The sequence below is a fragment of the Pseudoalteromonas sp. 19-MNA-CIBAN-0066 genome (assembly GCF_040308705.1).
Taxonomy (GTDB): Bacteria; Pseudomonadota; Gammaproteobacteria; order Enterobacterales; family Alteromonadaceae; genus Pseudoalteromonas; species Pseudoalteromonas nigrifaciens.
The window spans coordinates 1-56563 of the sequence record NZ_JBEONZ010000016.1; the positions used below are offsets into that span (position 1 = coordinate 1).

Here is a 56563-nt window from a genome sequence, read left to right on the forward strand (position 1 = left end):
TGCCGAACTCAGTAGTGAAACGAAACAGCGCCGATGATAGTGTAGCATTTGCTATGTGAAAGTAGGACATTGCCAGGCTCCAAATTGTAGAAAGCCCGACTAGAAATAGTCGGGCTTTTTTACGTCTGTAGAAAAGTGAAATGTGGGTAAATAATGTACACAAGTCTCCCGCGTAGGTCGGGCGAGCGTAGCGACACCCGACACTCAAATCATAAAAATATCACCACTAGCCAATGAATGTGTCGCATTTGCACTGTGACTCTCCACTGCTGTGGGCACCACGACATTGCCAGGCTCCAAATTGTAGAAAGCCCGAATTTAACGATTCGGGCTTTTTTACGTCTGCAGAAAAGTGAAATGTGGGTGAATAATGTACACAAGTCTCCCGCGTAGGTTGGGCGAGCGTAGCGACACCCGACGATAAAGAGCATCAAAAATAGCTCAAGGAGCCTGTAGCCTTTAACAATCGTTGTATTCTCAAGTTAGAAATTCATTTTTAAAATCATTTTGTTGCAACTTCACTGTTGGTTTAATAAGTGACCTGTGTAAAACTACTGAGGTTAATTCAGTAAATCAGGTGACATGAATGTCAAATATTAAAGCTTGGAAACTTCTCAGCCTGTTTTGTTTGTTTGCGGTGCTTATGGGTTGCCAATCTAAAGAAGAGCAACTGCAAAAAACAATTCAAGAATCGATTAAAAAAGCGGAGGTTGAGCTATCACAGCTAGGTACTGCGCTTGATAATGGTAGTTTGCGTAATGCATTATTACTTAAAGAATACGGTGTTCAGCTTAAAAATCAGCAACCAGAACTTTCAAAAGTTGTTGATGTCATTACCCTTGACGCCACTCGTCAAGGTGCACTTTATAGTGGTTTAACACAGCGACTTAAAGATATTAAGGGCACCTACCTTATTCCTCCTTACGAAGATACTTTGCACAGTATTGACTTATTGCGCGAAGCTGCAAAGCCTACGTTATTTTCAGATGCGTTAACCGATCCTATTAATATGCTTGCGGATATGTCTAAAGGTAATTTAGCGCGTATTGGTGCTATTAGTCAGCAAGCTGAAGGCGCTGGAGTTGGTAACCAAATGGTGGGTAATCCTAATTATGGTAACTGGCAATCTAACAGCAATGGTACTAGCTTTTGGCAATGGTACGGTATGTATCGTATTTTAGGGGATGTATTCAATCGTGTTGAATATGGTAGCTGGAGCCGAGGTCGTAAATATAGTTATTACAACGATTACGGCCGCACGCGCTACTCAAGCCCAAAACAAATTAAAGCGCAGAGCACGCTAGAAACACGTACGCGTCAATCATATCAACGCCAAGGTAAGCAGTTTACTAGCCCTTATGCGAGCAAAAAAACGGGGGCGTCAGGCTTAAGCCGAAGTAGCTACACACCACCTAAAAGTCGCAGTAGTTATTCTCGTTCGAGTAGTTATAGCAATAACTCGGGCTCAGTTCGTAACAGCGGTAGTAGAACCTCTCGTGGCGTGAGCCGTGGTAAGTAAAAGAATAAAGTTGGAGTTAGAGTAATATGTATGAATTTAATGGAATAACAATGTGGTCACTACAAGCGCTGGCGATTGATTTTGCAATTATTGTTTTGCTGTTTGTGAGTCTTAAATATATTAAGGGTTGGGTATCTAACCTGCATGCTAATGATGAAATTACTGAGCGTGATAACTTTGCATTTGGTATTAGTTTTGCTGCGGGTTTAGTTGCATTGGCGATTGTGCTTACAGGTGTAAGCAGCGGTGCTTTTGCAGTGTCATTACAGCAAGAAGCTCTGCAAATGTTGGGCTATGGTGCACTGGCTATTTTACTTATTAAGCTTGGGCATTTCTTTCAAGATAAAGTTGCGCTGCGTAAAGTGAGCTTACATAGCGAAATAGTTAAAGGTAACGTGACTGCGGCTGTTATCGACTTTGGCCACGTTGTTAGTGTCGCCATTGTAATTCGCTCGGCATTGCTGTGGGTGGCTACCGACGGTTGGCATGGTTTACCAATTGTGGTTGCTGCTTTTGTTATTGGCAGCCTAGTGCTGTTGTTAGTGAGCCAATATCGCGTACAGCTGTTTAAGCGCACCAATAAAAGTGGTGATTGCTTACAACAAGCAATTATTGATGGCAACTTAGCCGTGGGTATTCGTTATGCCGGTTTTTTAATTGGCAGCGCATTAGCCATTACCGCAGCAACGGGGATTGCGCCTTATGTAGCCGATAATATTAATGCGAGTTTGTTGTACTGGGCTATAAGTGCAGTAGTTAGTTTACTGGTATTTATTATTTTGCACTTAGTGACAATTAAAATAATTTTATCTGGCTGTGATATTTCAGATGAAGTGAACCGTCAAAAAAATGTGGGTGTAGCCGCTATTTCTGCAGCGTTATCATTTGCGGTAGGTATAACTATGGCAACACTATTAGGCGCATAATCGAGTGTCATCAACTATAAAAAGCCCAAGTAAATTTAGTTTACTTGGGCACGATATTTTACTTATTACCGTTATGGCCGTACTCGCAGGGTGTGGCCTTATTTATGAATACTTACTGTCTCATTATGCGGGGCGGGTACTTGGCTCAGTAGAAAGCGCTATTTATGCGATGATCGGCACTATGATAGTAGCAATGGGCATTGGCGCATTTTTAGCACGTTGGTTTAAAGATGCATTTACCGCCTTTGCTTGGCTAGAAAGTATAATTGCTTTGATTGGTATGGGCTGTATTTTAGCCATTGCCGGCGTTATTGCTGTTAGCTATTCACTGCCGCATATGTTTTCGAGTATTTTTAATTTACCTCCCGACGTAGTACTCAATGGCTATGTATTTCAAAAGCTACAAGAGTGGTCGCGTTTTTTACCCTATGTATTTGGCCTTATACTTGGCTTGTTTATTGGTATGGAAATACCGCTTATTGCGCGTATTCGTCAGCATGTTTATGGCCGTTTTTTAGAAAATAACGCAGGAACAATTTATGGTGCCGACTATATAGGCGCCGGAATTGGCGCGGCTATTTGGGTTAGCATTATGTTGTCTATGCCCATAATGCAAGCAGCCGCGTGGACTGCGCTGTTTAATATAATTGCTGGGCTTGCTTTTTTATGGCGGTATCACACCTATGTACGCTTTGCCAAACTGTTATTAGCGTGTCACCTGTTATTACTAGTATTATTTGCGTTTATATTGGTATTGGGCAGTAGTTGGATGGATAACTTGAGCAATGTTTTATACAAAGACAAGGTTATTTATTCTCAAGCCACTAAATATCAACATGTGGTACTAACCGAGCGGTTAAGTAAAAATCAGCCGCAGCCAATAACCGATTTATACTTAAATGGGCGCTTACAGTTCTCTAGTGTTGATGAGCAAATATATCATTCAATGTTAGTTTACCCGGCTATGTTGGCGTCAAACCGTCATGAGCGGGTACTGATCATTGGCGGTGGCGATGGGCTGGCACTTAGAGATGTTTTAAAGTGGCCGGTGAGCAAAGTAACCCTGATTGACCTTGATGGGCAATTGCTTAATTTGTTTGGCCATAAAGATGCTGAATTTACTTCGCCTGAAGATATTAGCCAGCGGTTGTTAAGCCTTAATAGCAAATCTATGCATGATCCGCGTGCAGATATTATTGTTGGTGATGCCTTTTTAGAAGTTGAAAAGTTGCTCGATCAGGCAAAGCAATTTGATACTATTTTAATTGATTTACCTGACCCTAATCATCCCGATTTAAATAAAATGTATAGTGACTACTTTTATAATCATGTACGCCAATTACTAGCACCAGATGGCGCAATGGCGGTGCAGTCAACTTCGCCTTATCATGCTAAAAAAGCCTTTTTAAGTATTGCTAAAACGGTTAAAGCGGCTGGATTTGAATATGTAGAGCAGTATCAACAAAACATTCCTTCATTTGGACAGTGGGGCTGGACTATAGCTACCAAAATGGGGCAATCGGCTAGTGGGCGAATCAACGATGTAACCGCAATGCCGATACCATCAAGGTGGATCAGTAAAGAATATTTACTGGCTAGTTTTATTTTTCCGAATAATTATTTCGAACATATTAAAGATATTGAAGTCAATAGGTTAGGCTCTGGCCAACTGTACGATTATTACCGTACAGCATGGCAAATAGAAAGCGAGTTGTATAAAAACTAATAAAACATGGTTGACATAATATGTCAGCTATGAGAATCTTAACTCAGACATAATATGTCAAACGACAAAAGGCAGAGACATGGAATTAAATGAACTTTCAATAAAATTAGCTTCTTTTGAAACAGAAGGCGCTAACTTTGAGTCTTTCTTGATTGCTAATCCAGGTGAGCAAGATGTATTACAAGTCATTGTTGATGAAAATGATGAGCTTCCAATTTTTGTTACGCAAACACAAGAGCAGTTATTATGCATTAGCTACTTGTTTGACGAAGATGAAGTTAAGCCGGAATTACGTAACGAGTTAAACGAAACATTACTACGTTTAAACGTGCCAATTCCATTAAGTGCATTTGCTAAAATCGATAATAAATACGCGATTTTTGGCGCACTGTCGGTAAATTCATCATTAGATGACATTACCCACGAGCTAGTGACATTAGCCGATAATGCTATTGATGCACTAGAAGCCGTGACCATGTATTTAAACGATTAGTAGCGATTTAGTGGAGTTAAGATTATGAGTATTTTAAAAAAATTATTTACAGCAGTACGTGGCGGCGCGCGTGAAGCAGGCGAAGCAATTGTAGATAAAAACGGTATCCGTATTTTTGAGCAAGAAATTGCAGATGCACAAAATGCTTTGCACCGTGCTAAAAAAAGCCTAACAGAAGTTATGGCGAAAGAAATGCAAACTAAGCGTAAAATTAGCGCTGTAGATGCATCTATTGCTGAGCATGAAGCTTATGCTGGGCAAGCGCTGGAAAAAGGCAACGAAGCTTTAGCATTAGAAATTGCAGAAAAAATTGGCGAGTTTGAAGCTGAAAAAGCAGAGAACGAACAAGTATTATCTGGTTTTAGCAATCATATTGTAGCGCTTAAACAGCAAGTTAAGGAAGCTGAAAAGTCGATTAAAGAAAACCAACGCCAGCTAACTATGGTTAAAACCACAGAAAGCGTGCAACAAGCTACTATGGCTGTAAACAGCACATTAAACACTAACAGCTCGTCTATGACATCGGCTCGCCAATCACTTGAGCGTATTAAGCAACGCCAGCAAGACCGTCAAGATCAGTTAGGTGCAGCTAAAGAGCTTGAAGCCGATGTAAACGGCGACGATTTAAAAGCGAAAATGGCAGAAGCCGGAATTGGCGACAGCAGTCCAAAAAGTGCTGATATTTTAGCGCGTATTAAAGCCAAGCAAAATAGCTAATAATTACGTTCATATTTAAAAAGGTAACCAGGCTTTAGCTTAGTTACCTTTTTTGCTTAGAAGGCAGCCTTCCTATGTTTAATTTTTTCAAATCTAAAAAAGAGCCAGAGCGTCAGCTTAATCATGCCAGTGAGCTTAAAAAAGGTGACATGTTTACTGTCATCGATTCATTTGCTTATCCAGCGTGGTTAAAAGGGCAAACTCTTCGCGTTATTGATATACAAACTTACCAGTATCAACACAGTAGTGACACTGAGTTTGTGTTGGAAAGTGACAGCGGCCAAGTGGTATTTTTACAAATAGAGCAAGAAGATGGTGAGCAATGGGCTAACTTTTCTATAAAAGTACAACGTGATGAAGTAGAAGATATATTTGGCCTTGATCAGTTTGCGCGTATTTTTGATGAAGAGTCTTTAACGCATATCACAGTGCAAAATATACCAGAGCGTTTTACGCAGTTTTTAGCTAACAGCTATCAGCAAAGCGAATCGCCATTTGTGTGTTATTTTCATAATAAAGACTATCGCAATCAAGCTCTTCCACGTTATGAGCAAGAAGGTGGTGAGCTGTGTGAAATGATTTGTTTAGAGTCTGATGATAAAGGCTTTGGTTTAAATATTGAGATTTGGGATGGTGGCGAAACCGAAGTATCGCTTACCTTAACGCGGCCAATTACCGACATTGTTGACTTGTTTCCAGGAGACGCTAAGTGAGTGATGCTAAAGAAAAGTGGTTACGCCAAGAGCAGGCAGTGCGTGCCACGCAAATGGCATTTGATCTAAGTAGCGAAGTACAAAAGTCGATAAAAAAGCAAGCGATTGATCAAGAGCTAACACCTTCAGATATGATCCGCAAAATACTCGGTTTGGATGTAAAGTCTAAAAAAACCCGACAGCGTCTATCGTTTAATTTAAACGACGATGAAATAGCACAGCTTGCAAGCCGTTTTGATGTGCAAAGTGATGATAAGCGCGTAGTAAAGCAACGCGTTGCAGAACTTTTGATTGCTCATACAAAAAAAATTAAGTAGTTTTATGTTATAGACGCTATGCCCTTAAACTAAAAAGATAAAATAACGAGTTGCCGTGAATATAATTTTAATTGCTTACTTACTAATTTTTGCATTATTTGGTACTGCGGCAAGCTACTTTGTGCGTTTTATTTATGCGTATTGGGTGCTTAACAAAATGCCAATGCACTATATTATTAAGGCGGGGATTTGTTTAGTAATGGTGGTAATTATTTCAGCGTTAATCCCATATTTAGGATAACGCTGAAATTAAATTGTTTGCAGCATTATTTTATTTCAAAAGGTTGGCATTGCTGATTAATACATAGTGATTGTACTTCAAGCACTGATGGGCAGTCAGTTAAGCCTTGTGCCTTATTTAGCGTGTTTTCTTGTGCTGTTATTTGCTGTGCAATCTGCTCAGCTTGTTCTTGTTGGGTATTAAGTGTTGAGTACACCGCATACTTACTTGGCCCACCGCACGCACGCGCACCTACTTCAAGCACTTTACATTGAAAGCTAGCTGTACAGCTATTGTTACTAACAATATCGTTAAGTTGACTATTAAGACTCGCTAAACTCGTTCCGTGATCATTGCTTGACGATGTTGTGCTAGCACAGCCGCTCAGTAACAAAATACTAGTAGCAATACTTACAATTGATAGTTTAATTGCTGATGGCAAACAACTCATAACCTTATCCTTAAAATACACTTACTGCTGAGCCTTCAAGTTTAACACATTTATTTTCTACACACTGCGTGCTTGGCGCAGTTAAATGTTGGCAAATACTGACCATTTGATTTTGGGCATTATAGTTACTTTCAAAAGTAGTGATTTTTTTACTTAATGCAGTGACTTGCTCAGTTGTTGCTGTTGTCGTTGAATACACTATATAACTACTTGGGCCGCCACATGCTCGGCTACCTACAGCTTCTACTTGGCACTGCGTACTGCTATCACATTGTTTATTAGCAATGAGCGTATTTAATTCATTTTTAGCTGTTTTAATGTCATCAAGAGTAACTGTTTTCATGGCAGTATTTGATAGTTTTTCGGCTGGGGCATGTAATTCTGCTTTGTTACTTTTTTGCAGTTGTTGTAGTTTTTGCTGCGATGGCGTTGTTGCTTCGCTGGCAGTTGTTTTTTCTGTTTCTGCTACGGGGTTATCTAAACAAGCGGTTAAACACAGTGGTAAAAATATAGCTAGCAATGGTGTACGCATAACAAATCCTGATAGTGGTGAATTATTCACCACTATCATACACTGTGCATTTGTTACGGCAATAAAAACTCTATTATCAAGCAATTAAAGCCGTTATTAATTACTGTGAATATTTACAGCCCGCCTTGGGTTAACTTGCTGGGGTTAAGTAGCTTTTCGAGCTCGCTGCGCGATAAATCAGTTTCTTGCTCGGCAACATCAATAATTGGGCGAGCTTCTTTATATGCTTGTTTCGCTATTTTGGCTGCTTTTTCATAACCGATCACCGGATTTAGCGCGGTTACTAAAATAGGATTTTTAGCCAGTGCCTTATCAATATTTAGCTGATTTACTGTAAAGCTAGCAATGGCTTTATCTCCCAGTGCTTGGGCGCTATTAGCGAGTAACTCTATACTTTGTAAAATATTATAAGCAATTACCGGCAGCATTACATTTAGCTCAAAATTACCTGCTTGGCCGGCAACGGTAATTGTAGCGTCGTTACCAATTACTTGGGCGCTCACCATAGCTGCCGCTTCGGGGATCACTGGGTTTACTTTGCCGGGCATAATAGATGATCCGGGTTGCAGTGCTTCAAGCTCTATTTCACCTAAACCAGCTAATGGACCAGAGTTCATCCAGCGCAAGTCGTTGGCTATTTTCATTTGCGCTACAGCAAGTACTTTTAATTGCCCTGAAAGCGCGACAATGGCATCTTGCGAACCAATATTGTAAAAAAAGTTACTGCTAGGCGTAAATCTAATACCTACGTTGGCACTGAGATTATTAGCAAATAGCGGTGCAAATTGTGGATCGGCATTAATACCTGTTCCTACAGCGGTACCACCTTGCGCTAGTTCGCAAACACGCTCTAGGCTATGCCTTATACCAGCCGCGGCATGGTTAATTTGCGTTTGCCAGGCACTTAGAGTTTGCCCAAAAGTAACCGGCATAGCATCCATTAAATGAGTGCGGCCGGTTTTTACTATAGCGCCAACCTCGGCTTTTTTGTGTTCTAAATGCTGTGATAGTTTTTCTAGTGAAGGGAGTAATTCGTACACCACATTTATTGCGCTGCTCAGGGCAATGGCAGTAGGGATCACATCGTTAGAGCTTTGCCCCATGTTTACATCATCATTAGGATGAATGCTTTCATCGCCTAGCCGGCTTGCTAAAGTGGCAATCACTTCATTGGCATTCATATTTGAGCTAGTACCCGAGCCAGTTTGAAATATATCGACCGGGAAATGCTCATAATAGCTACCATCAATAATTTCTTGGCATGCTTGCTCTATTGCTTTAGCTTTAGTTTGGCTTAGGTGCCCAAGCTCAAAGTTGCTCTGCGCTGCCGCTTGTTTAATGTAAGCAAGGGCGGTTATAAACTGCTTAGGCATAGCTAAACCACTGATGGCAAAATTATTCACAGCGCGCTGAGTTTGCGCTTGATATAGTGCATTAGCAGGGACTTGTAACTCGCCCATGCTATCTGATTCTGTTCTAAACTGAGTCATAATATTCTTCCTTAAAAGGATTAAACCAGCGGCTGAGAATGCTCATTACGCACTCGCTTGGTAATTATTTATTGTAAGTAAACCTTGTACTCTATCTATAGGCTGGTGTGGTAAATTGCAAGGGTTATTTGATAATAGTTATCATTACATTTTGAGCTAGGTGTTTCAATGTAAAGTACAGCTATAAAAGTATAGATTAATTAACTGGCTTTAAAGCGTACATTAGCGCACGACAAAATACGCTAAATTTGTTTTACTGTTGCGCATCAGTCTTTAACCTTGAGAGTAAAAATGATCAAGCCATTCTCACAAGCGTGTGAAAATAATAAACAGCCTATTTTAGCGCAGTTAAAATCTGTGTTAGCGAATGCCAAAACGGTGCTCGAAATAGGCTCAGGTACAGGTCAGCACAGCGTGTACTTTGCTCAGCAGTTGCCGCATTTACAATGGTATAGCAGCGACAGAGCGATTAATCATGAAGGTATTAATTTATGGCACCGCGAGGTTAATTTAACCAATTTACATGCTCCCCTTGAACTTGACTTAAACAATGCGTGGCCAATAGATAAAGTGGATGCTATTTACACGGCTAATACTTTTCATATTGTAAGCTGGCAACTTGTAGAGCATTTTTTTGCGGGTGTAAAACAGCATTTAAATGACCAAGGCATAGTATGTATTTACGGGCCATTTAAATATAAAGGCGAGTTTACTAGCCAAAGTAATAACGACTTTAATCGCTTTTTAATAGAGCGCGACCCACTTAGCGGTATTAGAGATTTTGCAGCAGTTGAGCTATTAGCAAAGCAAGCAGGGCTAACGTTAATAAGTGATATAGCCATGCCTGCTAATAATCAGTTACTGATTTTTAAACGGCAGTAATGCGCTGCATTGATCTTTATAAATATTAATATGCTGGCGTTCACGTTTTAAGTAATCGCTAATTGCGTTGCTAAAGTTATTATCAACTATATGGTGAGCTGAGTAGGTTAATACAGGGGCAAAACCGCGTGCTATTTTATGCTCACCTTGTGCCCCTGAATGAAAACAGCTGAGGTTATGCTTTATTGCAAACTCAATCCCTTGGTAATAGCATAGTTCAAAGTGCAGAGAATCTACCTCTTCGCTTGCCCCCCAATACCGCCCATACAGTGTATCTGCTCCTATTAGGCTAAGGGTTGCGGCAATAATAGCGTCTTCTTTTTTGGCTAGCATAATGACTAGCTTGTCGGCCATTAGCGCATGTAAAAGCTTAAAAAAGGGCATATTTAAATAGCCTAAGTGGCCAGAGCGTTTTAAATAAGTACGTTGATAAAATTCGCAAAATAGCTGCATAATTTCAGGCGTAATTTGCATCCCTTGCAGCCATTCAATAGTAATGTTTTGTTGGGTTATTTTGCTGCGTTCTTTTTTTAGTGATTTACGCTTACGTGAATTAAGCGTATTTAAAAAATCGTCAAAGCATGTAAAGCCTTTATTAAACCACTGAAATTGCACACCCACTCTAAGCATAGCGTGTTGCTCAGTGAGGTGTGTGGCTTGGGCTAAGTTGCAAAAATTAACGTGCCAACCAGACCAGCCTTGCTCTTTGCTGTGCAGGTTTAGTAACTCTGTAATGTATTTATACACTAAACTAGGATTGCTGTGCTCTATAGCAATACGGCTACCTTCAATGGGGCAAAATGGCACACCGCATAACCATTTAGGGTAGTACTCTAAGCCATGTTTCTCGTATGCTTCTGCCCAGGCCCAATCAAACACATATTCACCGTAAGAGTGGCTTTTTAAATAGCCAGGTGCCAGCGCAATAATATTTTCGCCCTCAAAAATAGCTAAGTGATAAGGCTGCCAACCACTTTGTTGATTAACACACTGACTTTGCTCTAATGCGTATAAAAAAGCATGTTGGGTAAATGGCTCGTCGCCAAACAAACGTTGCCAATGCGCTCGCTCTATTTGATTAATACTACTAAACCATTGATGCGAAAATGTCGCCATTACTACTTACCTTGTGCGTGTTCTACGTTTTTTATAAAGGTGCTTATTTGTTTTTTAAGCTCAGGAAAAAAGGGGTTATAGGTTAATCGTTGTAAGGTGGGATATTGCTTTAAGTTAGCAGCTGTACGTTCTCCAAGTTGCGGGCTTTTTGTGGTTTTACAGGTTTTATATAACTTTTCGCCGCCAATAAAACTGCCGCAATTACGATAAGAGGCACTAATACCATAATGCGGATTTTGTGGTGAGTTAACAATGGCAATATGCGATATACCATGGATTTTTAGACATGCTTCGCTGGCACACTGCGGATTTAATACTCTGTAATCTGCTGCAAAATTTGGGGGTAAAATAGTGCTGCTACCATAAAGCACTAGGGTATCGAGTTTTTTATAGCGACTTAAATTAGTATTATGTAGTGCATTTAATAATTTAAGGGTGGCATGGCTATCAATTGTCGCGTCAATATCGCTTATTACGCTAAATACAGGCAATGCCAAAGCAGGGCGCTTACTTAAGTTTTTAATGCTAACCAATGACATTGCATCATATGAGGCTGCTGCAGCATTGAGTGGAAACGACTCATACTTAGCAAAATCAACATCGGCGTCTTTATCTATCCAATTTAAAAATGGGATTAAATCAAGCCACTTGGCTATCCAACCTTGTTTATTATGCGGCTCGGAGCCCGGTGAAAATAACATAAGCGCCGTTATTTTTGATGAAAGCGCTTGCGTGATTGCATAGTCTATAAGTAGTGCGGCCCCCGTAGAGTAGCCCCCTAAAATAACCTCATCAAAGTCTTGTGTTGTGCGCTCTATAGCGTAACGCACAGCTTGTTGCCATTGCTGTAGGTCTACATCTTGTAACGCACTAGCAGCACTGCCGTGGCCGGGTAACAAAATAGTGCGTACGGTATAACCTTGCTGATAATACACTTGGGCTAAATCGTGATAGGTAAAAGGAGAGTCGGTAAGGCCGTGCACGAGTAATACCGCTTTTTTACTTTGTGAATGTTTTAACTCAAAAGGAGCAATAATGTCGGCAATAGTGGGGTTAGGCTTACGACTGCCTTGAGTAACTAGTTGCTGATACGTTTGAGTAAATACAGGGCATGGCATAGCAGCGCGAGGATTAGCTACACTAATATACTGATACGCATGATTGAGGTAGCTATTAAATGGGGCACGCGCTTGGTAATCAAAATACGCTTGGTGGTGATCCTTTGTATAGCGTAATAGGCCTTGCTGTTTACTCTTTTTAATAAATTCAAAATCGCTTGCCTGCGCAATACAATTTTCAGCGACAGCTAAGTGAGGCAAAAAGCTAAGCATACAAGTTAAAAATATTTTTAAAAACACACTATTATTGTTCATAAACCACTGCATATTGAGCAAGACACTCGGTTAGCTTAATTAGTTCAAGCGGTTTTGCAAGGTGTTGATTAAAACCAACCGCCTGAGCGTGTGCTTTGTCTTCGGGCATAACGTCGGCAGTTAAGGCAACAATTGGCAGTTCCTCAGCCGTTTTAAATTGCCTGATTAGGGCCGTTGCTCTATAGCCATCCATTACTGGCATTTGGCAATCCATAAGCACGAGGTCAAAATGCTGTTTTTTTATAATATTAACTGCAAGCTCACCATTTTCAACAACCTGTGGCACAATTTTTAGTGAGCCAAGCATGGCTTTTATAACCATTTGATTAACCGGGTTATCTTCGGCCACTAAAATTTTTAAAGCGGCTATATTAGTATTATCTGTAGGTTTTATAAGAGGTTCTTGCGCTTTAACCGTCTCTATTTCTAATGTAAATGTAAAAGTAGAGCCTTTATCAAGCTCGCTATGTAGCGCTATATTTGCATTCATTAATACACTAAGCTCTTTGGCTATGGCTAACCCAAGGCCGGTGCCACCAAACTGCCGAGAAGTAGAGTTATCGGCTTGAGTAAATGCACTAAATAACTTTTCATGTTGAGTTGCTTTTATACCTATTCCGGTATCAATAACGGCAATTGTTAGCTGTGCTTTATTGGGCGCAATAAGTTGCGTATCTACATTTAAAGTAACACTGCCAGCGTTAGTAAATTTAATAGCGTTACTGCATAAATTAAGCATTATTTGCTCTAATCGCATTGGATCGCCAACAAACCAAGTGTCTTTAGGGATATTGCTATTTATTTTCCACACAATTGCTTTGCTTGCAGCACTTTGTTCAAACATAGTATTAATGCGCTGAATAAGTGAGGTTAAATCAAATGGAATACGTTCAAGCACTAGCCGTTTTGATTCAATTTTAGATATATCGAGAATATCGTTTATCAAATTTAATAAGCTTTTAGATGACGAATTTATTTTATCTAAATAATCAATTAGGGTATTGGCGTCGTCTTCTTTACGGGCAAGCGAAGAAAAGCCAATAACAGCATTTAGTGGCGTGCGTATTTCATGGCTCATATTAGCTAAAAATTGACTCTTAGCCCGGTTAGCCAAATCAGATTGCTTTTTTGCTTGTGCTAACGAATAAGTACGCTCTGCTACTTGGCGAGTAAGTGCAATTTGCTGCTGATTAAACAGTAGTAAAATCAATAAAATTAATGAGCATACAACTACTTGAAGTATCAGCAGCAGTAAGGTGAGTTGATTATTATGTTGAGCTAAAAAGGCATCTTTAAGTGCCAGTTTTACGATCCATTGTTGCCCGCCAAAATCGACATTAAACGATATTAGCTTACTGCCTTGTGCAACATTAAGATTGTTTGAGTTACTGTAAAATGCGGGTTTGTTTATATCTTCATAAATAGCAATCGAAAACATTTTAGACTGCTGCTCAGTAATGGCCTGCTTAATAATTTGAGGGACTAAAAATACGCCTGTGGCATAGCCTTTAATGGTTTCTTTTTCATTGGATTGAGAATATACAGGCGCAAATAATAAGTAAGCAGCATCAGAGTGCTCAGTTTGTACGAGTTGAATTATTTTAGTTCCCACTGGCTGATACTTTATTGCGGGGTTGAGTAAGGATGCTTTGCGATCTGGGTTTGAATATACATTAAACCCAATTGCTTTTTGGTTGCTATTAAGCGGTGCTATATATTTTACAATAACGAGTGGATCGTTTGGCTCTAAAGGTTCACCAATAACATCATAATTTAAGTTATAAATGCTTGAAATTTCTTTAGAGAATGCTTGGCGTTGATGAGATGGGATTTTTACATTCCATGATAAAGCTTTTATAAATGAGTGCTTAGCAAGTAGGGTGTTGGCATATAGATTAAAGTCTTGCTGGCTTAATGTTGGCGATGACTGAACTTGGCTAGCTAAACTTTGCACAGCAATAATGCTGCGATTAGTATAGCGGTACAGGCTGTTTTCTATCACTTGCACTTCGCGCTCAGCAATTTTTATCGCAATTAATACGGCTTTCACTATCGTATAATTGTGTGGTGGCCGCTACTGATACAAATAAAATGCAACATACCGAAAGTGTCGGTAGCACCGAAATATTATAGTTATCAGACTTCTCTGGTAATAACGAAAGTAAAAATGGAGTGGCAATTAACACCCCTAAAATATCACCTAACCACCAGTAAGTTGTGTTTTTCCAGTGATTATCTGCACTGTACATTGCATTAAATTGGCTTAGTGCAAACACGCCAAAATTAGCCGAAATTAAACTGACTAAAACACCTACAACTACAATAAAATAAATAATGTTTTGGCGCTTTTTAAGGCGCAGAGGGTGGCCTAACCAAAACTTTAATATTGCGGCCCCAACCATGGCCTGCAATACCACCCCAAAGGCAATATACATAGCCTCGTTTAATGAATTTCCTACCAATACCATTTCATGAGTTGTATTAGCAAAAAAATTTAAATTAAATGCGAGAGCCGCTAAAAATAGCGCAGGAATAAATCGCCACCACCACACAAAGCAGCCAACTAAGGCTATACCAGCAGGTAACCAAACCGGAATAATTTGCGAGTTAAAGGTTAGCTTGGTAAGTATTACTCCTACAAAAAAATAGGCTAAAGAAAAAATAATGTAAAAAACACTAGAGTAATACTTGGAGTTAAAATTTTTCACATAAATCCCTGTACAAGTAATATTCCCAATTTAAAATATCAGTATAGCTAACAGTAAGTTATTTGCGGTATTTTTTATAATGGTAATTGTTTTTTGCTAAAAGACTGCTTTAACACCACGGTTGATTCTATATTAGCGATACAGCTTAAGCTCCCTAGTTGATGCTTAACAAACTGCTCATAGCTTTCTAAATCATGCGCAATTATTTTTAGTAAATAGTCGTAACTTCCCGATATTACCGAACACTCTAGCACATGAGTGAGCTTTTCTACGTGTTGCTCAAATTGCCGGGCAGCACTGGCCGAATTTTGATTTAAACGTACAAATGCATACACCAAAACGTTTAGTTTAAGTGCCTTGGGGTTAATAGCAGCGTGGTAGCCGGTAATAATACTAGCTTGTTCTAGCTTTTTAATTCGTCTAAGGCAGGGCGTATCTGAGAGGCTAATATGACTGGCAAGATCTGCAACAGACATTCTGGCGTTGGCTTGTAAGGCAATGAGCAATTGCTGATCTTTTTTATCGAGCATATATAGATTCTTATTAATTATTTTTATATTTGTAGTGATTATTGCTAATGATGTTGATAATTACTAATTTTTTTAGCGTTTTACCCTCATTAAACTCTGTTAGCATTTAGTGATAACTATAATAACAGGAAACAATAATGAGCACCCATACAGCCATTTTTGATCGATGGATAAGAAGCGCCTTCCCACAGATAAACAGCGAGCTTGAGCAACTTTACTGGCAACAAGATGATAAAGCCAATGTAGAGGGGTTGGGAGAGCCTTTAAAACAGCAATTAAAAGATGAAGGTAACGCATTAATAAGTAATTTATTAGCGGAGGGAAATACCGATGAAGGTTTTGATAGTGCGTTTGATTTGCTCGGTAATGTAGGGCTTTTTATGGCGGCGTGTCGTCGTCATGAAATTACCGAGCCAAGCCGTGAGACCACATCGCCATTGGTAGAAGCGTCGGCACTAGCAATGCATATAGGTGCCTCTATTGGAGTAACGCCACGCTTTGCGACTGCCCATTTAACCACGCACAATAAAGCGCTAAATGGCACGTATAAACGTTTTACTAATTTACCCGACGAAAAACTATTTATTGATTACAACACCCAAGGTATTTTGGCATATAAACGCGCCAGCGATGCATTATTAAAAATATTACCATTAGGTATTTCGCACCCCACCTGTGCCGAGCTATTAAAAGTAGCAAAACAAGCGTTAATAGATGTAATTGAATCGAATAATGCACTTTATACTCAGTTAGACACAGAGCGCTTTTTTAATTGTGTGCGCCCTTATTATAAACCGCATCGAGTAGGCAATGAGATATACAGAGGTGCTAATGCGGGAGATTTTGCCGGCATAAACGTTATCGATATGCTACTTGGGCTGTGTAATGCCAACGAGCCAAGTTATTCACAAATGCTGGTGGATAAGTTTTTATATATGATGCCAGAAGATCAGCAAATATTGCGCGAAGCAATGCGCATGCAAAGCTTTATGGATGACTTTTTACAGGCGCAGCAATATAAAGACAATGACTGGTTTAAATACCACGCAAAGCTATTTATTCAGGTGTGTAAATTACATGGTGACACTGCAATCGGTCATCATAATCAATTGGTTGAAAAATTTATTGCGCAACCGTCAAAGCAAATGCAACAGCAACATATGAGTAAAGTAACAGCCAGTGGCCCACCATTACATGTTTTGCTCGATTCGTTAGAAAAACTCCGTGATAAACGTGCCAGCGCTAAACGCGACGATATAAAAACACGTTACGACGATATAAACTTGCTAAAACAGTGGATTAAATAAGATGAATCAACACGATTTTTGTATGGCCGAAGGCTGTTATTTATTAAGCCACTCAGTAGGGCGTCCACTGAAAAATAGTCAGCAGCATTTAGCGGCTCATTATTTTTCGCCGTGGGAATCGTCAAATAAAGAACCCTGGCAGCAATGGTTACCTGCAGTCGAGCAATTTAATACCGCATTAGGGCAGTTATTTAATGCGCCTAGCGAGCAATTTTGTCCACAAGTTAACTTATCCAGCGGCTTAACCAAATTGTTAATGTCGCATCCGCGATTACAGCAAAAAAATTGCAAAGTATTAATGACGCAAAGCGACTTTCCAAGTATGGGCTTTGCGATGCAAAAAGCTTTGCCAAAATGCGCGCAAATAACATTTATTCCTGAATATGAAAACTTAACCGATATTACCGTTTGGCAGCGTTATTTAACGGATAACATAGATTTAGTTTTTATCAGTCACGTATATTCAAATACAGGGGTACAAGCCCCTGTACACGATATTGTTGCTTTGAGTAAAAAAACGAATAGCTTATCAATCATTGACGTTGCGCAATCTGCAGGGGTGATACCGCTTGATTTAACCGCCTTAAATGCTGACTTTATGATTGGCTCTAGCGTTAAATGGCTATGTGGCGGCCCTGGTGCTGCTTACTTATGGGTTAACCCACAGCAAATAGCTGTTTGTGAGCCTAAAGATGTTGGCTGGTTTTCTCATCAAAATCCCTTTGAGTTTGATATAAATCATTTTATTTATAACAAGGGAGCGCTTAAATTTTGGGGCGGTACTCCCTCAGTTGTACCTTATATTATTGCAGCCAATAGTATTGCCTATTTTGCCGCATTGGGAATTGATAAAGTTAGGTCGCATAATTTAGCAATGCTTGCGCTTATTCAGCAACAGTTGGGTAAATATGTTGTGTCGCCCACGCTGCAGCATCAATGCAGTGGTACTGCTATTTTAAACTTTAACATGCAGCAACAACATGTATTGAATGAGCTTAATAGTGCAGGGATTAGTGTGGATGCCAGAAAGCTTGGTATACGAGTTTCACCGCATATATATAATAGCGCCGACGCAATACATAAGTTTATAGCGGTTATAAAAAAAGCGATTAAGGTTGTTGACTAAGTTGCTCTTTTTGCTGATTTAACGCCTCTATTTGTTGCTGTGCTTGCCCAATTAAAGCATCGTATGACTGTTTAAGAGCTGATGTTTTAGTTGCAATCGCATTGGCAATAGAGGAAGCCCCTAAACGATTGGCTTTATCTTGCGTCATGTAATCAATTTGCTGTTTTTTTTCTGTGTATTGCTGCTGATATTGTTTAATAGCCAGTTGGTAGCGTTTTATATCACGATTAATTTGCTGCGTTTTTAAGTAATCATCAACAGAAGTATCTGTAATTTTACTGCTAGCAGTTGTATTGCTATAGGCTGTGGTTACATTAATATTTTTTAGCGTAATGGCTTGTGCATCTAGAGCACAGGGCAGCTGGCTAAATGTAGGAACACCTTTAATAACGCATTTATAAACAGTAATGTTTTCTGCCAAGCTAAAGGTTGGCGCGGTTAAGCAAATTGATAGCAATATAACCCGGATCATAGTTAAACCTAAATTGGCTTAAAGTTAAGTTAATCATGCCCTAAGTTATAGTTTGGTACAATTTGTTTAGTTTTATAAATTATAGGCATAAAAAACCACAACTAAGTGGTTTAAATTAAATATGGTGGAGAGGGAGGGATAGACTTGCTTACCTCCATGTAATCAATCGCTGCTCGACGCTTGCAGCGGCCCAAAATGTTCCCGACATTTTGTTGAACCCTGTCGAGGGATCTCACCCTCCCAATTTAGTCTTGGTGTTAAATTATAGGCACAAAAAAACCACAACTAAGTGGTTTAAATTAAGTATGGTGGAGAGGGAGGGATTCGAACCCTCGATAGAGCTACAAACTCTATACTCCCTTAGCAGGGGAGCTCCTTCGGCCACTCGGACACCTCTCCAACGCATAACCGTTTTTTTATTGATGGAAATAAAAATTAAAGCCACCAATATAAATGTGGTGGAGAGATAGGGATTTGAACCCTAGATAGGCTACAAACCTATGCCGGTTTTCAAGACCGGTGCATTCGACCACTCTGCCATCTCTCCGTGACGCAGAATAATACTTAGGTCATACGCATGTGTAAATAGCAAAAAGACTGTTTGCTTAAAATTTAGGCTAAAATGAGGTTTTTTTTGTAAATAAGGGGAAATAAAGACAATTTTAGTAAAATTAAATAGGTTGCAGCAAGCAGTGGGAGCTAAATAAGAAGCTTTATTTAGTGGTTGGGTGCTTGCTGCACCGTATAAATAGTCATGGTTGTGTGACTATTTATATTGAGCTGTGCTACCAAGAGCGAGTCTTTTACCGAAGCGATTAAGCTTTGCTAACATTTTAGCTTTACGATTTGTTGGTTTAACGGCAATGTGAGTAGCAGCTGTTTCATTTAATGTGTTAATTGGGTTCATTACTTAACTCCGAGTTGTGGTTGGTGAAAACAGGGGCATTCTGCCTCTTAATTGTTTAAAAATAAAGCGATAAAAATTGAGTTCGAAGCATTAGTTATTTTAATCCGAAAGGATTTTATTAACCTGCCGTTCACTTGGTGGGTTTGGGTGTTTTTGCATTTTTATTCACGCCGTTAGTTTTTAAATCCCTTTTGTTATGGGGTCTCTGTGTTTGTTTTTATTTTTAATGCGATAAAAGCATTCTTTTTTGGTTATTTATTCAGATTAAATTATTTTAATTAAATGATTTTTATGCTGTTTAATTAGTGTTTATAAAATTAACTTTATGAGCGTTAAAAAAATTCCAGTAAAGTTCTAAAAAAAGTTTGTGTAATGCACTTTATATTTGCATTGCATGGGTGAATTACTTAGCTTTTTAGCAAAATGGTGTTTTTAATAAAGTTAGTATTACTAGGAGTTATAACGAACACTTGGCAGCTGTTTTTATATTAACCAATAAAAAAGCGCCTACTTTACAGTAGGCGCTTTTGCGTTAGTTGCGTTAATAACGCGTCTAACTGGGGACAGAGCCTCTTCTAGCAACCGCTCTGTTTGCTAAAAAGGCATTAATTCGTTTTGTTGGGGTAAGCACTATGGCGTTACCAAGTAGTACTAAGCTAAACCCTGCAAAGGTATTTGCATGCCATTCAAAGCCTTCATAAAAGCTGCTTAGTGTTACCGCAACTAAAGGAAACAGTACGATGACATAGCTGGCTTTTTCGGGGCCAATATTTTTTAACAGTGCAAAGTAACAAGCAAAGGCGATTACAGTGCCAAAAATAGATAAGTACAATAACGACAGCCAATAGCTAGTAGGTGCAGTGAAATTAAATTGCACGTCGCTTATAAATACATATAAGGCTAAGCCAATGGCACTGTATAACATGCCCCAAGCATTACCTTGTAACACACCAATTTGTTTGCGTGAATTACGTACACTTACCATGTTTCCTAATGAAGCCACAAAGGTGCCTCCAAGAGCAAGTAGTAACCCGACGAATGCACTGTTACTCAAGTTGAGTTGCTGTAATTGTGGCCAAAACAAGCAGGTGATACCTAAAATGGCAAGTACAGCACCGGAATAAATTCGTTTTGAAATAGGTTTGCCAAAAAATAATCGGGTATTAACTATATTCATTACTAATAGCATTGAAAAAGCAATCGAGGTCATTGCAGAGCTAAGGTGATTTTGTGCCCAGTAAAGCATTAAGTAATTTAGGCCAAAGTTAAACAGGGCCAATAATACGAAAAAACCATGATCGACTAAATTAAATCGCATTTTAGGTTTTTTGTATGCCACATATAACCACATTAATAATGCCGCGATTGCAAAACGATAAAATAGCGATAGTTCAACAGCAATATCGCCTAGCTGAAACTCTATGGCCAACCAGGTTGAGCCCCAAATTAAAACAGTTGTTATATATAGCGCTGCACTTTTCAATACTGCTCTCCAAAGTCGATTAAGCTGCTATTTTAAAGCTTATCTGTATACTTACCATATACAGAAAATGGAATATGTAACCTATACAGATTGAGGGTGTAATGATTTTAAAAGCGGTTAGCCATCAAGGTCATGAGTTTTTGTACCAGCAAGTTATTCAACTGATCAGGGATATGAGTGCTCAACAGGCTTTATTGCCCTCAGAAAAACTGCCGTCTTTACGTAAAATGGCTAGCAACCTTAATATAAGTATTCCTACGGTAAAGCAGGCCTATCAAGCGCTAGAGGATCAAGGGGTTATAGAGGCACGCGAAAAGTCAGGCTACTTTTTAAAAGCCGTTAACATGGCAAGCAGCTTACCAAAACGAGTTAAGCTGAGCCGCGAGCCCGTGATTGTTAACAAGCAGGCGCTGATTGAGCAGGTATACACAGCCATTCATCAGGCCCATGTGGTGCCTTTTGGAGTGGCTAACCCGGTTGCTGCAGCACCAACCGATAAAGCCTTAGCCAGAAATATGCGCCGAGTAATGACGCTTGCCGGTAGTAGCGCTATTAATTACGGGCCACTGGATGGTTATGCACCGTTAAAAAAGCAACTTATTCATCGCTATTTAGACTTTGGCATTGGCATTAATATGGATGAAATGGTGATCACTAATGGTGCGCAAGAAGCACTGGCAATTGCACTCAAATGCGTAACTAAGCCCGGTGATGTAGTGGCCATAGAGAGCCCTTGCTATCACGGAATTATAGAGTTAATAGAAAGTTTAGGCCTTAAAGCACTTGAAATACCTTTATGCCCAGATAATGGTATTTGGCTAAACGATTTAGCGCAGGCGCTTAATGAGCACGATATTAAAGCGTGCTTATTTTCTACGGCTATTAGTAATCCGGTTGGTAGTTTTATGCCAGATAAAAATCGAGAACAGCTGGTGGAATTAGTTGAAAGCCATAACGTAGTGCTCATTGAAGATGACGTATATGGCGACCTATACTTTACACCCAAACGAGGTACACCTGCTATAGCGTATTCCAAAAAAGGCTTGGTGCTAAGTTGTTCGTCTTTTTCTAAAACGGCTGCCCCTAGTTATCGTGTTGGTTGGCTTATTGCGGGGAAATTTGCAGGGCAAGCTAGGCGTTATAAAAGAGCATTGAGTTGTTCTACCTCACTAATTAATCAATGGACGTTATCAGAATTTGTTTTTAGCGGTGAATACGATCGTAATTTAAAAGTACTTAGGCAGCGTTTACGTACGAATAAAGAGCATATGCGACGTTGCTTACAGCAAGCCATGCCAAAAGGTACACGGATCAGCGATCCACAAGGTGGCTGTGTTATTTGGTTAGACTTAGGCTGCGAGTATGATAGCCAAAAGCTATTTTCGTTAGCGCTTGAGGTAGGTATAAGCATTACTCCAGGGTTGATATTTTCAGCTTCAAATAAATACAAAAGCTGTATAAGGCTAAGCTATGGTGTGCAGTGGGGTGAGCAAATAGAGCAAGCAATTGTCACACTAGGTAAACTTACCTTACTAGCAAAAAAGTAGCCTAATTTAAAGGGGATCAACAGCTTGTAACAAGTTTTTCGGCACAATAAAAAACAGCCGTTAAGTTAAGCGTAACGGCTGCAAAGGGATGTTAAATAATTACCTAAGTGAAGTTTGTAAACTAGTTTTGTTTAAAGCTAAATAATTGGTAACCTTTAAGTTCAGGTACTTGTACTACTAGCTGTTCTTCTTGTTTAGCTATATTGGCAAAATTTTCGCATAAGGCATTGGCACGTTTTTCGAGCGCATCGGCATGCTGCTCTACTTTTTCTTCTATTTGCGTACCCATATTTTCCATACGTTGTTCAAAGGCTTGCATGTCGCCTCCTGAGCCAAGTAATTCAGAACCTAAAGCAACTAAAATACTCCCCATAGATTGCATTACAGCAGACTCAACAGCGGTCTCTATTTGTTGTTCAAACTGCTGCTCAAAGTTTTCACCAAATTGGTTAAAGCTTTGCTGGCCCATAACAAAGGTATCTTGTTGATAAAAAGTATTTTGTACTTCAAGTTTAATGTCGTCCATTAACGATGAGATATTATCGAGGCCATCAATATTAAAAGCATTAGCAACTTCTTGCAGTGCAACACCTGCAATTTTAACGCCTTCTAAGGCTATATTTGCTACTTCGGGTAATTGCGTGCGTAAACTATCTGAATATTGAGTTAGCGCCTTTTGCTGGGAATGATTAAGCGCTACCGATTCACCATTAATGGTTAAATTGCCATTGGTATTAAATTGCATAGTTTGCTTATTGGCGGTAAAAATCTCTAGTTCGTCAGGCTTAATACGTACATCATTTTTAAATTCTACATTACATTGCTCATTATTAAATGACACTGTTGAATCGTTATCATTATGTGCCACAACGGCAGGTGCACATATTAAAGTGCTCATTAATAGTAATTTTTTCATATTTATTCTCAGTTTTTTATTGATGATAAATAAGTAATAACAAGTTTAGTGCCAATGTTTTTTTATTATATTAAACAATAGGTTGGTTTTATTTTTAGTATTGTCTATAGCAAAGGTTTATTATAAAAAAACTATTTTTTAGTCAAATTGGCTAAAGCTAGAGCAGTAATTAATTTTATTTATCGATACGATAAAAAACTCTCACTTTCCATAAAGCGAATTTAGCGCTATTTATTCACAGTATTGACATGGAGGCTATTTAAGATAGCTACATGGCTTTATTTTGGCGCTAAACTGCATTGCACTTTATGTGTCGAACATTTTAATTTTACCAATTATTGCGATTATAAAATCCTTGGTTGGTCTCAAACACTTTATGGAGTGGGTTGTGGGTAAGACATTTAGTTACGATGCGCTAGATGACGATTTTGTTGAAGACGAGTACGAAATGCTCGGGCGTAATCAGCACGATAAGAACAAGCAAAAGGTTAAGAAAAAGTTGGAAGACTACCTTGAGCAAAAGCGCTTGCGTAAAAACCTAGGCGAAGACGATTTAAGCGATTACACCGATTAAATTGCGCTAGTATAACTAAAGTACCAATGTGAATTAGACTCTAAATGTACGCATTTATGTATGTTTAAATTTTGATTAGATTGGCAATAAAGAGGCCGTGTGCCTCTTTATTACTTTTGAGCGGCGTTACTTATTACTTTGTTGCAGTGCTTTTTGAATGGTGAGCTCTAGCTTTTCTGGCTTGGTAAAGGGTGCATAGCGTTTAATTGGTGAGCCGTCTGCTGCGATTAAAAACTTAGTAAAGTTCCACTTTATTTTGCGAGTTAAAAAGCCAGGTTGTGTCGATTTCAAATAACGAAATACCGAATGAGCATGCTCTCCGTTTACCTCTACTTTAGCGGCCATTAAAAAATTAACCCCGTAGTTTATTAAACATCCTTGCTCTATCTGCTGTGCATCTCCGGGTTCTTGCTGATTAAACTGATTACACGGAAATCCTAAAATTACTAAGCCTTGGCTAGCATATTTATTATGCAAAGCCTGTAGTGACTCGTATTGGTAGGTAAAACCACACTTGCTTGCCGTGTTTACAATAAGCACGACTTTACCAGCAAACTCGCTAAAATTAATGGTGTTACCTTGCAAACTGGTGGCGCTTAACTGATGAAACTTGTGCATTATTTATGCTTTACCTTATCTTTGTTGATGCTCAATTTACTCTTTTAAGTACATTGCTTAATATGGTTGTTGTATATATTAAGACTATTTTTTAATTTAAAATTAAAAATAATCCCATACCCGCAATCGTAGTGTAGTAAATATTATGGGTTTTATAAGCCACAATAATAGCTACTATAGCCGCACTTAAATAAGGGTTTTGCCAATTTAAATTAATGCCATCATCGTTTAAAAATACAATAGGTACCCAAATAGCCGTAAGTACCGCTGGTGCACTAAAACTTAAAAATTGTTGCATTTTAGGCCCAACTTTAAAGGGTAAAGCGCGGTGCAAAAATAAGTAACGGGTAAAAAAGGTAATACAGGCCATTAGTAAAATAGTGGTCATCATAAGTTGCGCTCCTTTTTAGCAGTTATTCTTGCTGTAAAGTATCCTGCGCTCATGGCCAGTAATGCAGAGCTCACCAGCCATAACTCAAATCCGGTACTTTTAAACAGTGTAGCGCTAATGCCTGCGACTATAACTGTAACGAGTGAGGCGAGGCTTTTAACACCCGGAATAACTAAAGCTATAAATGTAGCGGCTATAGCAAAGTCGAGGCCCAAATGGGTTAAATCGGGGAGCATAGTACCAGCAACAATGCCTATAAATGTCCATAAATTCCATGCAATATAAAAGCTAAAACCGGCGCTAAGTGCGTAAATTAAACGTATTTTTGTACGATAGGCTTTAGGGTGGTGCGAAAATGCAAACAACTCATCGGTCAATACAAAGCTTACAGGTAGACGCCAGCTCAAAGGTTGATCAATTACTTTATGACGTACCGCTAAGCCATATAAAAAATGCCGAGAGCTAATTATAAAGGTAGTAAACAAAATGGTGAGTAGTGGCGTATTTCCCGCAATTAACTCAATAGCGACAAGCTGCGCAGAGCCCGCAAACACTAATAAAGACATCGCTTGAGTTTCAAGGGCAGTAAAACCATTTTGAATAGCCAGTGAGCCACAGAGTATTCCCCAAGGGATCACCGCCAAACAAAGCGGTAACATGTCAACAAAACCTTTTAAAATTGCACGCGATGGTCTGTTCATTTGCAGAAATATTAGCCAGTAAAATTAATTGCTTAAGTGTGCCATAAAGCATGCTTTAAATAATAGGTTTAATGCAAATCTAAACAAAGTTTGAAATAATGAAACAATAACTTAATTAGCGAGATAACTAATGTTTAAAGTAAAAGTATGGGATGGCTTTGTCAGAAGCTTTCACTGGTTATTAGTGTTTAGTATTGCTGTGCTCTATTTTAGTATTGAAGAAGGTATGATTGAACTGCACTTTATTGCTGGCTTTTTTACCTTAGCACTTATTTTAACGCGATTAATATGGGGGGTTATAGGCAGTAAAACAGCTAAGTTAAGCGCGTTAATACACTCCCCGCAAGCGGTAATAACCTCACTTAAAACTAATAAAACTCCGCTTGGGCATTCTGCGCCAGGTAGTTATATGGTGTTGTTGTTTTTTATACTTATTATTACTCAGCTTGTTAGTGGCTTAATGAGTAGTGATGGTATTTTAACTGATGGGCCTTTAGCGCAGTACGTGTCGAGCAGTACAGTTGATTTTGCTAATTGGTTACATAGTTTAAACTTTGATATTTTACTTTATGCGATAGGTTTGCATGTTTTAGCAATTGTAATTTATAAGATTAAAGGCAAGCCTTTAGTGAAAGCGATGATCACCGGAACGAAACAACAGCCAAATGAAAAGCCAGCAATACTTACAAAAGCACCTTGGTTAGCTTGGGTCGTATTTTTAATATTGCTTGTAGTGCTTATGACAACTTGGGGCAGTGAGCCACTTAGTTATTTACTTAACTTGGGTTGAAAATAAAAAGGTGCCTATTTAAATCCGATTATGAATTAAATAGGCGCCTTTATTATTTAAAAACTTAGTCTTTAAATTGCGTGTGGCAATCTTTACAGCCTTTGGCCCATGCGCCAAACGCTTTACCAATAACAGCTTTATCGCCAGACTGTGCAGCTACAGCAAGTTCATCTGCGTATTGCTGAAATGCAGTTGCTTTTTTCATAAAAGTGTCGTTTTCAGCCCAAACAGCGGCAAGTGCAGCAGTATCACCCTTATCAGTACCTTCGTAAAACGCTTCCCATGGCATTTTTGCCAGTGCAGCTGCGTTATTTGCACGTGCTTTAAATTTATCTGCATCAAAAGGAATTTTGCCTTTAAGCATAGCGCCCATGTCACTAATTTGTACAGAGAGCATAGAAAATGCAGCTTGACGATATTCAATAGCGTCGCTTGGCTCTTTAAATGCAGAATTTGCTGATACGCTAAGTGCGCATGTTGATAATAATGCCCCGATAAATACTTGCTTCAATTTCATTAAACTTATCCCTAGTAAAAGTTTCTAATTCTATCTTTGTATCTTAGCTGCCACTTTTATTCAAGTGAAAGCGATAGTTTGGTTTGCTTGAGGCTTAATCGTTAATATCGACGTCGGCGAATATCATGCCACGGCGCATACTGCGAGTGGCTAAAAACACTTCGCAAAGTAGCGACATAAAAGCAAATATAAGCAAAGCCATAGCAGCTACAAAACAGCTACCTATCGTTACGCCTAAGTTAACTGATTGAATATGCGATAAAAATAATAACATAACAACCGCACAAACCAACAATGCACTTAACACACTCAAGCTAAATGCAAGGTGTATACAACGAGAGCGCTTTAGCAGCGCTCTTAGCTCGGTGGTTAACGACAGATTAAAGTCATCATCAGTGCTTACTTTTAGTCTACGTTCAAGCAAACGAGCTCTATCTGTTATACGCGCTAAACGGTTTGATAAAACCCCTAAAGTGGCAGCAATACCTGTAATTAAAAAGACGGGAGCAACCGCGGTTTGAATCACTTTGGCCATGCTTAAAATATTAATTACTTCGTTATCCATTTACATCTCAAAATAAGTGTTGGTTGTTTACAATCATTCACAAACTTAATTTCTTTCTTTTCCCTTTGGAATCAGTTTGTTGCTAGTGTTTTCTCTGTTTTTATGTGTTGCTTGTAACTTAAATGTAACTAAGGTGTTGCTCACGTATGGGTTTAAGTTTTATATTTAAGCCCATGGTTGAATATAGTAAATACAATAATACATAACCTATCCTAGGGGAAATGATGTCTAAAAATATAATAAAGAAAACAGCAATTGCCACTGCTGTCTCAAGCGCATTTATTGCAACACTTGCAAGTGCAAGTAACTTACCTACGGCTAATATTACTTATCAAAAAGCTGAAGCAGTAAAAGAACAAGTTGCAGATAAAAAAGAACCATCGGCACATATGATTGTATTACGCGCTACAACATCAGTAGACGCCTATGTTGCAGGTACTTACCAGCAATCAAATAATCGTGAAATTACAGCTAACATAGAGCAACTTCAAGACACTATGACTCTTGAGTTAAATAGCTTAGATTTTGATGCGAAAATAATTGGTAAAACCAAAATATTAGCACCTACGTTAATCGTTCAAGCTTCGGCTGAAGCACTTGCTAAAATTGCTAAAGATTCACGAGTAGCAAAAGTATTACCTATGTTCGATAGCGAACTGCATGTTGCAGCAAGCTCTGACTATATTAATGCAAAACCACTTATTGTAGACGGTATTGCAAGCGGTAAAGGTCAGCGTGTTGCGGTATTAGATACAGGTATTGATTACACTCACCAAGCATTTGGTGGGGCAGGTACAGTTGAAGCATATTTAGCGGCGCAAGCCGATCCTACTACAGTGGCTTGGCCTCAAGGTGTTGTTAAAGGTGGTTACGACTTTATTAATGAAGACGCTGATCCGATAGAGAACGATCCTGCTAATTCTCCAGCAACAGGGGCTCCAACAAACCATGGTACTTCATCTTCAAACTCAGTAAATGGTATTGCGCCAGACGTTGAACTTTATGTTTACTCTGTATGTGGTGGCGGTTGTCCAAGTGCCGCACAGGCTGCAGCACTAGAAGCCGCAATGGATCCTAATGGCGATGGTGATATTTCTGACCGTGTAGATGTAATGAATATGTCTCTTGGTGGCGAGTTTGGCGACACATATACTGGCGGCGGTACACAATACTTAATTCAGCGTGCTGTTGAATTAGGCGTTAATATGGTTATTTCTGCGGGTAACGATGGTGATAACCCATTCCGTATAGGCGGCCCAAGTACTACACCTAATGCCTTATCTGTAGGTGCAATGACACACCCTACAACTGAAATAGGTGTTGCTACAGGCACTATTGCTGGTGTTGAAGGTGATATTCAGCCATCAAGCTTTGGTCCACAAGAAGCTTATACAATTACAGGTGCAGACATTGAGTTAGTTTATCCAGACGCTAACCAAAATGGTTGTGTTGCGTTTGCCGCCGATGTTGATTTTACCGGTAAAGCTGTATTAATAGACCGTGGTGCTTGTGCATTTACCGACAAAGTATTAAACGCACAAATAAATGGTGCAGAGTTTGTGATGATTGCAAACAATACTGATGATGGTACACCAGCTCCTATGGGTGGTTTTGATGCTGCTGTAACAATTAAAAACGTAGGCATTAATTTTGCTGCAGGTGCGGCTTTAAAAGCACAGTTAGCAGCAGGTGGTCCGGCAACATTTGATATTAGCATTGACATTAAAACTACATCTGGCGCTGTAGCTACGTTCTCATCTCGTGGTCCTTCAATGGATGGTTTATTAAAACCAGAAATTACCGCACCAGGTACTAGTATTGATGTTGCAGCAGCAGGTACTCAAACTGGTACTAACCCAGTTTCAGGTACATCTTTTTCAGGTCCAATTACTGCTGGTGCTGTTGCGATGATTCGTGAAGCACATCCAGATCGTAATGCCTTTGAAATTAAAGCAACAATAATGAATGCGGCTAATTTAAATGTAACAAACGAGCCGTTAGCAATTAATCCTGCTTCAGAATTAGCACCTATTAGTATGATTGGCGCAGGTTTAGTTAATGTAGCTAAAGCGGTTAATTTACCGGTTGCTGCATGGGTAAATAACGCTAAGTTTAATACCAAGCAAGCAGCGCTTTCATTTGGCTTAGAAAGCATGACAGAAACTGCATCGTTAACTAAAACGGTAACAGTTAAGAACTTCTCAGCTGACGCTAAAACTTATAACTTACGTACAGAAGCGCGTTACCAGAGCGATATAGATACTGCGGCTATTAGTTGGGATTTCCCTGCATCAATTACTGTTCCTGCAGGCCAAGCTATTAATTTTGACGTAGTATTAACCGTTGATCCAGCTAAGTTACCAGAGTGGAATCTAAATAACCCATTTAGCGCAGAGGAAGTTGCAGCAAGAAGTGCAGCATTAACCTCAGTAGAGTTTGATGGTGCTTTGGTGTTTGATGATGCCAGCACAGATACTGACCATGATTTACACCTTGTTTATCATGCAATGCCTAAAGCTGCTACTGAGCTAAGCGTTTCATCGCAAATCGTCGATAGTGAAATGGCTCTTGTTGTTACAAATAGTGGTCAAACTGAAATTATGCCACAAGCAGAAAGCATTGTTGCAGTGGGTGTTGAGAAAACATTTGCAGAAGCTGAATTTAATATTCTAGCAACTACTTTCTCGGCGTTTAATGCAGAGTTTTGTGACTCAGGCATATTTGTTACCTCATCGATTCAACTACGTGACCCACTAACGCATACCTTCCAAGCGGGTTACAGATTAGAAATTGATACCGATAATGACGGTGTAGCAGATCAGTTTATGACAAACTTAAACGACCGTGGCCGCGATACAGCGTTCCCTGGGCGTAGCCGTACGCTAATTGGTGAGACAGATGGCGCGGGTAATGATTCATGGGCGTGGGGTACTCCGCTTTATCACTCTGCGGGAGAGGACACCATTACCTTCTCTGGTTGTTCTGAACTACTTAATATAGATGGGACACTACTAGGCGAGCAGATGAACTTTAAAGCATCTGTGGGTTATGCTGCATATCAAAGTGGTGTATTTACTGAAACTGATAGTGTTACAGGTTCAACTGTATTTGGTATGCAACCTCAAGTAGCATTTACCTCGCTTGAAACAGGTGAAGCAGTTACAACACTTAAACCAGGTGAAAAAGCAGTTGTTACAGCAAGTGGTCCATTTGCGCTAACACAGGCTTCAGGCTTAGATGTTGTTAAAGTGATGGCAGCTGCTGATTTAGAGGTTCCAGATGTTTCAGCGCCAGCGCTTGTTGGTGGTGAATTTACTGTTTCTGAAGATGCAGCAAACGGTACCGTTGTAGGTGCTTTAACAGTAACAGAGTCTGAGTTTGATTTAGCTATTTCAGAGTACTTTGTTCAGTCAAATACTCACCAAGGTTTGGGTGTTGATGCCGATGGTCAAGTTGTTGTTACTAACACAGCTTTACTGACAGGTGATTCTTCAGCCCAGATACAAGTAGTGGCAATTGATACGCGTGGTAATGTATCAGAGCCTGCAATGGTTACGGTTAGTATTACTAAAGTAGTACCACCACCGGTTGTTGTAACACCAGAGCCAGAGAAAAAATCTTCGGGTTCATTAGCTTGGTTATTACTTACTGCGCCGCTTGCATTTATGCGTCGTCGTAAGCAAAAGTAAGCTTATAACTTAATTGTTACTTAGAGGGAGCTTCGGCTCCCTTTTTATTTAGCTTCACTAAAGTAAAGGCTTTATCTTATGAAACATATCCCTTGTGTTCTAGCTATATCATCTTTAGCTATTTTAAGTGGCTGCAATCAGGCGCCCGAAGCAGTCCAAACAAACGTTATAAGTACTACAGCAGAGCAGTTACCTCAAGTTGTTGCACCTATAGCTAAAAAAGTACCGCACGCCATGACTATTCATGGCGATACCCGCATTGATAATTACTATTGGCTGCGTGACGATGAACGCAAAGCAGCCGATGTTATTAGTTACCTTGAGGCTGAAAATAGCTATACAAATACCATGCTTGCTCATACTCAAGCGCAGCAAGCTAAACTTTTTGCCGAGCTTAAAGGGCGTATTCAAAAAGATGACGATTCAGTACCGATAAAAAAAGGTGATTATTATTACTCGTCGCAAACTCGTGGCAATAACGAGTACACTACTTATGTGCGTAGCAGTGACTTTTCAGGAACTAACCAACAGGTTATTTTAGATGTAAATGAACTTGCTAAGGCTCATGACTATTATGCTGTAAGTGGTTTAGATGTGAGTCCAAACGGTAACTTAATGGCTTACGGTGAAGATACTCTCAGTAGACGTATTTATACCGTTAAAATTAAAGATTTAAGCACCGGGAGGCTACTCGAAGATACGCTTGAAGGCACAAGTGGTAACCTTGTTTGGGCAAACGATAACAAAACACTGTATTACATTAAAAAAGACTTACAGACTTTGTTAGGCTACCAGGTTTATCGCCATACTTTAGGTACGCCGCAGGCCAATGACGAACTAGTTTACGAAGAAACAGACTCAAGCTATTACACAGGGTTAAGTAAAAGCAAAGACGGTACTGAAATTTATATTTGGCACAGTAGTAGCACTGCATCAGGTATGTCGGTGCTTAGCGCAAATAACGTTAAAGCAATGCCTCAACGCTTAATTAAACGCCAAGCGAATCTTGAGTATAGTATTTCTAAATTAGGTGAGAGTTATTATATTGTCACTAATTTAAATGCGGTTAATTTTCAGCTAATGAAAGTCGCTATTAATAAAGCACATGATCAAGCAAACTGGCAAACGCTGATCCCAGCACGTGATGATATAAAGCTAGAAGGGATAGAGTTATTTAATGACTATTTGGTTTACCAACAGCGTGAAATGGGGCAATCGCGACAAATAATACGCAATTTAAGCACTAATCAAGAGCAGTTATTATCTTTTAACGACAGTGCCTACACTATTAGTGCTTATGGTAATAACGATATAAACAGCAATAAGTTACGTGTTTACTATACGAGCATGACCACGCCGGGTTCATCTTACGATATAAACCTAAAAACAACGGATAAAACGCTTTTAAAACAACAAGCTGTGCTAGGCAACTTTAATGTTGATAATTACGCATCTGAACGTATATTTATTAACGCCCGCGATGGTGTAAAAGTACCCGTAAGCTTAGTTTACCGTAAAGATAAATTTAAAAAAGATGCGACGAACCCATTGCTACAATATGGTTATGGCTCGTATGGCGCCACTATGGATCCAACTTTTTCAAGCGCGCGTTTAAGTTTGCTTGATCGTGGTTTTGTGTTTTCTATTGCCCATGTTCGAGGCTCGCAAATGTTAGGTCGTCCTTGGTATGACGATGGTAAATTACTTACTAAAAAGAATACGTTTAATGACTTTATAGATGTGACTAAAGCACTGGTAGAGCAAAAGTATGGCGCTAAAGACAAAATATTTGCCCAAGGCGGTAGCGCTGGTGGCTTATTAATGGGCGCAGTAGCAAACCAAGCTCCTGAACTTTACAAAGGTATGGTTGCCGCAGTACCTTTTGTGGATGTGGTTACAACCATGCTTGATGAAAGTATTCCACTAACAACTAACGAATATGGTGAGTGGGGAAACCCAAATGAAAAAGAATACTATGAGTACATGCTATCTTACTCACCGTACGATCAAGTGTCTAAGCAAGCGTACCCTAATATGCTAGTAACTACGGGTCTGCACGACTCGCAAGTACAGTATTTTGAGCCAGCAAAGTGGGTTGCTAAGCTGCGTGACTATAAAACAGATGACAATAAGTTACTGTTTAAAATTGATATGGAAGCAGGGCATGGCGGTGCATCAGGGCGCTTTAAGCGCTTAGAAGATACCGCGCTAAACTATGCATTTATGCTCGATTTAATGGGTATTAAAGAGTAAGCAAAGTACAACCATTGAGTAATAAGCTAAAGGCATCATTTAAAAGTGATGCCTTAATTTATTACTAAGTTAGCTAAATAAGTTTATAAACTGAGTTATAGTTATGAAATACACACTTACACTCACGCAAAAATAGTAAATATAAGGATAGCGTTATGCATGATGAGCAACAGCTGGAACCCGTCAAAAAAGATGACCGCACATGGGCAATGCTTTGTCATTTAAGTGCCTTGTCTGGATTTATTGTGCCATTAGGCTCTGTAATTGGGCCGTTAATTGTGTGGTTAATAAAAAAAGATGACATGCCGATTGTTGATGTTCATGGCAAAAAAGCACTCAACTTTCAAATCACTATGATGATTGCTTACTTTGTGTGTTTTCTTTTAATGTTTGTTGTTATTGGTGTAATTTTACTGCCAATAGTCGCTATATTTTCGTTTGTAATGGTGGTTATTGCCGCGGTTAAAGCCAATGATGGTAAAGAGTTTGACTACCCGTTGAGTTTAAATTTGATAAAATAGCAATGTCGGTTTGTTAATAGCGTATTTTAAACCCAGCTTTTGCTGGGTTTTTTTTTATTTACTTCCTATTGTTAAGGATACTATGCTTTATCTCACGCTATTTTTTAGCGCTTTTATATCGGCTACTTTATTGCCCAGCTCGTCAGAGGTGGTAATGGTAGCTATGATGACCCAAGGTAAAGTAAATTTATTGTTGTTATGGCTAGCTGCCACTTTGGGCAATGTATTAGGGAGCTGCGTTAATTACTGGTTGGGTACTCAAGTACTGCGCTTTAAAGATAAAAGCTGGTTTCCAGTGTCAGAGCAGGGGCTTGAAAAAGCACAAAAGCAGTTTAATAAATACGGTGTATATAGTTTATTATTTGCCTGGCTACCTATAGTTGGCGATCCGCTTACCGTAATAGGGGGAATATTTAAAGTGTGTTTTAGTACGTTTTTATTGTTGGTAACACTAGGTAAGGGGGCACGCTACTTAGCCGTTATCGCCCTTACCTTAGGTGTCGAAAAGCTTATTTAAGCTTTCTTATTTATTCTAAATCAATTGATCCACACGTATTATTTAGCCCAATCTAACGTCAAAGACACAGAATCGGCAAAGCGTAATGCATGCGGTTTATCTACGCGAGCCTTAGCATAATGAACACTTGGGTGTGAATGACAAACAGCAAGAATTTCAGCAACCAGTTTTTCGAGTAATAAAAAGTCGCCTTGTTCTACTAAAGTGATTACTTCTTTGGTAATTACTTTGTAGTTTAGTGCTTGATCTACTTCATCGGTTTTACAGGCGTCGTGTGCAGGGTAATGAATTTCTAAGTTAATCACTACATCCTGCTTTTTCTCGCGCTCTTCTTGGTTAAAGCCAATAAAAGTACGCAGTCGTAAATTGGTTACGTTAATAATTGCATTAGCCATAAGTTAGCCTTTTATTAGCTGCAAAAACTCATTACGTGTTTTTGGATCGGCTCTAAAGTTACCCAGCATTACAGAGGTACGCATACTTGAGTTTTGCTTTTCTACGCCGCGCATCATCATACACATATGTTTGGCTTCAACAATTACGCCAACCCCGGTTGCACCCGTTACTTCTTCAACGGCTTTAGCAATTTGATGAGTTAGTTGCTCTTGAATTTGAAAACGACGGGCAAACATGTCAACAATACGGGCAAACTTAGACAGTCCCAATACTTTACCATTGGGAATATAAGCAATATGACAACGGCCAGTAAAAGGTAATAAATGATGCTCACACATAGAATAAAGCTCTATGTCTTGTACTAATACCATGTCGTCTGCATCTGAGGTAAATACTGCGTTATTAGTAATTTCTTCTAATGTTTGACGATACCCTTGAGTTAGGTATTCCATTGCTTTAGCAGCACGTTTTGGCGTGTCGAGTAAGCCTTCTCTGTTAGGATCTTCCCCTACAGCGGTAATAATATTTTCATAGCTTTGTTTTAATTCGTTATGCATAAATTTCTCAGTTAATTTAGTTTGGTTTACTTTAAATGCCGACCACCATCTACAGGTATAGCGCGGCCTGTGATGTAGTGGCTATGTAATAGTAAATCAATACTATTGATTATTTCTTGGCATCCTGGTTCGATACCCATTAATGACTTTTTCAGCGTTTTAGCACGATATTGTTCATCATCATGCTCATTAAAAATAATTAACGATGGTGCAACCGAATTTACTTTAATATTAGGTGCGTACTTGGCGCTGAACGACTTAGTTAAGTTATCAAGCGCTGCTTTACTTGCTGCATAAGCGACATGTTTTGGGCTACCTGTTTCTACTACGTAATCGGTAAGATGAATAATATCTGCGGGAGTATTCATCTCAGTTTGATAATTTAGTAATAACTCTGCACACAGTAAATTAATTAAATAAGGTGTTTTTGCATGAATTCGCATCATATTGTCAAACAGTTGCGCAAAGTTGGCGTTATTAGCTTCGCAGTCCCAACTGGAAGCATTATGCAAAATAGCGCGTAGTGAGTTGGTATGCTCTTTAAGTGCTTTAATAAAAGTGCTAATACCATCATCAGTACTAAAGTCTGCATAAATGCATACAGCGCCCTGCTGCTCCAGTAAATCAACTGCAGCGTGGCGAGTACGATAGGTAATAATTATCGGCTGCCCTTGTGCAATAAAATGTTTAGCTAAAGCAAGGCCAATGCGTTGCCCAGCACCTGTAATTAAAATCGGTGGTGTCATATATACTACAAAGCTCTCTTTTGGCAGGGGATCAGCGTTAATACCAATTTAATTAAAATCTTACGTAATACTTTAAGCGGTCGATCAGTCAAATTACTAAGGTATCGTACGATAATTACTGTATTAAAGCTCATCGTATATAGTTGGCACTGGTTGACGCTTATGTTGCGTACGCTGATAAATAGCGCTAAGTGTTTGTTCAACCTGTTGCGTAACCGGTTTACCTTCTAAAAAGTCATCAATTTGCTCATAACTTAAACCTAACGCTTCTTCGTCGGTAAGTCCTGGGCGATCACTTTCTAAATCTGCGGTAGGTGCTTTATTAACTAATACAGACGAAGCACCTAATGTACTACCTAAAGCGCGCACTTGGCGTTTAGATAAGCCAAAAAGCGGTGCAAGGTCACAAGCGCCATCACCAAACTTGGTATAAAAGCCGGTAATATTCTCGGCACTGTGATCGGTGCCAACTACTAAACCTTGGCAAAATGCAGCAATTTCGTATTGTGCAATCATGCGTTGACGGGCTTTAACATTACCCTTAATAAAATCAATTTTTTCTTGCTCAGGGAGTGATTCACCGTTACCAACAATAGCCGCCATTGTTTGTTCGTGTAGCGCATCGGTTGCGGGCTTAATATTTACCGTCATGCGGCTGCTAGGTTGAATAAAATCAACCGCTAGTTGCGCTTCATTTTCGTCGGCTTGCACACCGTAAGGTAAGCGTACCGCAACAAATTTATAATCAGTAGTGCTTTGCTCTTGGTTAAGTTCATTAACAGCAAGTTGGCATAAACGACCGCACACTGAAGAGTCGACTCCACCACTAATACCTAATACCAAAGACGTTGCATGGGCTGCTATTAAGCGGGCTTTAATAAAGTTAACACGACGGCTAATTTCAGCATTTACATCAATAACTGGCTGCACTTTCATTGCAGCCATAATCTCGGCGCGCATGGCCAACTCCTTAGGGTTAAATAATTATTTCGCTCAGCAGAGCACTTGTATTATGTGATTTAGGGCTAACAAATTAAAGCCCTAAGTGAGCTTTAATTTTTTGTAACTCGGTTTTTAACTCGTCTACTTCGGCGAGTAACTCATTGAGTTCTTCACTTTTTAACTCATCAGTCGTTTGCTCTGCAGGGCGTGTTATTTCACTTATTGGCTGCTCGCCAAGCAAATGCATATAACGACAGTCACGTTTACCCGATTCGCGCGCGAGTTTGGTTATTATGTCATTTTCAATTAATTTATTAAGTGCAAGCTCAACGTCATCTACACTATTAAAATTTGCTAATCGTGCGCATCGCGTTTTTAATTCTCCGGGAGTTTGTGCACCCCGTAACAGTAACAAGCAAATAATTGCGCGCTGCTGCGCACTAAATTTTAAGCTACTAAACTCGGTGTTACAAAAACGGTGGTCGTATTTATTTACTCGCCCAGAAAGCCCTTCATCAATGGTAACCAGTCGGGCATTTATTAATTCATCGAGTGCAATTTGCACTTCGCTGTCGGTTAAGTTTAAAACCGGTGCACGATTTGATTTTTGATTACACGCATTAGTTAGCGCATTTAACGACAAAGGGTAGTGTTCGGGAGTTGTACTTTGCTTTTCTAGTAAACAGCCAATAATACGCTGTTGATTTGCTGATAATTGCATAACTCATCTCAACTAATAAACTATATGATTAGCTTACACTTTTATTGAGTGCCAAGCCATTGCTGAAGTTTAGGGTGCAGTGCACTAAAATCGAGTGGCTTACTTAAGTAATCATTCATACCCGCTGCTAAGCACTTTTCTTTGTCTCCCTGCATTGCATTGGCAGTTAAAGCAATAATAGTTATGTTTTGATAATGCTTACCCGAGTCGCCATTTCTAATCGCTTTAGTTGCTTGGTAGCCGTCCATTTCAGGCATTTGGCAGTCCATTAAAATTAACTGGTAAGTATTAGCGGGTTGCTCATTTAGTTGCTTTATCGCCTCACATCCGTTTTCAGCAATATCAAATGAAATACCGGCTTGTTTTAATAAAGCCCCAGCAACAACTTGGTTAATTTTATCGAATCCTTCCGAGAAAACCCATTGATCGACGCGAAGCGGCGTCGATGGGATGAATCGGAATAACTAGCCCTGATTTTTGAATGTATTTTCGAATTGTATCAGCAGAAGCATTTCCTACTGAGCAAACAAAATACCCGTCAGACCAAAAGGTTTTCTCAATCCAGAATTGCTTTTTCAACCACTTAAATCTCGACCATAGGCTTTGTGTCGTTGATTGTTTAATTCTACGAACATAACTCGCAACACAAATGGTCGGGGAAATCGTAAGCAATATGTGTATATGATCTTTGTCTACCTCGATCTCTTCAATATTAAATTCTGAGCGCTCTGCAATTTCAGAAATTTTTTGTTTTACAAATTCACCTAAGTTACCTTGTAGCAATTGCCTTCTATATTTCACAACTAAGATTAAATGTAACGCTATTAGATATTTGCAGTGTGATTTAGTTTCATATTCGATCTTGACAACCCTTTCATATACAGTAGTCTATACAGTGTATGAAAAAGACGCTTAGATACAATTACAGACTGAATCCTACACCAGAACAAGAAGCTAAACTCATAGAGTTTGGCGCGACTGCGCGTGGTATTTGGAACTTATTACTGTCTGAAAATATGCGTCGATATGAGTTCGATAAAACATTCTTGTTCTACAATGATATGGCCTCGCTTCTTAAGGAAATAAAGCCTTTTGAAGAGTTTACGTGGATTAAGTCTTTTGACTCGGCAGCAGCTCAGCAAGTTGCTCGCGACTTAGAAACAGCGTTAAAGAACGCAATCTCGAAAGGCCGTTTGCAGCGCTTTCCAAAGCATAAAATCTCATACAAAAAGAAAAAACTTCACAACGATTCATTTCGAGCGGTAAACAATTCTAATTGCATCCGTATTGAAGATGGCACTATCAGTATTCCAAAAGTTGGTAAAGTGCCTATCATTTTACATCGCGAACTGGCTAGCAAAATCAAAACGGTAACTGTTCAGTTTCGCCACGGTAAATGGGAATGCAGTATTACTCAAGAAGTGGAGTGCAAAACAGCGCTTCGCGTTTTAAAAACAATCACAGGTTTTGACATTAACTCAAAGCAAACGGTAGTTGGCTCGAACGGCTACGTGGCCGACAATCCAAAGTTTTTAACGCAATCAAAAGCCAAATTAAATCAATTGCAACGTCAGCTTGCCCGCCGAAATAAAGGCTCAAATCGCTGGCACAAAACAAGACAACGCATCAATAAATTACACGGTAAGATCTCAAGGCAAAGGCTCGACTTTGCACACCAAATCTCACGACAGATAACCAATGAAAATGACATTTTAGTGTTTGAAGATTTAAACGTAAAAGCGATGCAAAAATTCAATGGCAGTATGGTAGCTGACAATGTGATGGCTCTGATAACTCAGCTTTCAAAATACAAGGCTGAGCTTGAAGGCAAGCTCTATCATGAAATTGGTCGATTTGAAAAATCGACTGGGATTTGCGCAGAATGCGGCCAGCACCATGTTTTAACATTGAACGATAGACATTTCATTTGTGTGGCTTGCGGAGTGCATCAAAATCGGGACCTTTCAGCGGCTAAAAGCATAGCGAACACAGGTGAGTTAGACTTAATAGCGGCTGGAATCGTCGGAAGGGTTAATCCCACTTTTCAGCGGAAAGCAGCTAATAAAATGAAAGTCTTCGAGCTATCGAAGTTTGCTGTTGGATCTGAGAAAAAAAGAAGCAGCCTAGCATTCATAAGCTAGACTGTAGAAGCCCATTGATCGACACGTAGTGGCGTCGGTGGGTAGTTCACAATTAATAGTTTAACTAAATTACGAGTCGCTAACCTCGCGTGCCCAATGCTGCTGTTTAGCTACATGGAGTTTGCGATAACCATCAAGTAATGCGGCATGCTTTGTAAAGCCAGTAAGCGATAAGCCTGGGAAGGTTAAACCGTTAAATAATTTACGACCTTCGGCTATTTCAATTGCTAGCGTTACATTGGCAGTACCAAACATTAAGCCTAATGCATCTTGATAGTCTGCATATTCGCGTTCGTCATCGTATTTTATTTCTAAAATAGCTTTTAAACAGCGAAAGTGACGCATTGCATCTTCGTTTACTTGCCCGGTATGTAATATCCAGTCAACCCAATCAATGGCTTCTTCGTTACCTGCGGCTAGGCAAAGGTGCGCTTTTAGTTCACCAATACGCAGCGTATCCCAAGATGTATCAGGGTCGGTTACTAAACCAATAAACTCGGCAGCGCGAATGATATCGCTATGGCCCGCTTCCTCTAGTGAGTCATAAATTTCCATCCATTGCTCAACGTCGTACTGATCAAGTGATAAAAATGTTTCGCGGAACTTAGCGCCTTCGTTGTTGTTACGCCAAATTAGTTCATCAACTGGGTAAATGTCTGACATACCAGGGACTAAAATACGACATGCATATACGTTTAAGTGAGTGTAATCCATGATGTAAATATCATGCCCCATGCTATGGATTAAGTCGGTACAAAAGTTATATTCTTGCTCAGTTGTGCCGCTAAAGTCCCAATGCACAAAGTCAAAGTCGGCTTTTGCGCGGAAAAAGTCATGAGAAATTAAGCCGCTAGAATCAATAAAGTGCAGTTCAGTGTTTTCTGGAGAGGCAACTTCATCATTATCAAAAGTAGCAGGTTGAAACACATCAAGTTGATCTAAACGACGACCTTGTAATAGTTCTGTTACGGTACGCTCAAGTGCCACTTCAAATGATGGGTGAGCACCAAAAGAAGCAAATACAGAGCCATCAGCTGGGTGAATAAGGGTAACGCTCATTACTGGGTATTTACCGCCTAGAGAGGCATCGGCAATACGTAAATGAAAACCATGGCTGCGTAACTCTTCACACGCTTCATGAATTTTAGGGTACAGCTTAACTACTTCTTCAGGCACGATAGGCAGACACAAGCCCTCAGTAATAATGCGGCTTTTTATAGCGCGTTCAAATACTTCGGATAAGCCTTGTACGCGTGCTTCAAATTTAGTATTGCCGGCACTCATACCGTTAGATACAAAAATATTACCAATAACGTTAACCGGAATATACACATCTTGGTTATCGCTTTGGCGGGTGTATGGCACAGTACAAATACCACGCTTAACATTACCAGAGTTAAAATCGAAAAGGTGCGATGCATTAAGTTCGCGCTCTGGGTCAAAGTAGTCCCATAAGCTTTCATCCATAATGCCCTCAGGCACTTCATCGTTTGTTACTGTAAACCACTTTTCGGTTGGGTAATGGGTAAACTCTGCATGGGCAAATTCTTCACCTAAATAAAAGTCAGCAAAAAAGTAGTTACAGCTTAAGCGTTCAAAGTATTCGCCTAATGCCGAAGCTAACGATGCTTTGTCGTTTGCGCCTTTACCATTGGTAAACATTACGCCACAGTCTTGGTCACGAATATGTACCGAATAACAGTTAGCTACAGGGTTAAGCCATAACGCTTCCTCAATATTAATATTAAGGGCTTTTAGCTTATTTTGCATAGTAGAGATCGACGATTCTAAATCGCGGTCTTTACCTTTTATAAATGTTTTATCAGTCATACTCATCTCAACTAGGGCTGCACAATATGTGGATTAGCTATTATCGTGGATTTTGAGGTTTATTTCATCCTTTGCGCCGCAGAATATGACTTTTTAATAGAAGGATAGTAAATATATGTTAATAATACTTTATTAGAATTTTTAAAGGATAGCTGGATGTTTAAAGTAATCAAGCGCTTGCTGCTGTTAGTAGTGGTTTTAGGGCTGGCCGGTACTGCGGTTGTTTATGGTGTACTTAGTTTGAGTTTACCAGCGCTTGACGGCAAAGGTCATAGCGAAGCGATTAATGAGCCGGTCATTATTTCGCGCGACGTACTTGGTCAAGCTGTTATCAAAGCACAAAGCCACAACGATGCCGCTTATGGTTTGGGGTATGCGCATGGGCAAGACCGGTTTTTTCAAATGGACTTACTGAGGCGTAATGCCGCCGGTGAGTTGAGCGAAATTTTTGGTAAGGCGGCGCTAGCACTAGATAAAAAAATGCGTTTTCATCAATTGCGTAAACGCAGCCAAGTTATTTTAAAAAACCTTCCTAAGTCGGATAAGCAATTGCTTAAAAGCTACGCTCAAGGGGTTAACGAAGGATTAGCGCAAATAGGTTACTCAAGCTTTGAATACTTACTCACTGGTGTACAGCAAAAACCATGGCAAAGCGAAGATAGCCTATTAATAATTTTTAGTATGTATCTTGATTTACAAAGTGCCACCTTTGAGCGCGACCAAGCATTAATTCAAATTGAGCAGCAATACGGCAAACATATGCTCAAATTTTTAACGCAACCTAGTCAATACCAAGCTGCGCTTGATGGCAGCCAATTAGCACCCTACAGCGCAGGCATACCTAAGCTACCAATACCCAAGCAACAAACGCAGCAATCATCCACTGTGCAATCATCATCAGCAATGTATGTATTTAATTCTTTTGCAGCAAGCCAAGAGCGCGGCAGTAATAACTGGGCAGTTACCGGCGCATTAACTACAACCGGAGCTGCTATGCTCTCTGATGACATGCACCTAGCAATGGCGGTGCCTGTTATTTGGTACAAAGCGCAATTAAATTATGTACATAATAATGTAAAAACCCAAGTTACAGGCGTGTCGCTACCGGGTGCGCCAGCTATTGTAGTGGGCACTAATAATCATATCGCATGGGGGTTTACCAATGGTTATATTGATACCGCGGATTGGGTTGCGCTTACAAGTAACGATAAAACGTGGCAAGTAGATGAGCAAATTGCATTACCGAATAATGAAGCCGAAACTTACACACTTACCCTGAGCGAATATGGTCCGGTAAAATATATTAACGGGCAAGCTTATGCACTGAGCTGGGCGGCGCATCAAAGTTATGCGGTTAACATGCAATTATTACAGCTCGAACAGGCAACTGAAGTTGATGATGCCCTAGCTATAGCCAGCGATGTAGGTATTCCGGTACAAAATTTAATTGTAGTTGATAGCCAAGGCAGTGCCGCATGGAAGTTAATGGGGGGAATTCCTGGACGTAAAACACCCAGCGAGCTTAGTGTGAAAAGTACTGATTACTCGCCGCTTTGGTTGCAAAATGAAGCGCAGCGCCCCGTGGTTAAAAACCCAGTAAGTGGACGAATATGGACTGCAAACTCACGGGTCGTAAGTGCCCAAGATAACGAGCGCTTTGGTAACGGCGGCTATTCACTTGGCGCGCGTGCAACACAAGTGCGCGACCGCTTGTTTGAAAAACAAAAATTTGTTGAAGATGATTTTTATCAATTACAGCTTGATAACCAAGCACGATTTTTAATTCCTTGGCACGCTTTATTGCTCAAGCAACTCAAAGCCGATGAAGGTAATAACGCCGCGTATATTAGCGCTGTTGAAAACTGGCAGCAGTGCGCGTGTGCAAGCTCAGTAGGTTATACCTTGGTAAAGCATTATCGCGATGAAGTGATTAATATTACCTTTAGTACGTTGCAGCAAAGCTTAAGTGAGAAAAATGGCACGTTGAGCTACGTAAGGCGTGACTTAGAACCGGCAGTTTGGCAGCTTATTAACGCGCAACCAAGCAGTTGGCTCAATCCACAATTTTCAACTTGGGAGCAGCAGCTGCAGGGGGCATTTAGTCAAACTATTGCTAAACTCAGTACGCAATACGGTAATAACATTCAAGGCTGGCAGTGGGGCAAAGTAAACGAGCTGGTTATAGAGCATCCGTTTGCTAAACAAGTACCAATACTTGCCCGCTTTTTAAATATGCCAAAAACGCCAGGGTTTGGTGATAGTTACATGCCAGCAGTGCAGGGGCGTAGCTTTGGTGCTTCACAGCGCTTTATTGTACAGCCAGGACATTTAGAAAACGCCATTTTAACCGTACCTGGCGGGCAGTCTGGGCACCCGTTATCAAACTTTTATCGTGCCGGTTTTAGTCAATATATTAATGCAGAAAACACGCCATTATTACCACAAGCGCTAGTACATCAAATAATAATATCGCCAAAAGGCAAGTAGCTGTTTAGTGAACTAAGCTAGAGCTTGTTTATCTTTCGAGATTAAATTTACAGCCGTATGTTTGGTTTTTAGGTAAGGCAGGGTCTATGTCGTGTAATTATTCTTCATAAATAGACGATAATTAATTATAAATATAAGTGAGCACTAAAATGAAAAAATTACTTCCCGTATTAATCACTGGCTTGTTGTTAAGTAGTGCGGCTTATGCCGATGAAAGTGTAGTTAAAACGCAAAAACTGAGCGAGCATATTTATATGTTACTTGGTCAAGGAGGCAATATTGCTGTAAGTGTCGGCGACGATGGTATTTATATTATTGATGATCAATTTGCCAAGCTTTCAAGCGATATTAAAAAAACGATTAGCGATTTACAGCCCGGCAGTACTGAGTTTGTAATTAACACCCATCATCATGGCGACCACACCGGAGGCAACGAAAATTTTGCTAAAGCAGGTGCCCACGTTATTGCTCACGATAATGTGCATAAGCGCTTAGTAGCGGAGCATGGTGAAGGGTCAGATTTTTTACCGCGGATTAGTTTTAGCCACGATTTAAAGCTGCACTTTAACAACGAGCATGCTCATGTAATGCATTATCAGCATGCACATACTGACGGTGACGCAGTCATATTTTTTAACAAGGCTAACATTGTACACATGGGCGACATTTTCTTTAACTTTGGCAGCTTACCGTTTGTAGACGTAGACAGTGGTGGCAGTGTTGATGGTATTTTAGCGGCTGTAGATGACGTAGTGAAACAAATTGACGATAATACAAAAGTGATCCCAGGACATGGTCCGCTAAGCGATCGTTCAGGGCTGGTGGTGTATCGTAAGCTGGTGCAAAAAGCCAAAGATGTTATGCTTAAAGCAATGCAAAACAAGGCAAGCTTAGAGCAAGTACTTAACGCCGACCCATTGGCAGAGCTTGGCCTTGAATACGCTAGCTGGTTACCTAAAGAGCGTGTAACTACACTTTTTTATCGTAGTTTAAAACAATAAAAATGAATTAAGTAATAGCACATCAACTATTTTATTAAGCTGGGCGCATGTTCGGCTTTTTTATTCCCCATTCCTCAAGGAGTTGTGTATGACGGTAGAAAAAACCCATCTCGAAATTTGTAATTTAACTAAAGAGCAATACCCACAAATTAAAACCTTGATGGATCAAGCATACCCAGATTTAGGTGGTGCATGGCCTAGCCATACAATTTTTAGATTAATAGACCAGTTTCCAGAAGGGCAAATAGGCATTGTGGATGATGGTGTGCTGGTAGGCTTAGCATTAAGCGTGCAAGTAGACTATGCCCGCTTTTCTAACCCCCATACCTATGAAGACATAGCCGATGGTCATGACCGCGTATTTAGTGATACCGCTGGCGATGCACTGTATGGCTTAGATGTTGCGATTAGCGAAACGCACAGAGGTATGCGCCTTGGGCGTAGGCTGTACGATGCCCGAAAAGAATTGTGCCGCCAATACAACTTACGCGCTATTTTAGCGGGTGGTCGTATTCCGCGTTATTACAATCACAGTAATGAAATGACCCCAATGGAATATATAGCTAAAGTAGATCAAAAAGAGCTGTACGATCCTATCTTAAGTTTTCAGCTAGCAAACGATTTTCAAGTTAAACGCTTACTTAAAAAGTATTTACCCGAAGATCAAGAATCAGTAGGTTATGCCACATTACTGGAGTGGAATAACATATTGTACGAACCAACCGACACCGTTATTAATATCGTAAAGTCGATTGTGCGTGTAGGTGCGGTGCAGTGGCAAATGCGTAAGGTGGAGTCGGTAGAGGAAATGCTCAAGCAGGTCGAGTATTTTGTTGATACGGTTTCTGATTATCAAAGTGACTTTATTTTATTCCCTGAGTTTTTTAATGCCCCGCTAATGGGGTTAACTGAGCAAGTTAATCAAACCGAAGCGATCCGCAATTTAGCCGAGTACACAGAAACCTTTAAAAATGCTATGTCGCGTATGGCAATTGAATACAATGCCAATATTATTACCGGCTCAATGCCAGTAGCCGACGGGGATAAAATTTATAACGTCAGTTATTTATGTCACCGCAGCGGTAAAATAGATGAGCAACGTAAAATTCATATTACCCCGCATGAGCAAAATGACTGGGTTATTCAAGGCGGCGACAAAATAGCGGTATTTGAAACTGATGCAGGGCGTGTTGGTATTCAAATTTGTTACGATGTTGAGTTTCCAGAACTATCTAGAATTATGGCCAAAGAAGGCTTAGAAATTTTATTTGTACCTTTTTGGACTGATACTAAAAATAGCTATTTACGGGTACGTCATTGTGCTCAAGCACGCGCTATTGAAAACGAATGTTATGTGGTTATAGCAGGCTCTGTTGGTAACTTACCAGAAGTAGAAAGCCTAGATGTACAGTTTGCACAATCGGCAGTACTTACACCGTCTGACTTTTCATTCCCACATGATGCAACACTCAATGAGGCAACCACTAATACCGAAATGTTGTTATTTAGTGACCTTGATATGGATAAATTAAAAATTCTTCACAGTGAAGGGACAGTACGTAACTTAAAAGATCGACGTGAAGATTTATACGACATAATGCTAAAAAAAGTGAGTGACGATAAAAAGGTTAGTGCGGATAAGCAAAAAAGTAGCTTTTAATCACTACAAAATAGGTAGCTTATTAAAGTGTGAGCTGGTTAATTATCATTAATCTTGTTTATTGCTGTTAATGAATAAATTAGCTCGCTAAAATACCGCAAATTTTTAATAGAGTGAGTGCTTTAAGTGGCTTGGATGTATTTAATAATTGCGGGCTTGCTTGAAATTGGCTGGCCAATAGGCTTAAAAATTTCGCAACAAAGTGACAGCCGCTGGTTAGGTATTGGCATTGCGGTTGCATTTATGGTGGTTAGTGGTTTTATGTTGTGGCTAGCTCAACGTGATATTCCTATGGGTACATCTTATGCGGTATGGACAGGCATTGGCGCTGCTGGCACATTTATTGTGGGCATTTTGTTTTATGGTGATACCGCCACTTTTGGCCGTATTGCCGGTGTCTTAATGATTATTTGCGGTGTGATCACACTTAAAATAAGTCATTAAAAAGTAAACTCAACGCGGTTTAATCAAAAAAAGCGCAGGATTAAAAGCCTGCGCTTTTTTTGCCAGTAATTAATTGGGCAGCATGACTAAAATAGCGGCAACAGCAATGAGTAATAACCCGGCGCTGTCTTGTTTTTTAAGCGGTTGTTTTAGCCACAGTACGGCAATGAGTATGGTAAAAAACACCTCTATTTGGCCAAGCGTTTTTACATAGGCAACATGCTGCAAGCTCATGGCGCTAAACCAGCCAATAGAGCCCACACAGCTAAAAATACTAATCGCAACAGTTGTGCTTTTATATTGCCAAAGTTTACTGAGGGTGTGTGGCTCTTTTAATAATAAATAACCCAGCAATATTAGAGTTTGTAAGCTAATAACAAAAAGCAGTACCCAAGCAGCAGAGTGAGGAAATAATAGCCCTGAATTTAAACTGCCCTCACGTACCCATAATGAAGTAAGCGCAAAGCAAGTACCGCACGCAAGCCCTAATAAAGCTGTTTTGGCATCGAAGCGTTTAATGCTGGTTATACCGCTCATTAGCAGTACGGCAATAGCCCCTAAAAATACCCCCAACCAACCCAATAAGGTTAACGCCGAGCCAAAAAATAATACTCCTAAAATAGCGGCAACCAAAGCCTCACTTTTTGCAAGCCCAGCGCCCACAGCGTAATTATTCATTTTAAATAATTTAACCATTAAGCCAGTAGCAAGAATTTGCATAATACTTGCGCCAATAATAAAGCCCCAAAAAGCATTATTAAAACTAGGCATAGCGGTATCTTGGTATTGATATAAACCATACAAATACACAGCAGCAATAGGGCCTGCAACAATAAAACGCGATAGAGTAACGCCAGCTACGCTCACATTACTACTTAACTTACTTTGTAGTGCATTGCGCCACGCCTGCATAAAAGCGGCTAAAAAAGTGAAAAATACCCAAGTCATAATAACAATACAAAAATAATAGAGGGCGATAAGTTAACAAGGTATACAAAGTAAAGCGATAGTGCTTTAGGCTCAGCTGCGACAATATGCCGCAGTTTAACTGCCGTAAATTAGTTTATAGTTGGCTTGATGTTACTGTTTAGCCGTCAGGCGCTTATCTGGCGGCTTTTTTATAGTGGGTGTGTTATTTTAAATAATTAACAATAACAAAGAACCGTACTATGACTATTTTAATCGCTTGTGCTTTATTGGCCGTTGTAATGCCTTATTTAGCAAGAATACCCGCAGTAATCGAACTTAATAAATTGGGCGGCTACGACAACAAGCATCCGCGCCAACAACAAACTCAATTAACCGGTTTAGGAGCGCGCGCTTTAGCTGCACACCAAAACTGTTTTGAGTCGTTAGCAGTATTTGCCGTTGCACTTGCGGTGGTATTAGGCACTAATAATGTTAATGCGGTAACCGAAACCTTGGCGATGAGCCACATTGTAGCGCGTGTTTTATTTTGTGCTTTTTACTACCTTAACCTAGATATTATGCGCTCAATTATGTGGTTTGTTGGTATAAGTACAGCTATTGCAATGATTGCAGTGAGCTTTTAAATTTATTTTAAAACCCCAAAGCGTTTTAAAAGGCGCTTACTTTATAATATCGCTTTTATTAATTGCAATATATTGCCCTTGGGCAAGGTTTAGCGTTTGCAGGGTTAGCTCGCTAATTTGCTCGCGATACAAGTCAATTACCTTGTAACCACAATAGTGTGCCATTTTTCTAATTTGCCTATTAAGCCCTTGCTTTAAAATAATACTAAATTGTTTGTCTGCTATTTTTTCAACGCTACAGGGCAAGGTTATTTGCTTATCTACCGGTACACCTGCGGCCATTTTTGTACAAAACTCGGCATCAATGCTTTTATTAACGCTAACTAAGTAACGTTTTGGCTGGTGGAAGTCGGGATGAATTAGTTGGTTACACAACTCACCATCGTTGGTTAATATAAGCAAGCCACGGGAGTCTTTATCAAGACGGCCAATAGGGTAAACCCGCGTAATAGTAGGCAGGTGGTGATAAAGGCTAGCAGGGTCATTCTGATCAAGCTTGCAGTCAATACCTACAGGCTTATGATAAGCAAAATAAATTAACTCAGCAGTGCCTTTAATAATTTGCCCGTTAACTGTTATTTGGTCTTGCTCATCAACATGGTCAATATGATTAGCCGGGCGGTTATTTACTATCACTGCACCTTCGTCAATTAAGCGTGAGGCTTGTTTACGCGAGCAAACACCAGCATGGGCAATGTATTTAGCGAGTCGAATTTTGGTGCTCATAAATGGTTGCTGTTAGTCATTGGCAAAAGTGTGCAGCAGATTATAGCAAAGCTGCCAAGTAAACATTACTGAAGGTGGGTAAATAGCTATAAATTTAGTGTTAGGCGCTACAGAATATGCATTTTTATAAGCAGCTGTTGGTTTAATAATTTTTAATTTTATAAATATTAGAGGCGTTAATGTATCAATTATATGCAAATAATGACGATTGCTTAAATCAGGCGCTTCGTCAAAAAATAGTGGCGTTTAATAGCGCGCATTTTGATGCTGAGCGTATGCCTATTGGTTATCAGTTTTTAGACGCACAAGAGGAATTGGTCGCTGGGATTAGTGGCTGTGTATTTGGCAATTGGTTGCAGATAAATTGGCTTTGGTGCAGCGAGTTAGTACGTGGCAATGGCTTGGCGACTAAGTTATTAGTCGCACTTGAAGCGGCTGCAGTTGAGCTTGGGGCAACGAGGGGGCAGCTCGATACGCTTGATTTTCAAGCCAAGCCTTTTTATGAAAAGCACGGTTACCAAGTTAAGTATCAACTTAATAATTATCCGCGCACGGGTACTCGCTATTTTATGGAAAAATCGCTTATTAAACCCTTGCAGGGTGATTAAATAGCTTTAAGTGGCTCGCCTGTAAAGGTTACGCCTAAAAACGGGGTCACTTCAGGAGCAAGCATAAAGGTGCGAATATTCATATGATCGCTACCTTTGGGGTTGTTAAGCACATCTTGATGATAAAACTGACCAAAGCAATCGAGCGTATTTTGTTTACTAAGTTGGTTTAGTTTTGCAAAAGCGAAAACTTTGCAAGAACCATTGTTCTCGCTCGCAGCACTAAGTAAACCATGATTATTAAATGCGCAAGGGGTGAAGCGGTAATGTGTATCGATAATTGCCATAGTGTCGGTAAATTCGATGCTTTTTGGCTCATTTGCCAATTTTTCTAGGTAGTCACTTAGAGTCACTTTCTGTCCTTAGGATTATTTTTATACTTAACTCTAACCTATCTGTTTACTGATTTATATTAAACTAGTACACGTGCACTTAAATTAAATGTGATAAGGCATTAATGTTAGTTATTTCAATATCGGCAAGGCCTTTGTAAGTATAGTTGGCAGCTTGGTTATTTAACCATACAGATTGGCAGCCGGCATTATTAGCGCCTTGCACGTCGCTATCTAGGCTGTCACCAATGTGTAAAATAGCTTTGTGTGGCACCTGTAAATGTGTAGCTGCTTGATCAAACAAGTTATTGTGCGGTTTAGCTTTACCGTGTAAACCCGCTTGCAGTACCAAGTTAAATTTATTATTTAAATTAAACTGGCTCACATCGGCATTGCCGTTGGTTATGGCTATAAGGGTAAAGCGAGTAGCGAGCTTATCGAGTAAGTTAAGTACGTCATCGGTCACGGTTATATTACTGCGAGCTTGAGCAAATACCTTGTACGCAGCACTTGCAAAGTGTTTTGCGTCGTCGGCATTAAAGCCTTGCTTAGCAAGAAGTAAGCCCAGTGTTTGCAAACGCCACTGCGTTACATCTTCAATTAATTTTGGCTGCTGTTGCAGTGCACAATCACGACAATGCAGCCATTGCTGCAAGCCTTGATGTTGATAACCCGGCAGGGTATTTAAATAATCAGTTTGCGCTTGTACGGCGGCTTTTATAATTGGGCGATTGTCGTAAAGGGTATCGTCTAGGTCGAAGCTTAATACCGACACAGGTGCAATGGCACGATTAAAGCGGATCATATTATGGTTTCCTAATCAGTTCGCTTTTTTGCCCTTGGGTGCGTGTTGTCGTACACCTTGGCTAAATGCTGAAAATCTAAATGAGTATACACTTGAGTGGCCGACAAACTACTGTGCCCGAGCAGTTCTTGTACCGCGCGTAAATCGCCAGATGACTCTAAAATATGCGAAGCAAACGAGTGGCGCAATTTGTGCGGATGCACTTGCGAGCTAATGCCTTGCTTGATGCCCCATTCTTGCATTCTTAAACGTACTTGGCGTACCGAAATGCGATTTTTTTTGCTACTTAAAAATACCGCCACTTCGTCAGGGGTTGCAAATTGAGGGCGTATTATGAGCCATTTTTTTAGCGCGTTTAGCGCTTTACTGCCTACCGGAATTAAGCGTTCTTTATTGCCTTTACCGCGTACTAATATTTCACCATTTGCGGCGCTTATATCTTGTAGGTTGGCACCAACTAACTCGCTAATACGTAAACCTGATGAGTACATAAGCTCCATCATGGCTTTGTCTCTAATGGCCAGAGGTTCGTCGTCGGGTATTTCGAGCAAGCGTGCCATTTGATCTACATCGAGATTTTTAGGCAAAGGCTTAGCAAACTTAGGCCCTTTTATGCCTACCGCCGGGTTATGGTAATGCGCTTGTTTAGCAATATTTTTAGCTTTTAAGAATTTATATAAACTGCGAATACAACTGAGCTTTAAACTAATAGTGCGGCCACTTAATTGTTTTGAGCGCAGTGCCATGCTGTAACGGCGAATATGCTCACCCTGTACACTAAACCAGTCGTCGCAGAGCTTACTAAAGTAAAGCGCTGCAAAGCCAAGTTGGCTGACATATTGGTTAACAGTGTGCGCTGAGTATTGCCTTTCAAACTTTAAATAGTCGCTAAATAAAGTAATAGGCGTGCGCCAGTTATCGCTTAAGTCGCTGATATTTGGCGCAGGGTTGTCACTCATGCAAGTTCCAGCAACCTTGACTGCAGAGCGACTACAAAGTCTAGTACAAAAAGGGTGTCTTGTGCGGGCTCAAAGTGGTTGGCGTTGTTGCTGGCAAAAGCCAAAATAGCAATTGGCTTGTTAATATCACCAATTAAATAAATAGCCGTTGATTGCGCCGTATCGCTAAATAACAAATCTCGTTCTTGCTGATTAATACGCCCTAAATAGTGCCCTGAATTACTCAGGCGATGCTCAACAAGTTGAGCATATTTAGTGTCGTACTTTACTAACCGACAGTCGCTAATATCTGGATTGCTACAAATAATATCTTGTAAGTTACTGGCAAGCGCATCGAAGTCGTTATTACTGCAAAGCTGTTGATGGCATAGGCTAAATAAGCGATACACTTGCTCATTTTGTGCAGCGTATTTGCTCATGCTGGCAATTTGATTTTTTAACAACGTATTGTGCTCGCGCAATTGCCGCTGCTGAATATGCACCAAAGATGTTGCACCTTGGGCTTGTTGTTGCAGCTCAAGCTGAGCAAGTAGCTCAGGGTGCTGAATTAAAAAATCAGGGTGGTGTTGTAAATAATCTACCACTTGCTGCGCGTTTAGCTCACTCATAGTGCCACTTGTCCATCAAACACATGCTCTGCTGGGCCGGTCATACGTACTGGGTGGCCTTCACCGTTCCAGCGAATTTGTAAACTGCCACCGGGTAAGTCTACTTGTACTGTGCTGATTAACTTATTTTGAATAAACCCAATAACCATTGCTGCACAAGCGCCTGTACCACATGCTAATGTTTCGTTTACACCGCGCTCCCACACTCGTAATTTAATATGCTCTTTGGAAATAACTTGCATAAAACCAATATTAGCTCGCTGCGGAAAACGCTCATGGTTTTCAAGTAACGGACCCAAAATATCAACTTGTGCGGTAGTAATATCGTCAACTTCTAATACACAATGTGGGTTACCCATAGAAACCGCGCCACTAAAAACAGTATGCTCTTCGGTACGAATAATATAGGTCAGTTCGCGCTTGGTTGCTTTGAGTGGGATTTTACTTGGCTCAAAATTAGGATGGCCCATATTTACAGTTACTTGGCCGTCTTTTTCTATGTATAGGGTTAAATTACCCGACTTAGTAGACACAGTGATTTTGTGTTTATTGGTAAGGCCTTTCATACGTACAAAGCGGGCAAAGCAACGTGCGCCATTGCCGCATTGCTCTACTTCGGTGCCATCGGCATTAAAAATACGGTAATGAAAATCGAGATCAGGGGAGTATGGTGCTTCAACCATTAGCAGTTGGTCAAAGCCAATGCCAAAATGGCGATCGGCCAGTTTTATTATTTGATCTCGCGACAAAAAAACGTTTTGTGTAATATTATCAATCACAACAAAGTCGTTGCCTAAGCCGTGCATTTTGGAAAAATTAACTAACATAGCGCTCTAATTCGGTTTTGCTCTGCGCTAATCATGCCACAGAGCAGGGACTTACAAAAACGTTTAAGGTAAAATTTTCTCACCTTGATACAGGCTCTCTATGGTTTCGCGTTCGCGAATAAGATGATGTTGACTGCCATCTACCATTATTTCTGCAACACGCGGACGAGAGTTATAATTTGAACTCATAGTAAAGCCATAAGCACCGGCACTTCTTTGTACCAGTAAGTCGCCTTGTTTAAGTGCTAACTCGCGGTCTTTACCTAAAAAGTCACCAGTTTCGCAAACAGGGCCAACAATATCAAAGTTATGAGTAGGGGTTTCGTCGTCGCGTACCGATACCGGAATGATTTTTTGCCATGCTTGATAAAGCGCTGGGCGCAGCATGTCGTTCATGCCTGCATCAACAATAGCAAAGTACTTATCTTGGTTTTGTTTAATAAATTCAACTTGAGTAACTAAAACTCCTGCGTTAGCAGCAATGGCGCGACCGGGTTCAAATATAAGCTCAAGGTGGCGATAATTAACTAGGCGCTCAGTAACTTGTGCTGCATATTCGCTAGGGTGCGGAGGTTGCTCGTCATTATAAGTTACCCCTAAACCACCGCCTATATCTAAATGGGTAAGCTCGATGTTACACGCTTTTAATTCATCTATTAGCGTTAGTAGCTTATCAAGTGCTTCAAGAAAAGGTCTGGTTTCGGTGAGTTGCGAGCCAATATGGCAATCAACGCCAATAATGTTTAATCCAGGCAGTGAAGCGGCATGCTGATACACGCTCACAGCTGTTTGAATATCTATACCAAACTTGTTTTCTTTTAAGCCGGTAGAAATATACGGATGCGTTTTTGCATCTATATCGGGGTTAACGCGAATAGAAATAGGCGCTGCTAAATTTAGCTCACAGGCCACTTCTGAAATACGTTCTAGCTCCGAGACCGACTCAACATTAAAGCATTTAATTCCGAGCTTTAATGCATAGGCTATTTCGTCTGCTGTTTTAGCCACACCCGAAAACACCACTTTGGAGGCGTCGCCACCGGCTTTAATTACTCGCGCCAGTTCACCCTTAGATACAATGTCGAAGCCCGACCCTAAACGCGCTAATATATTGAGTACCGCAATATTAGAGTTGGCTTTAACGGCGTAGCACACCAGGGATTTATGGTTTTTAGTAGCATTAGCAAAGGCTAAATAATGGCGCTCAAAGGTGGCTCGCGAATAAACGTAGCATGGCGTACCATATTGCTGAGCAATACTTGCAATGCTTACGTCTTCAGCAAATAATTGATTGTTTTTATAATTAAAAAAATCCATTTATTGCTCCTGCTTTTTAGGTGTATTAGTTTGCTCAGTTTGAGTTTCTGGATTAGCTACGTCTTGAGGTTTATTTTGTTCTGCTTTTTGCTCTGGCAAATAGAGCGGACCGCTTTGACCACAGCCAGCTAATGCGCTTAGCAGTACAGTGCTCATTAATAGTTGCTTAAATTGTGAAGTATGTATCGCTTTCATTAGATTAATAGTGTTGCTGGCTTTATAATCGCAGAGTAACAGAATATCTAAAAAATGCAGCTATTCGCGGATGATTTTATTCCTGTTACACTAGCTGTACAAAAACGCACCCACTATTAGGCGGCTCGCCTGCAAAGGAAATTAACCATGACTGATCATGAATATCACCAATTAGCCGAAGCACTTATGTTCACAATTGAAGAACAAGTTGATGATTGTGAAGCAGATTTAGATTATGAGTCGGCACAAGGTATTTTAGAACTAATTTTTCCTGATAACAGTAAAATTGTGATTAACAAGCAAGCACCTTTACACCAAGTATGGGTTGCTACTAAATTTAACGGACATCATTTTGAATTACGTGGTGATAAGTGGATAGATAATCGCTCTGGCGCAGAGTTTTGGCAGTTTATTAACGAGGCATCAACTCGCCAAGCTGGCCAAGACGTTAAATGGCAATCATCGTTATGAGTTTAGAGTTTGTAGAATATCCGGCTCAAGGTGAGCATAAAGCAACCGTTATTTGGTTGCACGGTTTAGGTGATTCGGGGGAAGGTTTTGCACCCGTAGCACCACAGTTACAATTACCAAATGAACTAGGGCTGCGATTTATTTTTCCGCACGCGCCTGTACAACCGGTCACCATAAATGGTGGCATGGAAATGCGTTCTTGGTATGATATTAAATCAATAGAATTAGATAAACGTGCCGATGAGCAAGGTGTAAGAGATTCTGCCGCTAAAGTAGAGCAACTTATTAACCAAGAAATAGCCAATGGTATTTCTGCTGATAAAATTATTTTAGCGGGTTTTTCCCAAGGTGGCGTTGTAGCTTTGCATTTAGCCCCACGTTTTGAGCAAAAGCTGGCGGGTGTAATGGCGCTTTCAACCTATATGTGTGTACCAGAAAAGCTGGCAGATGAAGCACTACACACAGATTTAAATATTTTTATGGCGCATGGCAGTCAAGATAATGTAGTACCGCCTAGTGCAGGTAAAAGTGCGTTCGAAGTTTTAACAGCACTTAGCATGGATGTAAGCTGGCAAGAGTACCCTATGGCTCACCAGGTTTGCGCAGAAGAACTGCAAGCTATTCGCCATT

At 40.0% G+C, this 56563-nt stretch carries 57 protein-coding genes, 2 tRNA genes and 3 pseudogenes (1 of these 62 cut by a window edge); 27 read left to right on the top strand and 35 right to left on the bottom strand.

Annotated elements, in window-relative coordinates; translation table 11 throughout:
* Nucleotides 1-586 precede the first annotated feature (586 nt).
* The 8 genes from AAEZ18_RS10575 (at nucleotide 587) to AAEZ18_RS10610 (ending at nucleotide 6652) form a co-directional block, all read left to right on the top strand.
* Complete coding sequence (locus AAEZ18_RS10575) at nucleotides 587-1519, top strand: hypothetical protein (RefSeq protein WP_011326766.1); 933 nt, start codon at nucleotides 587-589, stop codon at nucleotides 1517-1519.
* A 26-nt stretch (nucleotides 1520-1545) separates the two neighbouring features.
* Nucleotides 1546-2445, top strand: coding sequence for a DUF350 domain-containing protein (locus tag AAEZ18_RS10580; protein WP_011326767.1), 900 nt, complete (start codon nucleotides 1546-1548; stop codon nucleotides 2443-2445).
* Nucleotides 2446-2449: 4 nt separating this feature from the next.
* Nucleotides 2450-4171: a polyamine aminopropyltransferase gene (locus AAEZ18_RS10585; RefSeq protein WP_011326768.1), complete on the top strand. Its 1722-nt coding sequence runs from the start codon at nucleotides 2450-2452 to the stop codon at nucleotides 4169-4171.
* A gap of 79 nt (nucleotides 4172-4250) precedes the next feature.
* Nucleotides 4251-4664: a YjfI family protein gene (locus AAEZ18_RS10590; protein ID WP_011326769.1), complete on the top strand. Its 414-nt coding sequence runs from the start codon at nucleotides 4251-4253 to the stop codon at nucleotides 4662-4664.
* 24 nt (nucleotides 4665-4688) lie between these two features.
* The gene (locus AAEZ18_RS10595) at nucleotides 4689-5381 is read left to right on the top strand and encodes a PspA/IM30 family protein (protein ID WP_011326770.1); all 693 of its coding nucleotides are present in this window, start codon (nucleotides 4689-4691) and stop codon (nucleotides 5379-5381) included.
* Nucleotides 5382-5455: 74 nt separating this feature from the next.
* Nucleotides 5456-6094, top strand: coding sequence for a DUF4178 domain-containing protein (locus AAEZ18_RS10600; protein ID WP_011326771.1), 639 nt, complete (start codon nucleotides 5456-5458; stop codon nucleotides 6092-6094).
* Nucleotides 6091-6411 (top strand): hypothetical protein, encoded by a 321-nt coding sequence (locus tag AAEZ18_RS10605; RefSeq protein WP_041454305.1) that lies wholly within the window; start codon nucleotides 6091-6093, stop codon nucleotides 6409-6411. The genes AAEZ18_RS10600 and AAEZ18_RS10605 overlap by 4 nt, the downstream gene beginning before the upstream one ends.
* Nucleotides 6412-6466: 55 nt before the next feature.
* Nucleotides 6467-6652: a hypothetical protein gene (locus AAEZ18_RS10610; RefSeq protein ID WP_011326773.1), complete on the top strand. Its 186-nt coding sequence runs from the start codon at nucleotides 6467-6469 to the stop codon at nucleotides 6650-6652.
* A gap of 25 nt (nucleotides 6653-6677) precedes the next feature.
* Here AAEZ18_RS10610 and AAEZ18_RS10615 read toward each other — a convergent pair whose 3' ends face one another.
* From AAEZ18_RS10615 to AAEZ18_RS10625, 3 genes are all read right to left on the bottom strand, one after another.
* Nucleotides 6678-7082, bottom strand: a complete 405-nt coding sequence (locus AAEZ18_RS10615) for a hypothetical protein (protein WP_350594700.1) — start codon at nucleotides 7080-7082, stop codon at nucleotides 6678-6680.
* 10 nt (nucleotides 7083-7092) lie between these two features.
* Nucleotides 7093-7614 carry a hypothetical protein gene (locus AAEZ18_RS10620; RefSeq protein ID WP_011326775.1) on the bottom strand — a complete coding sequence of 174 codons (522 nt, stop codon included), beginning with the start codon at nucleotides 7612-7614 and terminating at the stop codon, nucleotides 7093-7095.
* 113 nt (nucleotides 7615-7727) lie between these two features.
* The gene (locus tag AAEZ18_RS10625) at nucleotides 7728-9104 is read right to left on the bottom strand and encodes a class II fumarate hydratase (protein WP_350594703.1); all 1377 of its coding nucleotides are present in this window, start codon (nucleotides 9102-9104) and stop codon (nucleotides 7728-7730) included.
* Nucleotides 9105-9395: 291 nt separating this feature from the next.
* On the opposite strand from AAEZ18_RS10625, the gene AAEZ18_RS10630 reads away from it, so the two are divergent.
* On the top strand, nucleotides 9396-9986 hold the full coding sequence (locus AAEZ18_RS10630; protein ID WP_089367530.1) for a DUF938 domain-containing protein: 591 nt from the start codon (nucleotides 9396-9398) through the stop codon (nucleotides 9984-9986).
* Here AAEZ18_RS10630 and AAEZ18_RS10635 read toward each other — a convergent pair.
* From AAEZ18_RS10635 to AAEZ18_RS10650, 4 genes and pseudogenes are all read right to left on the bottom strand, one after another.
* Complete coding sequence (locus tag AAEZ18_RS10635) at nucleotides 9963-11102, bottom strand: GNAT family N-acetyltransferase (RefSeq protein WP_011326778.1); 1140 nt, start codon at nucleotides 11100-11102, stop codon at nucleotides 9963-9965. The two genes, AAEZ18_RS10630 and AAEZ18_RS10635, sit on opposite strands and share 24 nt — an antisense overlap.
* Before the next feature lie 2 nt (nucleotides 11103-11104).
* Nucleotides 11105-12475 (bottom strand): lipase Lip1, encoded by a 1371-nt coding sequence (gene lip1 / locus AAEZ18_RS10640; protein WP_011326779.1) that lies wholly within the window; start codon nucleotides 12473-12475, stop codon nucleotides 11105-11107.
* Nucleotides 12465-15183, bottom strand: a pseudogene (locus AAEZ18_RS10645) (ATP-binding protein). Before AAEZ18_RS10645 ends, lip1 begins: the two are co-directional and overlap by 11 nt.
* A gap of 74 nt (nucleotides 15184-15257) precedes the next feature.
* The gene (locus tag AAEZ18_RS10650; protein WP_011326781.1) at nucleotides 15258-15713 is read right to left on the bottom strand and encodes an Lrp/AsnC family transcriptional regulator; all 456 of its coding nucleotides are present in this window, start codon (nucleotides 15711-15713) and stop codon (nucleotides 15258-15260) included.
* A gap of 137 nt (nucleotides 15714-15850) precedes the next feature.
* On the opposite strand from AAEZ18_RS10650, the gene AAEZ18_RS10655 reads away from it, so the two are divergent.
* A complete protein-coding gene (locus AAEZ18_RS10655; protein WP_089367532.1) occupies nucleotides 15851-17020 on the top strand; it encodes a PrnB family protein in 1170 nt (389 codons plus the stop codon).
* 1 nt (nucleotide 17021) lies between these two features.
* Entirely contained in the window at nucleotides 17022-18146 is a 1125-nt protein-coding gene (locus AAEZ18_RS10660) for an aminotransferase class V-fold PLP-dependent enzyme (RefSeq protein ID WP_089367533.1), read from the top strand.
* Here AAEZ18_RS10660 and AAEZ18_RS10665 read toward each other — a convergent pair.
* The 5 genes from AAEZ18_RS10665 to AAEZ18_RS10685 form a co-directional block, all read right to left on the bottom strand.
* The gene (locus AAEZ18_RS10665) at nucleotides 18130-18618 is read right to left on the bottom strand and encodes an RNA-binding protein (protein WP_089367534.1); all 489 of its coding nucleotides are present in this window, start codon (nucleotides 18616-18618) and stop codon (nucleotides 18130-18132) included. The genes AAEZ18_RS10660 and AAEZ18_RS10665 overlap by 17 nt on opposite strands.
* A gap of 306 nt (nucleotides 18619-18924) precedes the next feature.
* Nucleotides 18925-19017, bottom strand: a tRNA-Ser gene (locus tag AAEZ18_RS10670).
* Nucleotides 19018-19074: 57 nt separating this feature from the next.
* Nucleotides 19075-19165 (bottom strand) — tRNA-Ser (locus AAEZ18_RS10675).
* A gap of 219 nt (nucleotides 19166-19384) precedes the next feature.
* Complete coding sequence (locus AAEZ18_RS10680; RefSeq protein WP_167376929.1) at nucleotides 19385-19525, bottom strand: hypothetical protein; 141 nt, start codon at nucleotides 19523-19525, stop codon at nucleotides 19385-19387.
* A 553-nt stretch (nucleotides 19526-20078) separates the two neighbouring features.
* Nucleotides 20079-21008, bottom strand: coding sequence for a DMT family transporter (locus tag AAEZ18_RS10685; protein WP_350551251.1), 930 nt, complete (start codon nucleotides 21006-21008; stop codon nucleotides 20079-20081).
* Nucleotides 21009-21109: 101 nt separating this feature from the next.
* Between AAEZ18_RS10685 and AAEZ18_RS10690 the strand changes: the two genes are divergently transcribed.
* Nucleotides 21110-22555: an aminotransferase-like domain-containing protein gene (locus AAEZ18_RS10690; protein WP_225740906.1), complete on the top strand. Its 1446-nt coding sequence runs from the start codon at nucleotides 21110-21112 to the stop codon at nucleotides 22553-22555.
* Nucleotides 22556-22676: 121 nt separating this feature from the next.
* On the opposite strand, the gene AAEZ18_RS10695 is transcribed toward AAEZ18_RS10690, so the two are convergent.
* The gene (locus AAEZ18_RS10695) at nucleotides 22677-23471 is read right to left on the bottom strand and encodes a YggN family protein (RefSeq protein WP_089367535.1); all 795 of its coding nucleotides are present in this window, start codon (nucleotides 23469-23471) and stop codon (nucleotides 22677-22679) included.
* A 388-nt stretch (nucleotides 23472-23859) separates the two neighbouring features.
* Between AAEZ18_RS10695 and AAEZ18_RS10700 the strand changes: the two genes are divergently transcribed.
* Nucleotides 23860-24045, top strand: a complete 186-nt coding sequence (locus AAEZ18_RS10700; RefSeq protein WP_007579801.1) for a PA3496 family putative envelope integrity protein — start codon at nucleotides 23860-23862, stop codon at nucleotides 24043-24045.
* A gap of 126 nt (nucleotides 24046-24171) precedes the next feature.
* Here AAEZ18_RS10700 and AAEZ18_RS10705 read toward each other — a convergent pair whose 3' ends face one another.
* The 3 genes from AAEZ18_RS10705 to AAEZ18_RS10715 form a co-directional block, all read right to left on the bottom strand.
* Nucleotides 24172-24663, bottom strand: a complete 492-nt coding sequence (locus tag AAEZ18_RS10705; RefSeq protein WP_089367536.1) for a glutathione peroxidase — start codon at nucleotides 24661-24663, stop codon at nucleotides 24172-24174.
* A 91-nt stretch (nucleotides 24664-24754) separates the two neighbouring features.
* On the bottom strand, nucleotides 24755-25054 hold the full coding sequence (locus AAEZ18_RS10710; protein ID WP_041454306.1) for an AzlD domain-containing protein: 300 nt from the start codon (nucleotides 25052-25054) through the stop codon (nucleotides 24755-24757).
* Entirely contained in the window at nucleotides 25051-25755 is a 705-nt protein-coding gene (locus tag AAEZ18_RS10715) for an AzlC family ABC transporter permease (RefSeq protein WP_089367537.1), read from the bottom strand. Before AAEZ18_RS10715 ends, AAEZ18_RS10710 begins: the two co-directional genes overlap by 4 nt.
* 130 nt (nucleotides 25756-25885) lie before the next feature.
* Here AAEZ18_RS10715 and AAEZ18_RS10720 point away from each other — a divergent pair, with 130 nt between their 5' ends.
* Complete coding sequence (locus AAEZ18_RS10720) at nucleotides 25886-26545, top strand: cytochrome b/b6 domain-containing protein (RefSeq protein ID WP_089367538.1); 660 nt, start codon at nucleotides 25886-25888, stop codon at nucleotides 26543-26545.
* A gap of 64 nt (nucleotides 26546-26609) precedes the next feature.
* Here the strand turns inward: AAEZ18_RS10720 and AAEZ18_RS10725 are convergent, their stop codons facing one another.
* Both AAEZ18_RS10725 and AAEZ18_RS10730 read right to left on the bottom strand, forming a co-directional pair.
* Complete coding sequence (locus AAEZ18_RS10725) at nucleotides 26610-27062, bottom strand: c-type cytochrome (RefSeq protein ID WP_011326793.1); 453 nt, start codon at nucleotides 27060-27062, stop codon at nucleotides 26610-26612.
* Between the two features lie 94 nt (nucleotides 27063-27156).
* Complete coding sequence (locus tag AAEZ18_RS10730) at nucleotides 27157-27627, bottom strand: DUF2721 domain-containing protein (protein ID WP_011326794.1); 471 nt, start codon at nucleotides 27625-27627, stop codon at nucleotides 27157-27159.
* Nucleotides 27628-27851: 224 nt separating this feature from the next.
* Here AAEZ18_RS10730 and AAEZ18_RS10735 point away from each other — a divergent pair, with 224 nt between their 5' ends.
* The 4 genes from AAEZ18_RS10735 to AAEZ18_RS10750 all read left to right on the top strand — a co-directional run bounded on the left by AAEZ18_RS10735 (nucleotide 27852) and on the right by AAEZ18_RS10750 (nucleotide 34607).
* The gene (locus tag AAEZ18_RS10735; protein WP_089367539.1) at nucleotides 27852-31316 is read left to right on the top strand and encodes a S8 family serine peptidase; all 3465 of its coding nucleotides are present in this window, start codon (nucleotides 27852-27854) and stop codon (nucleotides 31314-31316) included.
* A gap of 78 nt (nucleotides 31317-31394) precedes the next feature.
* Complete coding sequence (locus tag AAEZ18_RS10740) at nucleotides 31395-33569, top strand: S9 family peptidase (RefSeq protein WP_350594705.1); 2175 nt, start codon at nucleotides 31395-31397, stop codon at nucleotides 33567-33569.
* A gap of 155 nt (nucleotides 33570-33724) precedes the next feature.
* Nucleotides 33725-34090, top strand: coding sequence for a DUF4870 domain-containing protein (locus AAEZ18_RS10745; RefSeq protein WP_086997064.1), 366 nt, complete (start codon nucleotides 33725-33727; stop codon nucleotides 34088-34090).
* Nucleotides 34091-34172: 82 nt separating this feature from the next.
* Nucleotides 34173-34607 (top strand): YqaA family protein, encoded by a 435-nt coding sequence (locus AAEZ18_RS10750; protein WP_350594707.1) that lies wholly within the window; start codon nucleotides 34173-34175, stop codon nucleotides 34605-34607.
* A 38-nt stretch (nucleotides 34608-34645) separates the two neighbouring features.
* On the opposite strand, the gene folX is transcribed toward AAEZ18_RS10750, so the two are convergent.
* The 7 genes and pseudogenes from folX to tnpA all read right to left on the bottom strand — a co-directional run.
* The gene (folX, locus tag AAEZ18_RS10755; protein WP_011326799.1) at nucleotides 34646-35002 is read right to left on the bottom strand and encodes a dihydroneopterin triphosphate 2'-epimerase; all 357 of its coding nucleotides are present in this window, start codon (nucleotides 35000-35002) and stop codon (nucleotides 34646-34648) included.
* 3 nt (nucleotides 35003-35005) lie between these two features.
* Entirely contained in the window at nucleotides 35006-35560 is a 555-nt protein-coding gene (folE, locus tag AAEZ18_RS10760; protein WP_058372272.1) for a GTP cyclohydrolase I FolE, read from the bottom strand.
* A gap of 26 nt (nucleotides 35561-35586) precedes the next feature.
* Nucleotides 35587-36306, bottom strand: a complete 720-nt coding sequence (folM, locus tag AAEZ18_RS10765; protein WP_011326801.1) for a dihydromonapterin reductase — start codon at nucleotides 36304-36306, stop codon at nucleotides 35587-35589.
* Between the two features lie 123 nt (nucleotides 36307-36429).
* Entirely contained in the window at nucleotides 36430-37266 is an 837-nt protein-coding gene (gene nadE, locus AAEZ18_RS10770; protein ID WP_011326802.1) for an NAD(+) synthase, read from the bottom strand.
* Between the two features lie 73 nt (nucleotides 37267-37339).
* Nucleotides 37340-37969 carry a YceH family protein gene (locus tag AAEZ18_RS10775; protein WP_089367542.1) on the bottom strand — a complete coding sequence of 210 codons (630 nt, stop codon included), beginning with the start codon at nucleotides 37967-37969 and terminating at the stop codon, nucleotides 37340-37342.
* A 41-nt stretch (nucleotides 37970-38010) separates the two neighbouring features.
* Nucleotides 38011-38370 (bottom strand): annotated as a pseudogene (locus AAEZ18_RS10780) (response regulator); the annotation flags it as partial.
* Nucleotides 38371-38437: 67 nt separating this feature from the next.
* Nucleotides 38438-38830 (bottom strand): annotated as a pseudogene (gene tnpA, locus AAEZ18_RS10785) (IS200/IS605 family transposase); the annotation flags it as partial.
* Between the two features lie 38 nt (nucleotides 38831-38868).
* Between tnpA and AAEZ18_RS10790 the strand changes: the two are divergent.
* The gene (locus AAEZ18_RS10790) at nucleotides 38869-40110 is read left to right on the top strand and encodes an RNA-guided endonuclease InsQ/TnpB family protein (protein ID WP_350551261.1); all 1242 of its coding nucleotides are present in this window, start codon (nucleotides 38869-38871) and stop codon (nucleotides 40108-40110) included.
* A 69-nt stretch (nucleotides 40111-40179) separates the two neighbouring features.
* On the opposite strand, the gene ycaO is transcribed toward AAEZ18_RS10790, so the two are convergent.
* Nucleotides 40180-41940 carry a 30S ribosomal protein S12 methylthiotransferase accessory factor YcaO gene (ycaO, locus tag AAEZ18_RS10795; RefSeq protein WP_086997093.1) on the bottom strand — a complete coding sequence of 587 codons (1761 nt, stop codon included), beginning with the start codon at nucleotides 41938-41940 and terminating at the stop codon, nucleotides 40180-40182.
* A 156-nt stretch (nucleotides 41941-42096) separates the two neighbouring features.
* Here ycaO and AAEZ18_RS10800 point away from each other — a divergent pair, with 156 nt between their 5' ends.
* The 4 genes from AAEZ18_RS10800 to AAEZ18_RS10815 all read left to right on the top strand — a co-directional run bounded on the left by AAEZ18_RS10800 (nucleotide 42097) and on the right by AAEZ18_RS10815 (nucleotide 47532).
* Nucleotides 42097-44427 carry a penicillin acylase family protein gene (locus AAEZ18_RS10800; RefSeq protein WP_350551264.1) on the top strand — a complete coding sequence of 777 codons (2331 nt, stop codon included), beginning with the start codon at nucleotides 42097-42099 and terminating at the stop codon, nucleotides 44425-44427.
* Nucleotides 44428-44576: 149 nt separating this feature from the next.
* Nucleotides 44577-45428, top strand: a complete 852-nt coding sequence (locus tag AAEZ18_RS10805) for an MBL fold metallo-hydrolase (RefSeq protein WP_086997043.1) — start codon at nucleotides 44577-44579, stop codon at nucleotides 45426-45428.
* 88 nt (nucleotides 45429-45516) lie between these two features.
* Nucleotides 45517-47088, top strand: a complete 1572-nt coding sequence (locus AAEZ18_RS10810) for a bifunctional GNAT family N-acetyltransferase/carbon-nitrogen hydrolase family protein (protein ID WP_011326808.1) — start codon at nucleotides 45517-45519, stop codon at nucleotides 47086-47088.
* A 126-nt stretch (nucleotides 47089-47214) separates the two neighbouring features.
* Nucleotides 47215-47532: a DMT family transporter gene (locus tag AAEZ18_RS10815; RefSeq protein ID WP_350551267.1), complete on the top strand. Its 318-nt coding sequence runs from the start codon at nucleotides 47215-47217 to the stop codon at nucleotides 47530-47532.
* Nucleotides 47533-47601: 69 nt separating this feature from the next.
* Here the strand turns inward: AAEZ18_RS10815 and AAEZ18_RS10820 are convergent, their stop codons facing one another.
* The gene (locus AAEZ18_RS10820) at nucleotides 47602-48480 is read right to left on the bottom strand and encodes an EamA family transporter (protein WP_208834495.1); all 879 of its coding nucleotides are present in this window, start codon (nucleotides 48478-48480) and stop codon (nucleotides 47602-47604) included.
* A 221-nt stretch (nucleotides 48481-48701) separates the two neighbouring features.
* Between AAEZ18_RS10820 and AAEZ18_RS10825 the strand changes: the two genes are divergently transcribed.
* Nucleotides 48702-49085 carry an MAPEG family protein gene (locus tag AAEZ18_RS10825; RefSeq protein ID WP_086997040.1) on the top strand — a complete coding sequence of 128 codons (384 nt, stop codon included), beginning with the start codon at nucleotides 48702-48704 and terminating at the stop codon, nucleotides 49083-49085.
* A 36-nt stretch (nucleotides 49086-49121) separates the two neighbouring features.
* On the opposite strand, the gene AAEZ18_RS10830 is transcribed toward AAEZ18_RS10825, so the two are convergent.
* Complete coding sequence (locus AAEZ18_RS10830; protein WP_011326812.1) at nucleotides 49122-49811, bottom strand: pseudouridine synthase; 690 nt, start codon at nucleotides 49809-49811, stop codon at nucleotides 49122-49124.
* A gap of 179 nt (nucleotides 49812-49990) precedes the next feature.
* Between AAEZ18_RS10830 and AAEZ18_RS10835 the strand changes: the two genes are divergently transcribed.
* Nucleotides 49991-50419: a GNAT family N-acetyltransferase gene (locus AAEZ18_RS10835; protein ID WP_350594708.1), complete on the top strand. Its 429-nt coding sequence runs from the start codon at nucleotides 49991-49993 to the stop codon at nucleotides 50417-50419.
* Here the strand turns inward: AAEZ18_RS10835 and AAEZ18_RS10840 are convergent.
* The 7 genes from AAEZ18_RS10840 to lptM form a co-directional block, all read right to left on the bottom strand.
* A complete protein-coding gene (locus tag AAEZ18_RS10840; protein WP_179807255.1) occupies nucleotides 50416-50772 on the bottom strand; it encodes a HopJ type III effector protein in 357 nt (118 codons plus the stop codon). The genes AAEZ18_RS10835 and AAEZ18_RS10840 overlap by 4 nt on opposite strands.
* A 79-nt stretch (nucleotides 50773-50851) precedes the next feature.
* Nucleotides 50852-51556, bottom strand: a complete 705-nt coding sequence (locus tag AAEZ18_RS10845; protein WP_011326816.1) for an HAD-IA family hydrolase — start codon at nucleotides 51554-51556, stop codon at nucleotides 50852-50854.
* A gap of 11 nt (nucleotides 51557-51567) precedes the next feature.
* A complete protein-coding gene (locus AAEZ18_RS10850) occupies nucleotides 51568-52515 on the bottom strand; it encodes a tyrosine recombinase XerC (protein WP_086997027.1) in 948 nt (315 codons plus the stop codon).
* Entirely contained in the window at nucleotides 52512-53123 is a 612-nt protein-coding gene (locus AAEZ18_RS10855) for a DUF484 family protein (protein WP_341255292.1), read from the bottom strand. The genes AAEZ18_RS10850 and AAEZ18_RS10855 overlap by 4 nt, the downstream gene beginning before the upstream one ends.
* Nucleotides 53120-53950, bottom strand: coding sequence for a diaminopimelate epimerase (dapF, locus tag AAEZ18_RS10860; protein WP_011326819.1), 831 nt, complete (start codon nucleotides 53948-53950; stop codon nucleotides 53120-53122). The genes AAEZ18_RS10855 and dapF overlap by 4 nt, the downstream gene beginning before the upstream one ends.
* 63 nt (nucleotides 53951-54013) lie before the next feature.
* Nucleotides 54014-55267: a diaminopimelate decarboxylase gene (gene lysA / locus AAEZ18_RS10865; RefSeq protein ID WP_011326820.1), complete on the bottom strand. Its 1254-nt coding sequence runs from the start codon at nucleotides 55265-55267 to the stop codon at nucleotides 54014-54016.
* The gene (gene lptM, locus AAEZ18_RS10870) at nucleotides 55268-55462 is read right to left on the bottom strand and encodes an LPS translocon maturation chaperone LptM (protein ID WP_350551280.1); all 195 of its coding nucleotides are present in this window, start codon (nucleotides 55460-55462) and stop codon (nucleotides 55268-55270) included.
* A gap of 147 nt (nucleotides 55463-55609) precedes the next feature.
* Here lptM and cyaY point away from each other — a divergent pair, with 147 nt between their 5' ends.
* Together cyaY and AAEZ18_RS10880 are read left to right on the top strand one after the other, a co-directional pair.
* Nucleotides 55610-55933 carry an iron donor protein CyaY gene (cyaY, locus tag AAEZ18_RS10875; RefSeq protein WP_011326822.1) on the top strand — a complete coding sequence of 108 codons (324 nt, stop codon included), beginning with the start codon at nucleotides 55610-55612 and terminating at the stop codon, nucleotides 55931-55933.
* Nucleotides 55930-56563: the 5' portion of an alpha/beta hydrolase gene (locus tag AAEZ18_RS10880; protein ID WP_350594725.1), read on the top strand. The gene runs 23 nt beyond the window's last position; only the first 634 of its 657 coding nucleotides appear in the window; it begins with the start codon at nucleotides 55930-55932; its stop codon lies off the right edge, out of view. Before cyaY ends, AAEZ18_RS10880 begins: the two co-directional genes overlap by 4 nt.

What these genes read in the sequence shown, in the direction of transcription:
- dapF (WP_011326819.1), bottom strand. Translation starts at nt 53,950, where the DNA reads ATGTTAGTTAATTTTTCCAAAATGCACGGCTTAGGCAACGACTTTGTT.
- AAEZ18_RS10850 (WP_086997027.1), bottom strand. Translation starts at nt 52,515, where the DNA reads ATGAGTGACAACCCTGCGCCAAATATCAGCGACTTAAGCGATAACTGG.
- AAEZ18_RS10835 (WP_350594708.1), top strand. Translation starts at nt 49,991, where the DNA reads ATGTATCAATTATATGCAAATAATGACGATTGCTTAAATCAGGCGCTT.
- AAEZ18_RS10750 (WP_350594707.1), top strand. Translation starts at nt 34,173, where the DNA reads ATGCTTTATCTCACGCTATTTTTTAGCGCTTTTATATCGGCTACTTTA.
- AAEZ18_RS10790 (WP_350551261.1), top strand. Translation starts at nt 38,869, where the DNA reads ATGAAAAAGACGCTTAGATACAATTACAGACTGAATCCTACACCAGAA.
- AAEZ18_RS10595 (WP_011326770.1), top strand. Translation starts at nt 4,689, where the DNA reads ATGAGTATTTTAAAAAAATTATTTACAGCAGTACGTGGCGGCGCGCGT.
- AAEZ18_RS10690 (WP_225740906.1), top strand. Translation starts at nt 21,110, where the DNA reads ATGATTTTAAAAGCGGTTAGCCATCAAGGTCATGAGTTTTTGTACCAG.
- AAEZ18_RS10730 (WP_011326794.1), bottom strand. Translation starts at nt 27,627, where the DNA reads ATGGATAACGAAGTAATTAATATTTTAAGCATGGCCAAAGTGATTCAA.
- folM (WP_011326801.1), bottom strand. Translation starts at nt 36,306, where the DNA reads ATGACACCACCGATTTTAATTACAGGTGCTGGGCAACGCATTGGCCTT.
- AAEZ18_RS10630 (WP_089367530.1), top strand. Translation starts at nt 9,396, where the DNA reads ATGATCAAGCCATTCTCACAAGCGTGTGAAAATAATAAACAGCCTATT.
- folE (WP_058372272.1), bottom strand. Translation starts at nt 35,560, where the DNA reads ATGCATAACGAATTAAAACAAAGCTATGAAAATATTATTACCGCTGTA.
- AAEZ18_RS10825 (WP_086997040.1), top strand. Translation starts at nt 48,702, where the DNA reads ATGACTATTTTAATCGCTTGTGCTTTATTGGCCGTTGTAATGCCTTAT.
- AAEZ18_RS10660 (WP_089367533.1), top strand. Translation starts at nt 17,022, where the DNA reads ATGAATCAACACGATTTTTGTATGGCCGAAGGCTGTTATTTATTAAGC.
- AAEZ18_RS10775 (WP_089367542.1), bottom strand. Translation starts at nt 37,969, where the DNA reads ATGCAATTATCAGCAAATCAACAGCGTATTATTGGCTGTTTACTAGAA.
- lptM (WP_350551280.1), bottom strand. Translation starts at nt 55,462, where the DNA reads ATGAAAGCGATACATACTTCACAATTTAAGCAACTATTAATGAGCACT.
- AAEZ18_RS10740 (WP_350594705.1), top strand. Translation starts at nt 31,395, where the DNA reads ATGAAACATATCCCTTGTGTTCTAGCTATATCATCTTTAGCTATTTTA.
- AAEZ18_RS10830 (WP_011326812.1), bottom strand. Translation starts at nt 49,811, where the DNA reads ATGAGCACCAAAATTCGACTCGCTAAATACATTGCCCATGCTGGTGTT.
- AAEZ18_RS10575 (WP_011326766.1), top strand. Translation starts at nt 587, where the DNA reads ATGTCAAATATTAAAGCTTGGAAACTTCTCAGCCTGTTTTGTTTGTTT.
- AAEZ18_RS10855 (WP_341255292.1), bottom strand. Translation starts at nt 53,123, where the DNA reads ATGAGTGAGCTAAACGCGCAGCAAGTGGTAGATTATTTACAACACCAC.
- cyaY (WP_011326822.1), top strand. Translation starts at nt 55,610, where the DNA reads ATGACTGATCATGAATATCACCAATTAGCCGAAGCACTTATGTTCACA.
- nadE (WP_011326802.1), bottom strand. Translation starts at nt 37,266, where the DNA reads ATGCGCGCCGAGATTATGGCTGCAATGAAAGTGCAGCCAGTTATTGAT.
- AAEZ18_RS10810 (WP_011326808.1), top strand. Translation starts at nt 45,517, where the DNA reads ATGACGGTAGAAAAAACCCATCTCGAAATTTGTAATTTAACTAAAGAG.
- AAEZ18_RS10625 (WP_350594703.1), bottom strand. Translation starts at nt 9,104, where the DNA reads ATGACTCAGTTTAGAACAGAATCAGATAGCATGGGCGAGTTACAAGTC.
- AAEZ18_RS10845 (WP_011326816.1), bottom strand. Translation starts at nt 51,556, where the DNA reads ATGATCCGCTTTAATCGTGCCATTGCACCTGTGTCGGTATTAAGCTTC.
- folX (WP_011326799.1), bottom strand. Translation starts at nt 35,002, where the DNA reads ATGGCTAATGCAATTATTAACGTAACCAATTTACGACTGCGTACTTTT.
- AAEZ18_RS10680 (WP_167376929.1), bottom strand. Translation starts at nt 19,525, where the DNA reads ATGAACCCAATTAACACATTAAATGAAACAGCTGCTACTCACATTGCC.
- AAEZ18_RS10725 (WP_011326793.1), bottom strand. Translation starts at nt 27,062, where the DNA reads ATGAAATTGAAGCAAGTATTTATCGGGGCATTATTATCAACATGCGCA.
- AAEZ18_RS10620 (WP_011326775.1), bottom strand. Translation starts at nt 7,614, where the DNA reads ATGCGTACACCATTGCTAGCTATATTTTTACCACTGTGTTTAACCGCT.
- AAEZ18_RS10745 (WP_086997064.1), top strand. Translation starts at nt 33,725, where the DNA reads ATGCATGATGAGCAACAGCTGGAACCCGTCAAAAAAGATGACCGCACA.
- AAEZ18_RS10580 (WP_011326767.1), top strand. Translation starts at nt 1,546, where the DNA reads ATGTATGAATTTAATGGAATAACAATGTGGTCACTACAAGCGCTGGCG.
- AAEZ18_RS10705 (WP_089367536.1), bottom strand. Translation starts at nt 24,663, where the DNA reads ATGCACAAGTTTCATCAGTTAAGCGCCACCAGTTTGCAAGGTAACACC.
- lip1 (WP_011326779.1), bottom strand. Translation starts at nt 12,475, where the DNA reads ATGAACAATAATAGTGTGTTTTTAAAAATATTTTTAACTTGTATGCTT.
- AAEZ18_RS10800 (WP_350551264.1), top strand. Translation starts at nt 42,097, where the DNA reads ATGTTTAAAGTAATCAAGCGCTTGCTGCTGTTAGTAGTGGTTTTAGGG.
- AAEZ18_RS10735 (WP_089367539.1), top strand. Translation starts at nt 27,852, where the DNA reads ATGTCTAAAAATATAATAAAGAAAACAGCAATTGCCACTGCTGTCTCA.
- AAEZ18_RS10600 (WP_011326771.1), top strand. Translation starts at nt 5,456, where the DNA reads ATGTTTAATTTTTTCAAATCTAAAAAAGAGCCAGAGCGTCAGCTTAAT.
- AAEZ18_RS10665 (WP_089367534.1), bottom strand. Translation starts at nt 18,618, where the DNA reads ATGATCCGGGTTATATTGCTATCAATTTGCTTAACCGCGCCAACCTTT.
- AAEZ18_RS10820 (WP_208834495.1), bottom strand. Translation starts at nt 48,480, where the DNA reads ATGACTTGGGTATTTTTCACTTTTTTAGCCGCTTTTATGCAGGCGTGG.
- AAEZ18_RS10720 (WP_089367538.1), top strand. Translation starts at nt 25,886, where the DNA reads ATGTTTAAAGTAAAAGTATGGGATGGCTTTGTCAGAAGCTTTCACTGG.
- AAEZ18_RS10805 (WP_086997043.1), top strand. Translation starts at nt 44,577, where the DNA reads ATGAAAAAATTACTTCCCGTATTAATCACTGGCTTGTTGTTAAGTAGT.
- AAEZ18_RS10650 (WP_011326781.1), bottom strand. Translation starts at nt 15,713, where the DNA reads ATGCTCGATAAAAAAGATCAGCAATTGCTCATTGCCTTACAAGCCAAC.
- AAEZ18_RS10710 (WP_041454306.1), bottom strand. Translation starts at nt 25,054, where the DNA reads ATGATGACCACTATTTTACTAATGGCCTGTATTACCTTTTTTACCCGT.
- AAEZ18_RS10715 (WP_089367537.1), bottom strand. Translation starts at nt 25,755, where the DNA reads ATGAACAGACCATCGCGTGCAATTTTAAAAGGTTTTGTTGACATGTTA.
- AAEZ18_RS10655 (WP_089367532.1), top strand. Translation starts at nt 15,851, where the DNA reads ATGAGCACCCATACAGCCATTTTTGATCGATGGATAAGAAGCGCCTTC.
- AAEZ18_RS10635 (WP_011326778.1), bottom strand. Translation starts at nt 11,102, where the DNA reads ATGGCGACATTTTCGCATCAATGGTTTAGTAGTATTAATCAAATAGAG.
- lysA (WP_011326820.1), bottom strand. Translation starts at nt 55,267, where the DNA reads ATGGATTTTTTTAATTATAAAAACAATCAATTATTTGCTGAAGACGTA.
- AAEZ18_RS10695 (WP_089367535.1), bottom strand. Translation starts at nt 23,471, where the DNA reads ATGAAAAAATTACTATTAATGAGCACTTTAATATGTGCACCTGCCGTT.
- AAEZ18_RS10590 (WP_011326769.1), top strand. Translation starts at nt 4,251, where the DNA reads ATGGAATTAAATGAACTTTCAATAAAATTAGCTTCTTTTGAAACAGAA.
- ycaO (WP_086997093.1), bottom strand. Translation starts at nt 41,940, where the DNA reads ATGACTGATAAAACATTTATAAAAGGTAAAGACCGCGATTTAGAATCG.
- AAEZ18_RS10615 (WP_350594700.1), bottom strand. Translation starts at nt 7,082, where the DNA reads ATGAGTTGTTTGCCATCAGCAATTAAACTATCAATTGTAAGTATTGCT.